We start from the raw sequence: 57671 nt of genomic DNA, 5'->3' as shown, positions 1-57671 counted from the left end.
AGAAAAAAGATTGCAGATGTTTGCAATGATAGCAGATTGGCAGCAGAGCGGCCTGAGCAAGAAACGCTACTGCGCGGAAAATGGTATCAATGAGGCTACGTTTTATTACTGGTTTTCGCGCAGTAAAGAAAACGACACATCCTTTTTCTACCCTGAATAGCTTTAATTTTCAACAGATCGCCTATCGATTCCACCTACTCTCTTGATCCCAATAAATTCCATGATTTAGTGATTAAAAGAGAGGAGGAAAATAAATTATTAAACAGTATAAACCGAAAACGTCAAGAGATTAAAGATTTAAGAAATACTGAATAACGTTTTGCAGCTTTGTGATGGGCGGGCTTTTCATCACAAGTGTTTAAGGGGAGAACTGAGCTTTTTTTAACCACAAAGCTGTCTTCGAAGAACGCCCCCCTATTACAAAGCTGCTGTTGGCGGTAGTGTTTTTTAATTCAATTCTCCAACTTTCGGAAATCTATCAGTAATTTTTTCAAGTTGATTTAATATTTTCGGAATATGAGTTTGGTCAAAATCAATTTCAAATTCTAACTTATTTCCGGTTCCTGCGTAGTCCATTACTTCACACTCAGATTTTAAATGTCCAATTCCATCTCCAACGATTTTAATTTCAACTTGACTTTCCAGCGTATTAAATGTTGCAATTCCATTTAGTTTGTCATAAAGTTTTGCTAGTTCGATTTTAAAGCTAACGAAATCAGTAGTCATAAAATCAGCTTTAAATTCTCCTAGAAATCCGCCTGCTTTAACTTTTACAAATCCTTTTGGTAAGCCTACATTTCCGGGGAAGGCTACAGTAAGATCTACCAAAGGCTCTATAAACGGTACCGTTCATTTTTACCGGACAGCCGGAGGTCAATGAGCGGTTCCCGGTGCTCAGAGAAGATACTATTTTTTTAGAAAGTATATTCAATAAACTTTTGGTGGCTAACAGTAAGAAAAATGCACTATAATCAAAATTATTTATATCAGTTTTTAAATGGAGAACTTGATTCTATTAAGAAGCGCGTCCCCCCAACGTGCTGAAAAATAATTAAGGAAAAAGAAGGAGGTGCGGTTGAAAAGCCATAAGATTTAAGTCTCGGATCAAATATAACCCGTATGACAGATATAAGTTATTAAGTCATTAGCTGTCATATTTCTCAAACGAAAAGTTAGATAGATTGATAAAAGGGCATGGTAGTGATGAACATAGCAATAGTATAAGCCGCCCGGCCTCTTTTAGTATGGATGTTTTTATTTTAACCACTATTTGGCTAAAGAAAGAAGAGAAAATCGATTCGAATGAAAAATGTTTTTATAGCCTTAAAAAGAGCTTCAATTGATGTAAGAACTAAATAACATACCAAATATTATTTTATTGGGTTGAAACACCAAAAAAGCATTAACTTTATGTTGTTGAACGAGAATAGCAAGCAACAATCCGATTATGTAACTATACTAGTCTTACAAAAGCTATTTTTAAATATTAACGACAATATTAGTTTAAATTATGATCCCTACTTTCATTTTTAACGAAGAACAACGTTATACATCTTTAAAAACAAATGGCTATGAAACTTTAGACATATCTCCTAGCAACATTTTAGATGGACAATCTAGATATGAAAACTTAACGCAGGCTATTAACTGGGCAATCAATAATGACGAGGATATAATTTATTGCATTTGCGAGAAATTTCCAATTGAAGAATTAAATCTAAGGGACTTAGAGTATGCACTTCGTGATGTTCTACCAGAGGGTGCATATGTACTATTTGTACACAGCATTCAGGAAAAGGACTTCCCAGTTAATAACGTCTGCCGGGTAGTTCACGAAGTTGACCAAGTATTTTCCTTTTTATTAACTAAACCCATTTACAACGATATTAAGTCGTTTATTGATCACATAAATAAATCACAAATCAGTCTGCAATGGTTGGATTTTTTAAAGCTTTTAAACGCGAATCGTTTTGCTTTCTCAACGTCCCAACTACGTAGTAAGCCTAGTAAAGAGTACCGAATTCATATAATCTCTACCTTCAGAAATGTTTGTGAATTTATCGAGCATAATTTTGATTCCATAAGATGTCAAACCTATAAAAATTATCACTTGCATTACATTGATGACGTTTCGGATGACTTTAGTTTAAAATTAATCCCAGATGAAGTGTTTGTAAGCAAGAAGATTAATACAGATAGAAAGTATGCACTTCAGAATATTTTGGATGTCCTATTAGGTTCGCTCTTCTCCGATGATGACATTATATGTTTTATTGACGCCGATGATTACTTACCCCACAAGTATGTTTTAATGATTTTAAATCAGGTTTACCAGCAAAAAGATATCATGATAACTTATGGTTCTATGCAGAACCATGACGGCAATAGAAACATCGGTAGCAAGTATTCAAGATCTGAGTTTGAAAATGTACGAAAAAGCCCTTGGCGTATCTCGCATATTCGCTCGTTTAAATATGGTGTTTTTAAAAAATACTTAGAATTAGATCCCGATTTACATATGCTAAAAGATTACGACGGTTCCTTTCTAAAAATGCCCTACGACATGGCAATATTGTTTCCGCTAATGGAACTTGTCGCGTACAATCAGGTGATATTCTTGTCCAATTTAATGTATAAATACAGACTACACCCTTTTAATGACATGCACCACGCGAGAGGGGAACAATTAAGAGGCGAGGAAATCATACGTTCCAAGAGCAAACTTAAACTCAATAGTAATGGAGGCATATCAAATTACGAATGTTAGAATTGACCATCAACGACAATGAAATATATTAAGGTATTTGCCAAGTTTGTATTCCCTTTCGCAAAGATACAATTATTGCTCTTTCTGTTCATCTTAATCAACACAGCTATCAGTTTAGCTCCTCCTTACGCCTTAAAAATCTTAATAGATGAAAGTATACCCAATAAGGATCTCGCCCTTCTTTACAAGATTGGCGAAATATTACTTTTAGTGTACTTTAGGGACCGGCAAAGTTGGATCAACGCCATCGAAAAAGACCTGCTTACGTGGTTTAATGTTTCTGATCTTAGCGGCTGGAATAATCCCGTTAGGTACGATTATTATATATCCAGTATTCCTGCAAGTTATTTAATTGATCCGGAGGGAAAAATAATCGTAAAAAATATCCCAGCAAATGAACTGGCTAATCCCATCGAACGGTATCTACAGAAAAATCAATAGTGTTCACTAAGCGTTAGTTGGTACCTGGATTCCACACCTGAACCGAATGGTGATAAAGCAAGAATTGGAATTGCAATAGCCTATTGGAGACTTTTTTCTTTTAGAAATAGGTTGATATCTTTTCCTTCAAGCGGCTTTTTCTGACGGGATTTTTTCAGCTTGGCACTGTGTAAGATATCCAAGGGTTTAACGCAATCTTTTCCTGTTATATCGTATCCGCCCTACGAACTACATATTTGATTTTTCAATAATTTGTTTATAGTTCTGTGGATAGAGGTCTTTCAGTTTTTTATGGTTGATGGACATGATATTTTCCAGCGTGTATTTTAGCCACAGGAAAGGGTTCACGTCATGTTTTTTGCAGATGGCAAAGAAGGAGTAGATCATAGCTGAGCGCTGAGCAGCTTCGTGGCTACCTGCGAAGAGGTAGTTTTTACGGCCGAGCGCTACCGGGCGAATGGCGTTCTCGATAAGGTTGTTGTCAATCTGCAGATTTCCGTCGTTAAGATAAGCCGAAAGTGCATCCCAGCGCGCATGGGCATAAGCCATGGCCTTTCCGATCTGGCTTTTAGGAAGTGTGTTTTTTATTTCTTGGAAGATCCATTTTCCCATTTCGTTGATTACAGGTAAGGCTTCTTCCAGCCGCAGCTCCTTGACCTTGTCGGCTGAAAGTTGTTCTTCTTTGGCCCTGCGTTCAATTCCATAGAGTTTCTGTATCATCAGCAGGGCCTTTTCGGTCCTTGGGCGGTCATTCTGCAGGGCTTTCTCGAACTCACGGCGTGCATGTGCCCAGCACGCCAGATGGGTGATCTCTTTCTTTGTGCCATATTTATCATATGCCGCATATCCATCCGTCTGGAGGTAACCCTTAAAGTTATCCAGCATGGATTTAGGCACGTGGCCGCCACGTGAGGGATTATAATCGAACAGCACGGTTTTGTCCAACGGCGAGTGGTACACCCAATAGTATCCCTGGTGGGTGGCGCCTTTTTTATCGCTGTCCAGCACTTTTATTATCGTCTCATCTACTTGCAGGTATCCTTTTGCCTTGGTGTCAAAGACCAATTGCTCATAGAGCGGTTCGAGTTTGATCAGGGCTTCCTTTGTCCAGCCTTCGATGGTCGAGGAGGCGATCCGTATGTTCTCCCTTGCGAAGATCTGCTTTTGGCGGTAAAGCGGGAGATGATCCATATATTTACCCGTCAGTATCATCGCCAGTAGACCTGCTCCGGGGATACCTTTGTCGATAACCCGCTCGGGAAGTCCGCCGATACGCACGCCATCTCCATTTTTAGGCGTGTATTTATAGCGGATGTAGCGGTTGATATAGAATTTGGCAGGTTCGCACTCCAGTTCCTCGGTGATTTCCTTGCCGATGCATACCATATCGGCAAGGTCGCCCTGGGGATGTATCTCTATCTCTACCACAGGAAGGTGTTCCGGTAATTTCGCACGTCCCCTGTGGTTTGGACGCTTGCGTGTATACTCGATCTTCTGTTTGGTTTCTTCCTGCTGTTGCTCTACTGCTGTGGGCTCTGCCTGAAGCGGGAGTGTGGTCTGGTTGGGGTCGCCTTCAAAGCGTTCGCGCTTCTGCCCGAACTGCATCCGCTTGTACATGGCAAGCTGGGATTCCAGGTATCCGATCTTTTCGTCTTTAGCCCCAAGTGCCTCGTGCTGCTTGGAAACAAGCTTTAAAAGCTCCTCTTTTGATAGGTTTTCCAGCGCCGTTCCCATACGCTAAAGATACGAAATTACCTGCGTTTATACAATCAAAAAAGCTGTTTTTGGACCAATGAATAACGTTTTTTCCGTATGCTCTTCACTACCTGTATCCCCTCGACCATCAGGACCAGGTCGCTCCAGGAAAGTTCTCCCTTTTTCAGTTCCGATATCCCAAAAGTCCCCTGCTCCAGACGCTTGTAGTACAGCACAAAGCCACCGTATTCCCAGTGCAGCAGCTTGATGTGGGTACGGCTACGGTTCAGGAACACGAACACCTCGCCACTGGTGGGATGGCGCCGCATCACCGAAATCACCAGGCCGCATAGACCGTCAAAACTCTTGCGCATGTCGCAGTGGCCATCATATAAATAAAAACGGTGCGAGGAACCCAGCGAGAACATCAGTAAAGGCGGATCAACCGGGACAGAAGACCAAGATCGGTGTCCAACTTGATCCGCACACCATTGGGATAGATAACCTCAACTTCGCTTTTTTTGCAGGACTTATCGATAGCTATAAAGCGACCGCTGACCGCGCCGTCTTCTTTGCTGCGCGAAAACCAATAATAAAAGGTGGCTTCATTGATCCCGTTTTCCGAACAGTAAGCTTTCTTGCTTTTTCCGCTCTGTTGCCAGTCTGCTATCATCGAAAGCATCTGTGCTCGTTTTGCTTCTTTGCTCATCCAGCAAAGTTCTGCATTATACAACCCTCATGAAATATGCATTTGGTCGGGCGGATACGTTATATCAGCCTTCAATATATTCGAATATGGCCAATTTTGCTTCCTGTTTCGTCCTGAAATGATGCCGCCGGTTCACTTCTTCTGCTTTCAGCTTCTTGTAAAAACTTTCCATGTGTGCAATATCCGGATCATACTGAAAAGTTGGCGGGATATAAATCTAATGCACATAAATTTCATTACACGATAAGAAAGAAATGGGTATTTCGCATAGGATAACCCTAATGCCATCCGCTTAAAATGCTCATCAAATAATCATGGTGTTTTTCCCATAATAACTACTGGCATTTTTAAAGTTAAAAATTATACCCTAAAAGTCTCCAGTCAAATGTAGCAACTGTATCCCCTGAGGATATCTCCTCGGAGTGCTGCGCAAAGGGAGGAAAGTAGGGCTATGCCGTACTTCCGCTCGCTCTAAGCAGATGCGCCTAATTATATCCTAGTTTCCTCTTTTTAACGCTTTTGTTATATTTCTTCCAAACCTTTTCAAAAGACTTGCGTCCTCAGTTATTATTTCGGCCTCGCCGGTCATACCTATTTTAAGTTTAATCTGACTTTCGTTCTTTTTTAAAATAAGTTGTACTTTGGATACATAGGTGCTGTCTCTGTAAGGAACATCAGTTATCATAATGATCTTTCCTTCAACCTTTCCATATTCTTCATAGGGATAACTGTTCATATTTATCAGTACCCGTTGTCCATTTCTAACCTTGCCCATATTATTTTGTCTTACATGCATTTCCCCGAAATAGTTTGTGCTTTTCGGGTTTATATAAAATATGGGTTGTCCAGCTTCGATGTACTGTTTCTCTTGTACGATACCGGAATAAGCCAACTCTCCATCTTGTTGGGCAATCAGCACATATTGCTGTTTCCATTTTTCCATTTCGCTGATGATACTGTTAAGCGCTTGTACAAAAGATGTCCGCTCTGTACTTATTTTATTTTCCAACTCGGCGAGTTCCTTGCTACGGGCCGTCAGATTGGACTGACTAGTCAGAATATTGGAACTGATCTGTTGAAGTGGCTGCTGTTTAGATAATAAAGCAGATTCCCGTTTTTGCATTTCCATTGGTGAAATAACTTTTTTCTCTGCCAGTACACTATAGGCCTGATGTTCTTTCTGTGCCAAGAGGTAATCTTTTTTGTAAAGCGCTTCCTGCTCGCGCAATCTCTTTTGCTGCTGCTTTTCATAATCCATTTCTCTTAAGAGATAATTCTTTTGTTTCAGGTATAATCCCCCTATAATTGCCGACTGATAGTTGATATAGGCTCCATAAAAAGTTTGATAAGGCCCTTGAAGCTCTCCCAGATCCAGATTATGGGGTGCATCGAGCAAAAAGAAAGAGGGGTCCAACACACTTCTGAGTTGAACAAGTTTCTTTAGGAGACTCAGTACTTGTTTGTGCTTACCTGAGCTTTCCATCCAGGCAAGCACCTGACCGGTTTGTACTTTCATTCCCTCCTTTGCAAGAAGCTTTGATAATGTACCTGATACTCGTGGAACTACCGCTTTGGGAGCATTTACAGCGTTAATCCTTATATCAGCACTAACAATATCGGGATATTGGATAAAGGCTGACATGGTAACAATTGCCAACAATATGAAAAGCACTAACGATATACCCCATTTCAGCAGCCACGACGGTGGTTTCGATATGATGTCCTGTAAATCTTCGGTATGTATGTCTTCTGATATTTTACTTTTTTTCATTGTTCCTTCATCAATTGCCAAGCTCTAACTGGTTTTTCACCAAGCGGTAATATTCTCCTTTAAGTTTCACTAATTCAGCATGTGTACCCTGTTCAACTATAATCCCTTTGTCCAACACCGCAATGTTATCGGCATGGCTCACAGTGCTTAAGCGGTGGGCTACCACCACTACGGTTCTACCCACAAAAAACTCCCTCAGGTTATCGATAATTATCCGTTCGTTCCTTGCGTCCAGTGCGTTGGTTGCTTCGTCGAAAAGGATAAACTGCGGATCTTTATATACCGCGCGGGCTATTAGCAAGCGTTGCCGTTGCCCCTGACTGATTCCTTTGCCAGCTGTACCGATCTTCGTTTTCAAACCAAAGGGCTGTTCCTCTATAAATTTCTCCAAATTGACCATTCGGACGGCATATCGTACCCGCTTCTCATCGGGAAATTCTTCCCCAACAGCTATATTGTTCTCGATGGTATCGGCGAAGATGAATCCGTCCTGCATAACCACTCCACAGCTAGCCCGCCATACCTGATGAGAAACCTGATCCAACTTTGTTGAGCCGAGCCATATTTCTCCCTTTTCGGTATTATAAAAGCGCAAAATAAGTTTTAGTATGGTCGTCTTGCCGCTACCGCTCATACCAACAAGTGCTGTAGTCTTGCCCTCGGGGATTTTTAAATTTATATCATGGAGAACCGGTTCATTGCCTGCACCATAATAACGGAACGTGATATTCCGGAGATTCAAGGAACGGTCTTTTGGCATTTCCTTTACCCAGTCTCGATCTATCGGTTCCTCATCTTCTTGAGTATAAATTTCATTGATCCGCTCCATGCTGATCTTTGCGTCCTGGTACTGTTGAATAAAAGTCAGCAGTTGCTCTATCGGGCTACTCACCATACCTACAATGTACTGTACGGCCATCATCCCACCTAAAGTGAGATCACCATCAATAACTGCTTTGGCACTTATAAAAGTGATAAAGATAGTTTTTAGTTGATTGATTGCCATAGCGCCAGCCTGTTGATATTGGGACAAAGCCAAACTGGCTACTTTAAACTTAAAGAGCCGTGCCTGAATGGTTTCCCAAATCCAGCGTTTCTGTTTCTCGCTGTTGTTAAGTTTTATCTCTTGTATGCTCTGTATCAGTTCCACTGTTACTGTTTGATTATCCGCACTAATTCCAAAGCGCTTCTGATCCAGCACCCTCCGTCGTTTTAGAAATAGGAGTATCCATACCGTATATAAAATAGTTGCACCCGCGAAAATCAGAAAGATCGTGCCATTATAATAGGCCAGTACAAAGCTAAAAACGAAAAGATTGACAAAAGAAAATAGGGTACTTAACGAAGAACCGGTTAGAAAGTTCTCGATCCGTTGTTGGTCGGCCATCCGTTGCATGGTGTCTCCATGTGTTTTCAGTTCGAAATAGTTCAGCGGAAGTTTCATGAGTTTGATTAGCATGTCGGTGAGCACCGCAATGTTGACCCTAACACTTATATGTAGGAGAATCCAGGAGCGGATAAACGATACTCCCGTCTGTCCTGCAAAGAGCATCAATTGTGCAATCAATATCAAGTAGACAAAATCAATATCTTTCGTACTTATACCGATGTCTACCACAGACTGTGTTAGAAAGGGTGTAATGAGTTGGAGAATGGTTCCCACCAGCAATCCGAGAAAGAGCTGAATGAATAGTTGCTTGTATCGATAAAAATACCGTAGCATAGAACTCCACCGGAGTCCTTCGTCAGAAAGCACGTCATCAGAATCGTCCTCGTAAAAGGCTGGTGTCGGTGCCAATAACAGAGATATACCGTTATGTAGCTCTTTATGGGCATACCAGTCATTAGTAAATTCCTTTGTTGTCAGCTCCCGAAGTCCCCGAGCTGGATCAGCGATGTAATAAATATCTTTTTTCGCTTTATAGAGTACCACAAAATGATTCTGCCGCCAATGTAAGATACAAGGTAAGTCAATCTCATGAAGCTGTTCCAACGTCAGACGTATCCCTTGAGTCCGAAATCCTAGTTTCTCCGCCGCTTGGCTGATACCTAACATGTTCACTCCGTCCTTGTGAGTTTTGGTTAGCTGTCGAATATAATGAATGGAAATATTTCTTTTATAATATTTAAATATCATTCGTAGACAGGTTGCACCACAATCCATCGAGTCATGTTGACGAAAAAAAGGAAATTTGTTTAGCATAAGAGATACTCCAACCAGTTTTTAGAAACACTAAATATAAAATCTATAATTTTAAATTCCGCATTTAATCCGATTTTTTAAAGGTTCATTCTGTTAAATTCTGTGGCTAGTAGCCAGATCCCTACATGTAAGTCATCAATTCTTTATAGATGTGCGCTAACCATAATAGGAATAATATAAGACCTCCAGCTCGAAATTATTGGAGAGAAATTCATAGATATTATCATTTGCATGGTCGTAATAGAATACCCTGCGCAATAATAAATGGCTACCTTTTACATCTATACTGATCACCTCGTCCTCCATTACACGGTCTGCATCCTTTTGGTGGACAGCAAATTGTTCTAAAGATTCATAAACAGCGTTTTCTTTCTGTCTGGTCACAAAGAATACGCCTTCCATATCCCAACTGGCATATTGGGTGTAATCAACATAACCTTTATCGAATACCACAAAGGATCCCTTCTTAAGCGCCAGTTCCTTCAGGAATACATGGTCATGGGTGGCTGCCATGAAAAACGTACCAGTGAAGGCACATCCTCCCGTGAATGGATCATGGTATGCACCTTGATGCCTCCTTTCTTTTTTCCTTCTTTCGGGTTACGCCCGGCACCTTTGAGCACATCACTGAAAAGACTTATAGTGGTCGAATCCTCAATATGCAGGTCCTTCACCGGCAATCTTTCATTCCGGCTGTCCGCTGAAATATTTACTTTTGTTCATACTTTTTTGTGTGGTAACTCAAAAGTATAAATCCCTGAGCAGTTCGATTAATTTCTACTGCTCCTTTTTATTTTTTCCCGGGACACTACTGATTATATTTTTTAAACCGTATTAGTTATGTATTCAAAGTAGACCGAAAAGTTTTCGGGGGTTCTTAGGGGTTTCTCATAATTATTTATATCTTCTTTACATTCTAAGGAGACGGCTTCTGCCAAATAAAGCCACTGAATCGTTTCTAATGGAAGTTGATTAATTCTTAACTCCTCTAATATATGGAAAAGGCGAATCTCCCAGTGTGGATGATGATATTGCTTGACAGAAAAATATAACTTTGCAATTGATGTAGAATACACTTTCTTGTCCTTTTCTTGCTCATAAAATTTAATCAGATTTTCTATTGTATTGTAAAAAGGTTCTTCGACCAAACCTTCGCTAACGCAAGATGATCTTACGAGGCGACTGTATTTCATTAGAATATTCGTGGATAAAACAAGGTTCTTTTTCTGCATTTTTACGGATTTACGCAAATATTGATTCAGTTTTTCCAATAAAAGCTTCATACATTCCATGTGGATGAATCTTCGATATATATGTTCGTCGGAATTGTAGCTTATGCGCTGTTGATAATAACCAACAAAACATAGCAACTCATTTACGTCTATTTGTGATGCCACTATTTCCCTAATACACAACTTATAAATCGCATCGTCAATGTCTCCGAGTATTTCGTCCGCGTCGGCTTCGATGTAATTATGCTCAATAAGATATCCAAGTAACCAACCTACCCCCAATATCCCGTCTTGAAAGGATGTGTTGCCACCATCAACGACGTTGCTGATCCAATTGTGTAGAAAATTATCATCTATTTTTTCTGAGAATAAGTAATGCTGTAAAACGCTCTTAGTTTTCATTATTTTATCAGAGTTTATGTATTTGATTGTTACAACATATAGGCACTGTACAAGGTTTTTTTCTTAATTTTTTCCGTTTCCCGTTTCTTATGTAGGGTGTTGACGGTAGGAACAAACCTAATCGAAAGAGAGGGATTTTCGAGACAATTTAATTTGTTGTGATTTAGTGTTAACAACTCAACATCCAACACCTTAGAGAATGCCTCAACAAAGAGTTGGTCCAATCGATAAATCCGTTTAAAGGAAAAAATAATGGTGTTGTTTAACATAGATGACTCAAATATAGATTGTATAATTCTACAATCTAATATGCAGCCCATCGGCAAGGTAAGGGTGCCAGAATATTTTTTTAGGTCATATATTTGAAGGCTTGAATAAGTACAATCCAAGTACACATCAATTGCTAAATATTTTTGATAGTACTTCTTAATAATCTGAAACTTCGCCTCTTCATAACCTTTTGAAGCATGACTGTCGATTACAATGGCATACAGGTTAAAGACAGGTCTATTCTGATCCAATTCATTTTTGCGACTACGAATCAGTTCAACAATTTTATAACTACAATTTGTTTTGGGAATACGTTGTAACGTATCGTCATACCAAGGAACAAAATTGACGTACTCATTCTTTTTAAAAAATATGTCCTTTTCCTTGATATTTCCTGAGTAATGCTGAATAGCCTTAGCTTCCCATTCCTTTATCGGGCTGTATGGCCAAGAAAAGGCCATTTCTGCGTGTATCTCCACTTTTTTATCATACAACCATAAATTCCACAACACAGCCCACATGTCCGCGCACCACGATTGTATCCCTATCTTTTTACTCTTATATTCTTTTGTTCGGGGATATCGCTGTTCCCAAAGCTCAGTGTTATACTTATTCATTAATATATATAATGCTTCGCAGTTCTCCTCTACCTTTCCCCAAAATTCAGATGTGGTGCCTTTTAAAATATATTGCGCGCCCCCCGCCTGGTGGTTTTCCTGTTCGAGTTTTTCTTTGGAAAGACCTATAATTTTCAACATATCATCGAGCAGTTGTTCGCATGCGACTCTTCGTATATAGTTAACATCTAAATATCTCCGGGTGTCCGAAACATAGCAGGTCTGATTGTTATCTTCCTTATGTATATTAGGAATCCGGGAAAAAAGAATGTCCGAGTCGTGGTAAAATAGTGTTTCTTGTTGCAATTCGGGATACAGTCTAAAATGTTGTTTCAAGATATGTGGGCGAATTGATGAGGTATACTTAGGATCTTTTCGTTGATCTGGATAAGTGTAGAATTGAGCATAATTGTCATTTTCTATCATAAAGTGCTGTAATGCCTTTTTCACGCCTTTTTTTGGATCAAAGCCAATTAATACTTGAACTTGATGTTTTTTTATCCCCAACGATGCTAGATTTCGTAACTGAATTTCCAATTGCCAGATAAAATAGATTTGATCCGGTTGAGCAGAAATAAATATCATATTTTTTAATTTTTAATAGTTATAAATCCACTCTTAAAATAAAAGAAAATCGTCCTCTCCCTTCCGCTGAATATACTGATAACCATTTTCATTCAGCAGTTGGTAAATTAGATTATCCTTATAGGTGTTCTCAATGGAAAAAACAGATATAATCGTACTTTGGAAGTCGATACTTTTTAATATTGTCAATTCACTACCCTCTGTATCAATGCTGCAATAATCCATGTGTCTTTCCTTAAAATGTTTTAGAATAATATTTTCAAAAGGTATACACAATACTTCTTCTACTTCATACCCTCCCCCTTTCTTTCCATTTCCCGTTTTATTCGATTAACGTGGATTGGATAAAAGTAATCCAACATACCACTTAGCATTTCGCACGACCCCCAAATTCGCATATACAAAAGTTTTCTTTCATCATTACGAATAGCGGCATTTAGATTTATGCTAGATCTATTATTTTCTAATTCCTCAAACACCAGTTTATTCGGTTCAAAACAAACTCCTTCCCTGTGTCTATATTGTTCTAGAAAACGAGTATTGCTATACGTAATCCCATCATGTGCACCAATCTAAAGGAAAACTCCTCCTTCTTGCTGTTTGAATAAATTGTCAAGATATACGTCTTGTCCATTTTGTGAGTAATATTGCATATTCTAAAATCACGTTAAAATAATGAAAAATTAGTCAGTGTCTTTTTTATGATAAACAATTTTCAATTCGGGAAAGAATTACGCAAAAATAAAACGGCCAATTTACATAAAAAGTTGTGATACACAACACACTATCCTCCAGCATCGTGTAGTAATTTAATTCGAAACCAATCTGAAAAAATAGCAGATGAACGTCATGACCTTGGTTTATAAATTATTGAAGGCAGCATTTTTGGTGTTCACCCAAAGTATCATCTATCCATAATGTTTGAACGGTTATATTTTTCATAGTTAACTTTTTCACACTATACTTTTCCAAAGCATAGAATAATTTGTATATGTTATAAAAATCATTCCAACGCTTGCAACCTTATTTCTCGTAAGTTTAGGGGGTCGCATCTAATTCACCTAATTCTGATTTAGAGAGGTTTTTTTAGTCGCTGCTATCTCAATGGCCTTCTTTTGAGATGCAATCGCTTCTGATCACTTATTTGCTTTCCAATACCATACAGCCATATTTTTATAATCTTTCGATAAATCCGTAATCTCTGGATAGAAAACATGGTCAATATGTTTTGATAAGCAGCTGCACCTATATAATAGATTTCAGTTAGGGGGTTAAATTCTTTTAAACTTACGCCATATAACTTCAATAATTTGATGATATTGATATCCCCGCGCTCTACTCTTCCTTTATAGTTCGGTATAGATAGCTTTGTACTTTTGTTTGTCGAATTTCTACAGGTTCTTTAACGCCTCCCGGGTGAACAAAAAGACAGTATGGAATTGCGGACACAAAATACTTTTCTCTTATATAATTAATGTTACCTGCCGCTAAAACACTTCTCCACGGAATATTCTCCTCCCTCATTAACCGACGCCACGCTTCTGTTTTTGTCGAATCATCAATAGAGACATAAGTTATATCTAGTTTGTCGGATAAATCATTATATATCCTTTTCAATAAAGGTATTTCTTCTATACAGGGCACACACCAAGAAGCTGAAAACACAACCAGATTATATTTTGTCGAATCCAGCACTATCGCTTCCGCACTATCCGTATCCCATGCCGTTAACGTACTATTACTGAATAAAGTATCTGCTACATATCGATTGATTTCTTTTCCAATGGGAGAGTTCCTGTTTTCCGTGGAAAAGCAGTCCAGCACCTTTTTAACGTCTGTTTTTGAATTAAATTTACCCTTTCGGGAATTCAAAATCTCAATCAGCGAATGGGAGTCGGGATATTTTCTCGCTAAATCAATATACTTTTCTACTTCTATATCGTACTGTGAAGAATCGACATTATACCGATAAAATTGACTTTGAGTAGCTTCGATGGAAGATAGCAATTCTTTATCTTGATGTGACGTTAACAAATAGAAATCAATTAAAACATCTTTGAACAAAGGATTTCCGTTTTTATCTCTTGTAAGAACTTTAGATATCGTATCCGTCTGCAGAAAAGTTGCACTGATCAACGTCGTGTCACAATTTGCAAAAATTAGGCTTGTATTCCAAAGCGTATCATTATTATTGATATATTTAAAACCTATCCTACGACTGACTGTGTCATTGTAGGTTGGGATATCAATAGTAAAAGAACGACTTTCTGCATACAACGAGTCTGGATATCGAAAACCCCAAATTTTTTCATTTTGGGAACCCGCGAACCGCATATCATAATTTGCGCCATTTCTAACACCTCCTTGAATCCTAATTATCATCTCTTTATAGGCATGCTCTCCTAAGTTCAGTTGAATGATATTTTCTTTATACTCCTGTGAGTGCACTATAAAACAACTAAAAAATAATATTAGGGTAGTAAAAAAAAATCTATGCATTGTTAACATCTCTTTCATATTTATAATTTGTTCTTGGCTTGTGAAGCCAAGAACAAATAGAAGTGATTAAACTGATTTAACTTTCATAGCAAGCACAAATTCCTTGGAAAAGACTACATGTTCCAGCCGTGTTGGCACTAGTTGTACACCCACCACTACAAATGGCGGCATCGGGATCGCACGTACCCGAATCAGTTCCGCTAGCGCTAGCGCTACCGCCAAAAACATCTTTCAATTGTTCTCTAGACAACTGTTCTACCTCTTTGAGGTTTAGATTTTTTAATGAAATCTTTTTCATTTTATTCAAATTTAAATTGTTTAAATTTGCCGATGCTTACCCATACAGCTTTGACTATTTTACAATAAGAGCGAAGTAAGTACTCTTTGCCCGGGTACATTGCGAACTGGCCCGGGCATCTTTATCTATTATAATAAATGTTTTAATTCGTAGATTCTATAACTGTCCGGCAATTCGTAACCGTCAATATAAATCGTTGGGGTAGCCCGTATTTTCATAGCATCACACCATTCACGCATCACTTTAATTTTATTCTGTTGTAACTTCAACTCTCCGTTCATCGGATATTTTGATGAAAATAACTGATAATCCTTTTTTTCTGCCAAATACCAATCATTCATTGCTTGATGTACTTTTTCTTGCCCGTACTTTTCTTGGATAGCCAGAAGATGGGCCACAGGAGGGGTCTTTATATCCTGTTCGTCAACGCTGGCGGTAAAGATGATCCGCAGTCGGATGTCATTATTCTCTCGAATCAATTCCTCCAATATGGGATGCACCTTAGAGCATGGACCACAATAGGGATTACATACTTTTACTATTTCCCGTCCTGCTTTCGGATTGCCAATAATAATTCCGATATCATCCGGGGAAACAGTAATACGTTCATTTTTTTCCAGTAATGATTGGAAGATCTCCGCATTATACTTTAGTTTTTTCCACTTACGTTCGTAATCGGCGCTGTCTTTCGCTTGTTTAAGTAAAGGAATCGCAATATGGCTTCCAACCAAAAAACAGACACCCAAAAATACAATTAGACCGATATCATGCCACGATCCGCTTAAAACATTTTCTTTTATTGTATGAAATAGTACTAATGCGGACATTATTGTATTCAACAATAACACCCCCTGCACTGTCACACAGAGCGGACACCACTGTTTAACTATCTTAGATTGATAATAGATTGAAAATAGAATATAGGGCGCAACGAAAATGGAGGCAACGGACCAAAACATCAAATGAAATGCCTGACCTGGAAAAAACATCTGACAAACAAAGAATGTTGCAAAATAGGCAAAACCCCACGAAGACCAGCTTATTCCCAAGAAAGTTGAACTCTTCGATTCTAAGACGGCACCACAGTTCGCCTTTTTACCTTGACCTCCACAAACTTCTTTCAAAAACGGATTATGAGCGTCCACTTCGTGCCACAACAGTAGTATACATACAAACAAGGCTACAAACGAGCTAATAAGGAAAGCTACTGAAATTAGTTGCTGAAAATGGAAATTTCCCGACAGGAGAAAAACCCCTGTCCAAAGCAACGGAAACACACCCAACAGCAAGGGTAATTTTCCTATAATTCGGTCAAGGAACTGTACCCTTTTATTTTCCTGATAGTTTTCTTCATCTACGGCCCCATCTCCATCCAAAAGCAACACAATTTGTTTATCTATTTGCTCAAATTCGGACACACTAACGATTTTATCTTTCGAACTTATAGGATCCAAATAGCAAATTTCCTCTTCGTCAGCGTTCAATACTATAGATAACGAAGGCCTTGACCAATCTTCTTGTTGTATTAAACAAATAAACGGAGTTTCGAAATCAGAATATGCATAATTCCCTTTTCGCACCGCGTCGCTATCAATACCGTATCTTGAGAGCACATCTTTAATGGCTAGTAGAGAAGGGTATTCTTCGTGAGAAGCTAATAATTTTGCTACTTGTCGTTCGGTAAATTGATTTCCAAACTTCTCTAACAATCTATTAATTACCAAATGAGAATCATCATCATTCGATTTTAAAAGGTACTTAAACCAAGTCATTATTTTAGCGTTTATTTTCGTTAGTATTCTCAAAATTACAATATTCAGTTTAAATGTTCAACAATATTTAATTATTTTTTTTCCCCGGACAACAATGATTTATTTTCATTTTGAAAACTTTGACAGTTTGTTCAATGAATATCTTCGTTCTAAAGATTTTTGGTTAACAAATAGTGTAATTCCAGAAAGTGTTAGTAAAATATTTGTTAGTGATTTGATAATAAATCACTAGTGTCCGGTTAAATTTGCAACATGCAAAAAAAGGCTGTTTGTTTTCTATTGAACGATATTTTTCTGTTTAATGCCGATAGCATGGTCATGTCTGGAAGATCTTTAGCTGATTTTGATCTTCCAATGTTAACTTATTCCAGTCCACGTTTGGATTATCCAGGAACTTAAAGAGATTGATATAAGTTAAAGCATGGTTTCTGATAAAGGATACCATGTTGGAAAAGGCCCATCTACGTTTTGTCCTTTCTTTGATTACCAGCAGGATAAGCTGCGCGATCAGCGATACCCAGATCTGGATCTCGATGGCATTCTGCGATTCCCCCAGGAAATATTTAAGGGGAAAGTTCTGTTTTAGCCGTTTAAACAGCGATTCTATCTACCATCGCTGCCGGTAAATATCGGCGATAGCTGTGGCCTCCAGCTCGAAGTTGTTGGAGAGAAATTCATAGACATTATCGTTTACATGGTCATAATAGTATACCCTGCGCAATAATAAAGGGCTGCCTTTTACATCTATACTGATCACCTCATCCTCCATTACACGGTCTGCATCCTTTTGGTGGACTCTAAATTGCTCTAATGATTCATAAACAGCGTTTTCCTTCTGACGTGTCACAAAGAACACGCCTTCCATATCCCAGCTGGCATATTGGGCATAATCAACATAACCTTTGTCAAATACCACAAAGGATCCTTTCTTAAGCGCCAGTTCCTTCAGGAATACATGGTCATGGGTGGCTGCCGATGAAAAACGTACCAGCGAAGGCACATCTTCCCGTGAATTGATCATGGTATGCACCTTGATGCCCCCTTTCTTTTTCCCTTCTTTGGGGTTACGCCCGGCACCTTTGAGCACATCACTGAAAAGGCTTATAGTGGTGGAATCCACAATATACAGATTATTTACCGGCAATCTTTCATTCCGGCTGTCCGGTAAAAATGAACGGTAGCGCCTATAGAGCTTTTGGTAGATCTTAGCGAAGACTTCGCTGCTGCGCTTGCTGTTGGCCTCGGCAAATGTGCTCCGTCGGGGAAAGTCCTTCAGTCCCAGATGGCCGATACGTCCCTGGCAGGCCAGAAACAAGCCTGAAATCTCCCGCAATGAACTGCATCCACTTATTACTGTCATTAACATCGTTACCAGATGATCAGTATCCGCCCGACCAAATGCATATTTCATGAGGGTTGTATAATGCAGAACTTTGCTGGATGAGCAAAGAAGCAAAACGAGCACAGATGCTTTCGATGATAGCAGACTGGCAACAGAGCGGAAAAAGCAAGAAAGCTTACTGTTCGGAAAACGGGATCAATGAAGCCACCTTTTATTATTGGTTTTCGCGCAGCAAAGAAGACGGCGCGGTCAGCGGTCGCTTTATAGCTATCGATAAGTCCTGCAAAAAAAGCGAAGTTGAGGTTATCTATCCCAATGGTGTGCGGATCAAGTTGGACACCGATCTTGGTCTTCTGTCCCGGTTGATCCGCCTTTACTGATGTTCTCGCTGGGTTCCTCGCACCGTTTTTATTTATATGATGGCCACTGCGACATGCGCAAGAGTTTTGACGGTCTATGCGGCCTGGTGATTTCGGTGATGCGGCGCCATCCCACAGTGGCGAGGTGTTCGTGTTCCTGAACCGTAGCCGTACCCACATCAAGCTGCTGCACTGGGAATACGGTGGCTTTGTGCTGTACTACAAGCGTCTGGAGCAGGGGACTTTTGGGATATCGGAACTGAAAAAGGGAGAACTTTCCTGGAGCGACCTGGTCCTGATGGTCGAGGGGATACAGGTAGTGAAGAGCATACGGAAAAAACGTTATTCATTGGTCCAAAAACAGCTTTTTTGATTGTATAAACGCAGGTAATTTCGTATCTTTAGCGTATGGGAACGGCGCTGGAAAACCTATCAAAAGAGGAGCTTTTAAAGCTTGTTTCCAAGCAGCACGAGGCACTTGGGGCTAAAGACGAAAAGATCGGATACCTGGAATCCCAGCTTGCCATGTACAAGCGGATGCAGTTCGGGCAGAAGCGCGAACGCTTTGAAGGCGACCCCAACCAGACCACACTCCCGCTTCAGGCAGAGCCCACAGCAGTAGAGCAACAGCAGGAAGAAACCAAACAGAAGATCGAGTATACACGCAAGCGTCCAAACCACAGGGGACGTGCGAAATTACCGGAACACCTTCCTGTGGTAGAGATAGAGATACATCCCCAGGGCGACCTTGCCGATATGGTATGCATCGGCAAGGAAATCACCGAGGAACTGGAGTGCGAACCTGCCAAATTCTATATCAACCGCTACATCCGCTATAAATACACGCCTAAAATGGAGATGGCGTGCGTATCGGCGGACTTCCCGAGCGGGTTATCGACAAAGGTATCCCCGGAGCAGGTCTACTGGCGATGATACTGACGGGTAAATATATGGATCATCTCCCGCTTTACCGCCAAAAGCAGATCTTCGCAAGGGAGAACATACGGATCGCCTCCTCGACCATCGAAGGCTGGACAAAGGAAGCCCTGATCAAACTCGAACCGCTCTATGAGCAATTGGTCTTTGACACCAAGGCAAAAGGATACCTGCAAGTAGATGAGACGATAATAAAAGTGCTGGACAGCGATAAAAAAGGCGCCACCCACCAGGGATACTATTGGGTGTACCACTCGCCGTTGGACAAAACCGTGCTGTTCGATTATAATCCCTCACGTGGCGGCCACGTGCCTAAATCCATGCTGGATAACTTTAAGGGTTACCTCCAGACGGATGGATATGCGGCATATGATAAATATGGCACAAAGAAAGAGATCACCCATCTGGCGTGCTGGGCACATGCACGCCGTGAGTTCGAGAAAGCCCTGCAGAATGACCGCCCAAGGACCGAAAAGGCCCTGCTGATGATACAGAAACTCTATGGAATTGAACGCAGGGCCAAAGAAGAACAACTTTCAGCCGACAAGGTCAAGGAGCTGCGGCTGGAAGAAGCCTTACCTGTAATCAACGAAATGGGAAAATGGATCTTCCAAGAAATAAAAAACACACTTCCTAAAAGCCAGATCGGAAAGGCCATGGCTTATGCCCATGCGCGCTGGGATGCACTTTCGGCTTATCTTAACGACGGAAATCTGCAGATTGACAACAACCTTATCGAGAACGCCATTCGCCCGGTAGCGCTCGGCCGTAAAAACTACCTCTTCGCAGGTAGCCACGAAGCTGCTCAGCGCTCAGCTATGATCTACTCCTTCTTTGCCATCTGCAAAAAACATGACGTGAACCCTTTCCTGTGGCTAAAATACACGCTGGAAAATATCATGTCCATCAACCATAAAAAACTGAAAGACCTCTATCCACAGAACTATAAACAAATTATTGAAAAATCAAATATGTAGTTCGTAGGGCGGATACTGATATACTCGTTCTTTGCCATCTGCAAAAAACATGAAGTAAACCCGTTCCAGTGGTTGAAATATACACTGGAAAACATCATGTCTATAAACCACAAGAAAATCAAAGATCTATATCCCCAGAACTATAAACAAATTATTGAACAATCTAACACGTAGTTCACCGGGCGGATACGTTCAAAAGGCTTAAACAGAACTTCCCCCTTAAATATTTCCTGGGGGAATCGCAGAATGCCATTGAGATCCAGATCTGGGTGTCGCTGATCGCGCAGCTCATCCTGCTGGTAATTAAAGAAAGGACAAAACGTAGATGGGCCTTTTCCAACATGGTGTCCTTTATCAGAAACCACGCTTTAACTTATATCAATCTCTTTAAGTTCCTGGATAATCCTAACGTGCACTGGAATAAGTTAACATTAGAAGATCAAAATCAGCTAAATATCTTTCAGACATGACCATGCTATCGGCATTAAACAGAAAAACATCGTTCAGTAGAAAACAAACAGGCTTTTTTTGCCGCTTCGAAATTTAACCGGACACTAATGATTGCAAGCATATTAATGATGGATTGAAAGAAATATTATTATACTCTTCAAGTAGAATAGCGATAATAGGTAATATAACAATGAATTGGGAAATCGAAAGTCAATTTCGTGGTTATTACTTAAAGATGTGGAACATCTATAAAAATGACGGTTTCAAAGATTACTTTGATGTTTATACTGAATATAAATCACATACCTTTTTTTTGCGTGATTATCTAGATATGAACCTTAGCCGTCGAGATGAAATCGTTCCCGATTCTAATTTTGGGGTAAGGTGTCTTGAAAGGCTGTTTATGGATATATGGCTATTATATTAGTAAAATTTTAATGTTGGTATAAACTTAGTAATAACCAATAGATGACTGCTATTAGTTGTCTTTAGATAAAGTGAGAGAGTTCGAAAGTCAAGAACAAAACGGTGGGCTGATACAAACTGATTGTAGATGAATCTAGTTATATTTATTATTTATTTATGAACACTGATTTTTTGTTCCACTCTATACTATGAATACAGATCTGGGTTTACTTTTGAATTCAAAGGGTGAAGACAGAAGTGAGTTTAAGCTATTTAATGTCCCTCAGCAAGAAGCCAACTTGGATCGACAAAATAACCACCTTGTAAAATTAAGGAGGATTTTAGAAGACGCTCAGTGGAAAAAGCATGATGTTATAGTTATTTGTGATAGGGCTGAGACTTTCACTAATTTTTATAGTAAAAATAGCTTTTTGGATATGATTTTTCAGGCCTTTGAGCATAATATGCATTTAATGGTATGTGACTACCAGGACTGCTACGATATAAAATTTCCATTGTCAGCAAAACTTGATTATATCTCAAATTTTGACGATATTACTTTTATCGTTCTTTTCTCATCAATATATGGCTATGCTCTCAAAAGGCTCTCAGAGGTCACTAATGATATGTCTGTCGGAGCATTTCTTTCGAAGATAACAGAACGAAAATGCATATCAACATTTCCCTTAGTTTGTAAGCATAGAAATTATCAAGAGGACAACATTGTCAAAAGTTCAAATTCTATCCGGCACCAAAAAAAGAATAAAATTGTTGCACTAGTCCCATTTCGCAATGCTGAGAGATTATATCGGAATGTTGTCAATCTATTTTGAGTCAAAGATACGAGAACTTTGAAGTGATATTTATTGATGATTGTTCCAATGATAACTCGGTATCACTAATACCAAAAAATGATAACTTTTCGGTTGTCTCTGTGAGTAAAAGGATGTACGCATTATGTAATATTAACGATATTTTAAGTAAGACTGATTTTAACGATGAAGATATAATCGCTATAATAGATGGAGATGATTACCTGTTTGATGAATTTGCTTTTGACTTCGTTAATAGCATTTATGAAGTTAGTAAATGCCTAGTTAGCTATGGCCAATATATCACATCGAATGGATACTTCGGAAATTGTTCAAGTTATAGTTTCCAGGAATTTAAAGACATTAGAAATCATGTCTATCGAGCATCGCATTTGAAAACTTTTAAATATAAGGTTTATAAAGAGTTTTTGCGACAAGATCAAGAGCTTTACGCCTATAAAGATCAAAAAGGAGAAATCTTTAGTATGACTTATGATATGGCTCTTATGCTTCCATTGATGGAAATAGCTGGCCTATCGAGAATTTATTTTAACAAATATCCACTTTATATATATCGATTACATGAAAACAATGATCAGGTAATAAATCGTCCATTGCAAAAAGATATAGAGCAACAGATTAGAAATAAGCCACGTTTTATCGAAACATCCTTCCCTGATTCCATTTGATAAAATTTTTTAAAAGATACTCTTTGTTTTCGGTTCCTATAGTGTAGTTTGCATGATACATAGAAATACTATAACTGGGAAATGCGATCTCATCCCCTGACTTCCAAACTCTCTCACCTTTATATGAAAAATTGAAGAACTTTTTTGAAAGTCTAGTATACCGGAGGCCGCTATTTGGAAGTAGATAATTTAGATTTTGTTGATCAGATAAATAGTCTTTATAGTTTATTACTAGCTGATTAAAGAAAAATTTAGTTCTTGGATTTATTTTACAGAAATAGAATCCAGAACATAAATTGTGATATGTTGTTTTTTCGCCCGTATCGCTTTGAAATATTGCGTCACAAGAACCTAATTCTTGTAATATTTCAGTTTTAAAGTTCTTAAAAAATACAATATCGACATCCGAGAATAAGAAATATTTACACGCTGATTTCTGAATAAAATTGTTTACGTAGATAATTTTTTCTTTTACTTGTTCGTTCCAGCTATCTTGCCTGAACACCGCATTACACTTTTGGCTCGCTTTTTTTACTACGAGCCTAAAGTCGTTTGTTAAATGTGCGTTAAAACTTGTTTGAAAATACCGTTTAAATAATATTTCGTGAGACTGGGAATAATAGGTTAATATAGGGATTTTTTGATCATCTTTAAAATGAGATTTTTTCATATGGATTTATAATTTATGGTTCAATAATGATATGGGGTATATTTACGTTGATAAAAGTTGCAAATAACGAAAATGATGAATGAAACGAACTCATTAATGCGCTACAACGACTAAGTAAGTAACACTCTATAACGGCGTCTTTACCGCTTAAAAAAGGAGTTGTAGCTGTAAAATGAATACCGTTACCTGGATTTTCTTTGATAAACTTATAAGTACCTTTAAGGTCGTAAATGATCGCTTTGTCTTTGAATCTAGTCTTCATTTTCTTTCTTAATACAATTTCGTCGGAGCAAAAAAATACTTTGTCGAATATTTTATGTTCAAGGAGATTGTCTATTTGCTTTAAATAGGTTTCAAATGGACTTATATTGACTTCGGTTATTTTATCCGTACCTCTATAATGGACTCCCAATATTTTATGACCATCGAATTTTTGTTTCTGAAAGTCTAAAATTTCATCTGCAATGAATCGTTTCAGCTTGAAATGTTTTTCAATCAGTAAATTTGATATTTTTTTTTCGAGGGTAGAGATTCTGCACCATCTTAAAAATACCGCCGGATTTACGATTGTGATTCGTCCCAAAAAATTTTTTTCTGTAAGTGTTACGTTTTTTCGAGGACTCTTAAAATAATAGTTAAAACAATTATCTCCATATTTTTTTTCGAAATACATGTGTTCTGGTCCTAAATATAGTATTGGTTTCAAACCCTCTATTTCAGCTATATATAGTCCATACAATAGGCAATACAAACAAGCGAACAATCCGTGAACTCTGCTTTCAATTATACAAATTTCATTCTTACTGATCGAATTCGAGATTGTAATATTGGGATATTTTTTCAAGAGATAATCACCGCTCATTGCTTAAATAATATAATTAGCGTTTATTAATTAGTATATCAGTGTGAAAACATCAACCGAATACCAGTTAAGCACACGAAAAGTTGAGACACAAACCTATAATAATTTTTTATAAAATCTTAGCTTGTGCGTATTATTTTTCAAAGCCATTTAAAATATTTTATTGAAGATGAGCCTTAATCTCGATGCTATTGACATGTTTAACAGTAGAAGCGAAAATATTCTCAAGTGCGGCCATAACCTGAGATGATACCTCTTATCAAAAAAAACTAAATTAAGCCGATTTCTTTACTTAGACCATTCCTAAAATTATTCGGAAGTCAATTTTAAGGACTTTTTGGATCTAATCTCTAATTCTATGGCCAATTGAAGATTCCTATCAATTATATGGTCATTATGTTGATGTAATCTATAAAAGTACATTACATTATGCATAAAACAAACTTGATCGTAGTTTGTCAGTTCCAATAGAGGCAACATTAATGCTATATCGGAAGTCATTTGATAATACTCCCCATGTACATCTTTCATATGCAAGTGTTGAGGATCAACATCCATATACTTTTTTAATAAAGAATCACTGTTGTCCGGGGAAAAATAAAAAGGAGCAGTAGAAATTAATCGAACTGCTCCAGGATTTATACTTTTGAGTTACCACACAAAAAAGTATGAACAAAAGTAATTATTTCAGCGGACAGCCGCTGGTCAGTCAGCTGATAAAATTTTTGGACAGGGAAGAAATTAACCGGACAGCCAAAAAAGAAGGTAGCGACAGGTACTATAAAAAGTTTCACACCTATGATCATCGTATCCGCCCTACGAACTACATATTTGATTTTTCAATAATTTGTTTATAGTTCTGTGGATAGAGGTCTTTCAGTTTTTTATGGTTGATGGACATGATATTTTCCAGCGTGTATTTTAGCCACAGGAAAGGGTTCACGTCATGTTTTTTGCAGATGGCAAAGAAGGAGTAGATCATAGCTGAGCGCTGAGCAGCTTCGTGGCTACCTGCGAAGAGGTAGTTTTTACGGCCGAGCGCTACCGGGCGAATGGCGTTCTCGATAAGGTTGTTGTCAATCTGCAGATTTCCGTCGTTAAGATAAGCCGAAAGTGCATCCCAGCGCGCATGGGCATAAGCCATGGCCTTTCCGATCTGGCTTTTAGGAAGTGTGTTTTTTATTTCTTGGAAGATCCATTTTCCCATTTCGTTGATTACAGGTAAGGCTTCTTCCAGCCGCAGCTCCTTGACCTTGTCGGCTGAAAGTTGTTCTTCTTTGGCCCTGCGTTCAATTCCATAGAGTTTCTGTATCATCAGCAGGGCCTTTTCGGTCCTTGGGCGGTCATTCTGCAGGGCTTTCTCGAACTCACGGCGTGCATGTGCCCAGCACGCCAGATGGGTGATCTCTTTCTTTGTGCCATATTTATCATATGCCGCATATCCATCCGTCTGGAGGTAACCCTTAAAGTTATCCAGCATGGATTTAGGCACGTGGCCGCCACGTGAGGGATTATAATCGAACAGCACGGTTTTGTCCAACGGCGAGTGGTACACCCAATAGTATCCCTGGTGGGTGGCGCCTTTTTTATCGCTGTCCAGCACTTTTATTATCGTCTCATCTACTTGCAGGTATCCTTTTGCCTTGGTGTCAAAGACCAATTGCTCATAGAGCGGTTCGAGTTTGATCAGGGCTTCCTTTGTCCAGCCTTCGATGGTCGAGGAGGCGATCCGTATGTTCTCCCTTGCGAAGATCTGCTTTTGGCGGTAAAGCGGGAGATGATCCATATATTTACCCGTCAGTATCATCGCCAGTAGACCTGCTCCGGGGATACCTTTGTCGATAACCCGCTCGGGAAGTCCGCCGATACGCACGCCATCTCCATTTTTAGGCGTGTATTTATAGCGGATGTAGCGGTTGATATAGAATTTGGCAGGTTCGCACTCCAGTTCCTCGGTGATTTCCTTGCCGATGCATACCATATCGGCAAGGTCGCCCTGGGGATGTATCTCTATCTCTACCACAGGAAGGTGTTCCGGTAATTTCGCACGTGTATCCGCCCGACCAAATGCATATTTCATGAGGGTTGTATAATGCAGAACTTTGCTGGATGAGCAAAGAAGCAAAACGAGCACAGATGCTTTCGATGATAGCAGACTGGCAACAGAGCGGAAAAAGCAAGAAAGCTTACTGTTCGGAAAACGGGATCAATGAAGCCACCTTTTATTATTGGTTTTCGCGCAGCAAAGAAGACGGCGCGGTCAGCGGTCGCTTTATAGCTATCGATAAGTCCTGCAAAAAAAGCGAAGTTGAGGTTATCTATCCCAATGGTGTGCGGATCAAGTTGGACACCGATCTTGGTCTTCTGTCCCGGTTGATCCGCCTTTACTGATGTTCTCGCTGGGTTCCTCGCACCGTTTTTATTTATATGATGGCCACTGCGACATGCGCAAGAGTTTTGACGGTCTATGCGGCCTGGTGATTTCGGTGATGCGGCGCCATCCCACCAGTGGCGAGGTGTTCGTGTTCCTGAACCGTAGCCGTACCCACATCAAGCTGCTGCACTGGGAATACGGTGGCTTTGTGCTGTACTACAAGCGTCTGGAGCAGGGGACTTTTGGGATATCGGAACTGAAAAAGGGAGAACTTTCCTGGAGCGACCTGGTCCTGATGGTCGAGGGGATACAGGTAGTGAAGAGCATACGGAAAAAACGTTATTCATTGGTCCAAAAACAGCTTTTTTGATTGTATAAACGCAGGTAATTTCGTATCTTTAGCGTATGGGAACGGCGCTGGAAAACCTATCAAAAGAGGAGCTTTTAAAGCTTGTTTCCAAGCAGCACGAGGCACTTGGGGCTAAAGACGAAAAGATCGGATACCTGGAATCCCAGCTTGCCATGTACAAGCGGATGCAGTTCGGGCAGAAGCGCGAACGCTTTGAAGGCGACCCCAACCAGACCACACTCCCGCTTCAGGCAGAGCCCACAGCAGTAGAGCAACAGCAGGAAGAAACCAAACAGAAGATCGAGTATACACGCAAGCGTCCAAACCACAGGGGACGTGCGAAATTACCGGAACACCTTCCTGTGGTAGAGATAGAGATACATCCCCAGGGCGACCTTGCCGATATGGTATGCATCGGCAAGGAAATCACCGAGGAACTGGAGTGCGAACCTGCCAAATTCTATATCAACCGCTACATCCGCTATAAATACACGCCTAAAAATGGAGATGGCGTGCGTATCGGCGGACTTCCCGAGCGGGTTATCGACAAAGGTATCCCCGGAGCAGGTCTACTGGCGATGATACTGACGGGTAAATATATGGATCATCTCCCGCTTTACCGCCAAAAGCAGATCTTCGCAAGGGAGAACATACGGATCGCCTCCTCGACCATCGAAGGCTGGACAAAGGAAGCCCTGATCAAACTCGAACCGCTCTATGAGCAATTGGTCTTTGACACCAAGGCAAAAGGATACCTGCAAGTAGATGAGACGATAATAAAAGTGCTGGACAGCGATAAAAAAGGCGCCACCCACCAGGGATACTATTGGGTGTACCACTCGCCGTTGGACAAAACCGTGCTGTTCGATTATAATCCCTCACGTGGCGGCCACGTGCCTAAATCCATGCTGGATAACTTTAAGGGTTACCTCCAGACGGATGGATATGCGGCATATGATAAATATGGCACAAAGAAAGAGATCACCCATCTGGCGTGCTGGGCACATGCACGCCGTGAGTTCGAGAAAGCCCTGCAGAATGACCGCCCAAGGACCGAAAAGGCCCTGCTGATGATACAGAAACTCTATGGAATTGAACGCAGGGCCAAAGAAGAACAACTTTCAGCCGACAAGGTCAAGGAGCTGCGGCTGGAAGAAGCCTTACCTGTAATCAACGAAATGGGAAAATGGATCTTCCAAGAAATAAAAAACACACTTCCTAAAAGCCAGATCGGAAAGGCCATGGCTTATGCCCATGCGCGCTGGGATGCACTTTCGGCTTATCTTAACGACGGAAATCTGCAGATTGACAACAACCTTATCGAGAACGCCATTCGCCCGGTAGCGCTCGGCCGTAAAAACTACCTCTTCGCAGGTAGCCACGAAGCTGCTCAGCGCTCAGCTATGATCTACTCCTTCTTTGCCATCTGCAAAAAACATGACGTGAACCCTTTCCTGTGGCTAAAATACACGCTGGAAAATATCATGTCCATCAACCATAAAAAACTGAAAGACCTCTATCCACAGAACTATAAACAAATTATTGAAAAATCAAATATGTAGTTCGTAGGGCGGATACCTTAGGAGCTCCTAATTGGGCAAAACTCGAACCAATTTATGGAGGAATTAAGGGAAATAACAAGTCTGACAGATGAAAGTGGAGCCTAGAATAAATATGATGAAATTGAAAATATGCTGAAAAAAGAGAAGAAGTCATAGAAAGGACCTAATAAATAAAAGGTGTCTTCTATCTAAATTAATCTAGCCAAAGTTACTTCGCCAGCCAGACAATTCCCCAACCAATGTTCCAAGTAACAAAGTACGTCCAAAATATATTAAGTTTTTAATGCTTTACGTATTTGTAACATTGGTTATTGGATTCAATGATCGATTTTTAGTTGTAAATTTTCTTACAGCCTTATTGTTTATTTTTTTTAATAAGTTGTGATTTTTTAAAATTTAATCGTAATATTGCGATAGGTTGTAAATAATATGGGAGCAACGAAATCAGGGTTATTCAGCAAGGAACAGAATGAAATGGCGGTGATGGCCAAAGCCATCGCACATCCGGCGAGGATTGCTATCTTGCAATATCTTGTCAGAAAAAATGCCTGTGTGTGCGGTGATCTGGTAGAGGAGCTCGGACTTGCGCAGGCCACAACTTCACAACATCTAAAGGAACTGAAGATAGCGGGTATTATTCAGGGGTCAATCGATGGGGCAAGCGTTTGCTATTGTGTCAACCCAGTTGTATGGAATCAGTATCGCATGCTTTTTAATGACTTTTTCAAAGAGGTCGACCTGAGCGGAGCAAAGTGCTGCTAAAAATTTTTTAACCAATATAATCGTAATATTGCGATAACACGATAATTATAGAATGATGAAAACAGAGAAAGAACTAAAAGAACTGGTAAAAGAAAAGTATGGTCAGATTGCCTTACAGAACAAGGAAGCCAATCAAGCCTCCTGTTGTGGATCAGGATGTTGTTCGGATGAAGTTTACAACATTATGAACGATGACTATTCCAACATGAAAGGTTACAGTTCAGATGCCGATTTGGGACTTGGTTGTGGACTTCCCACACAGTTTGCACAGATCAGAAAAGGACACACAGTAATAGATCTGGGAAGCGGGGCGGGGAACGACTGCTTTATCGCTCGTCATGAAACAGGAGAAAGCGGTAAAGTAATCGGTATTGAGTTTACTTCAGCCATGATCAATAAAGCCCGTGAAAATGCCGAAAAGCTGGGCTACAATAACGTGGAGTTCCGTGAAGGAGATATCGAGCAAATGCCCATATCGTCAAATACAGTCGATGTGGTTGTAAGCAATTGCGTACTCAATCTAGTACCTAATAAAGACAAAGTTTTTAAAGAGATTTACCGTGTACTAAAGCCCGGTGGGCATTTCAGTATCTCGGATATCGTATTAGTGGGTAAAATCCCGGAAAAAATCCGTACCGCTGCCGAGATGTATGCCGGTTGTGTTTCCGGCGCTATCGATAAAGATGAATATCTTTCCCTGATTGTCTCAAATGGTTTTACAGAGATGGCGTTACAAAAGGAAAAGCAGATCTTCATTCCCGATGATATTCTTAATAACTATTTAACTGAAGAAGAAATAGAAAATTTCAGAAAAGAGGATGGCGGAATATTCAGTATAACGATATATGGTGAAAAACCACAAGAATCTTGCGATGATCCAAACTGCAGGTGTCACACAATCCAATAATCTAGGTCATATGAAAAAAATTTTAGTACTCTGCACAGGTAACAGTTGCCGAAGTCAAATTGCGGAAGCCTATCTGAAACATTTTGCAGAAGGCAAAGCCGAAATATACAGCGCAGGTGTGGAAACACATGGAGTTAATCCACGGGCTATTGCTATAATGAAAGAAGTTAGTATTGACATTTCCTCTCATACATCCAATAATATCGATGAATATGCAGGCATTAATTTCGATTATGTGATCACCGTATGCGATAACGCTAGGGAACGTTGTCCCTATTTTCCTTCAAGGGCTATCAAATTGCACCATAACTTTTCAGATCCTGCAAAGGCAGTTGGTACTGAGGCTAAAATTATGGAACAGTTTCGGAACGTACGGGAACGGATCAAGCAATACAGTCAAGAGTTTATAGGACGTCATATAATCAGATAGTTATGAAAAAATAAAGATAATTGGTTCGATATTTCTAGAAAAGTTCACGTTTGAAAATTTAAAATTTTTAACCGCTACCGTTAGTCCTTATGTTAATTTTATTCAACTGATTAACAAGGAATTGCATAGAAATAAAAAAGAGAAAAAAAGCTATAAAAAGCATCTTACCCTTAAGATATTCTTTAGTGGGTAGAATTCAAACCAAATTGAAGATTTAATGGAAATCGTGGCTTTGATAGAAGATGTAACCGAGGCGAATTGCAAAAAAACTTAAGGCCACCATCGACAACTTAAGCAACAGAAGCCATCAAAATATCAATTTTTCCTAAACCAACTGAAGGTTGATATCAAAATTTGTCTTAAGTAATAAGATAACACATATATGCGATAACTGTCGTAATTACCCGTCTAAACCACATAAGCAAAACCGCTAATCCGATTTTATGCGCTCATAATAAAAAGCTTATTTAGTTCATCAACCAGTGTTTTATAACTTTTTATTTTGCATTTTAATATTACGTTTTAAGATTATTAAACGGCAATTTGAAGTATCAGCACAGGCGTTTTAGACTGGTGAACAATCGCCTTCACCAGGTTTTTCTGGAACAGTTTCTCAAAAAAGTTTTTTTTACGGATGGTGAGTACCAGGAGATCGATATTGTTCCGCTCTGCTATCTCGTTTACCAAAGCCAGGCTTTCTTCGCCCTGCACCAGTTCATGAGAAACGTTGTCGAGCGGAACTATTTTTTTGAGTGACTGTACCCACTCCGCTAAGATGTGTCGATCGGTCTCCGAAGAGTCTTCTTCAGACAGCTTCATGTGAAAGAATCTGTAGGAACTCTTGGTTGACCCGAACAAACCTTTGAGTGTTTTCAGCGCATTGATGTCGCTGTTTGCATAGTCGGTGAGGAAGGCGATCTGTTCAAGTTTGAAATTCTGCGTCTCTTCTGGAACCACGATCAACGGCACGGGAGAGCTTTTGGCAACCTCAAAGGAGCTGCTGCCGATCAGGGTATGTTTTAAACCTGAAGCGCCTTTGGTACCCATGATGATAAGATCAGACCCTGCAGCAGTTATCGCCTGGGCCACAGCTTCCACAATATTTCCTTTAAATAGGCTGGAGCTGATGTAGATGGCAAGGTCTTCCGTAGTCTCCGTTTTCAGAAAGCTGTCCATTTCTTCGGTAGCTTCCTGCTCTGCACGGATCAGATCCTCGCGATTGGAAGCTTCATTCTGAAAGCTGGATTGAAAGGCCGTGAACGCATGCATGACATGCACCCTGCAATCAAATCTTTTGGCAATGGCCAGGGAATATCGTAGCGCCAATCCCGCATTCTCGGAAAAATCGGTAGGGACTAAAATTGACTGGATCATATTTGGTTACGATTTTGTTTAAGATTCTTTAGCTATTTCTACGTTTGTTGATGCTGATTTATTGTCCGTCTTTTTGCTGATACTACTAAGGAAAATCGATCCCACAACACCGGAGATCACGGAGGCAACCAAAACGGAAAATTTTGCCTCTGCCGTCAGCAATTCCTCTCCGGAGAAGGATAGCAAAGCAATAAAAATAGACATGGTGAAACCGATACCTGCCAACATGCCTACACCCAATAAGTGTTTCCAACCAGCGTGGCTGGGCATGGCACATATACCTAATTTTACCGAAATCCAGGAAAGCAGGAATATACCCAAAGGCTTACCAATGAAAAGGCCCAATACGATACCCAGTCCTAATGGTGATATTAACCCATCGAACATGCCTTCAACAAAAGTGATATTAGTATTGGCAAGAGCGAATATGGGCATAATCAATAAATTGACCGGCCGGGAAAGCGCATGTTCCAGCTTGAGCAATGGCGATTCCGCGTTTCCATTGCTTTTGCTCGGAATGGTGAAAGCCGTCAGCACACCGGCAATGGTAGCATGTATACCGGAGTGGTGGATGAAGTACCAGATGAAGATCGCTGGAACCAGGTAGGCGGCCGTGTTCTTTACACCTAAGCGGTTGAGCGTAAAAAGGCCGGCAACCAACAGCGCGGCATACATTAAGTAGTCATAGTGCAGGTCTCCGGAATAGAATATCGCAATGATCAATATGGCCATCAAGTCATCCACAATAGCCAGCGCGGCCAGAAAAATCTTGAGTGTGATAGGTACTTTTTTCCCCAAGAGTGTTATGATAGCCAGGGCAAAAGCGATATCCGTAGCCATAGGAATGGCCCAGCCGGAAGCCGTTTCCGTGCCATGGTTTAACAAAGCATAAATAGCAGCGGGCATAACCACTCCCCCCAGCGCGGCAAATACCGGTAACGCCGCTTTTCTGGCGGATGAAAGCTCTCCATCCATAAGTTCGCGCTTAATTTCAAGTCCAACCAACAGAAAGAAAATGGCCATCAGGCCGTCGTTTATCCATAATATAATTGGATATCTGAGATGCAGTGCCTGCGACTCATAACCAATTTCTTTGTCAAGAAATTTCTCGAAGCCTGCCCCTAATGGAGAATTGGCAACGGTTAAGGATATCACTACGCAGGCCATGAGCAAAATGCCCGGACCGGTATTGGAGAACAAGAAATTTTTTAGCCTGTTGGAATACGTTGGAGATGTCATCACCGTAAAAGTACAATTTTTTAGGTAAAATACCGCATTGGAGTGTATTAATAAAAGGGTTTATCGTCAGATGACATTACCTTTTTGAATGGTTTATTAATGAAAAGGTGAAATAAACATCCGCCCATGATATATGCCAGTATATCAAAAAGATCGGCGGTGTATCTTTCGGAGAACAGGGGTAATATCCCTTCAAAGATCAGTCCCGTATAAGCCACCATGAAAAACACATAAGTAACCGGAAAGACATAGTATTTATCGCACGTGACAAAGACGCGCATAAAGGTCAACACCAATGTTCCGATGACCGGTATGGCGAACACGTCTGTAAGGTAACTGTTGATAAATACCGGGAGTTTTTCAGCTCCCCGTAACACGTGGACGGTAGGCCAGAAGAGGCAGCCTATTAAAAATAAAGGGTTTAATAGTGTACGCATGCTAGGCGGCAACAACGGCGGCGGCCCCAAGAGCTGCGGTGAGGGCCAGAAAAAATATACAGAAAAGGACAAAACCAATATTTTTTGCCATACGCTTTCCGGCGGAGTCTCCTTCGCGAATGGGAAGTACCTGCCCACGCAATTGTTTAAAAAGTGGTTTTTGCTCTTGACTTTTCCCCTGGTAAGTTTTCTTTTCCATCATTTTGATCAATAAATTTTTATTTGGTCTTTTATATAGAAGCAAACCTTGGTCATTTTGTTTGAAGAATGTGCATGCTACATTATTCGGAGAATTTATTCCAGCAGATCTTTTATCTCAACTACATCGAAATCCGGATTGGATTCGAACAGCTTGCTTGAATATGGCTACACCGCATTGGCCGATTTAATCCTTTTTCACTATGCCATCGAAAAGTTGCTGATTTGATTAGGACCGAAAGATGCGATAACATGGTTTTTATTTGGTTTTAAGTTAATAGGCGTAGTCACTTGCTTCGTCCCACAGATCAGCATGTTTTATGTCGAGTTTCTTCGGCGAAAAAGCCGGATCTTTGACAACTTTCCGCTGCTCCTCATAATCTTTCAATGCCCTGATAGCAGGCCTGTGTAAAAGGAGAATGGCGATGATATTGAGCCATGCCATCATGCCCACTCCGATATCTCCCAATGCCCAGGCAAGCTTTGCCGTTTTGATGGAACCGTAAAAAGTGGAGAACAAAAACAAGGCCCTTAAGGTGTAAAGGACCCATTTTCCCTTGCGACTTCCAACGAGGTAGCTCAGGTTGGTCTCCGCGATATAGTAGTAAGCCATGATGGTGGTAAAGGCAAAAAACAATAGCGAGACGGCTACAAACCCGGAGCCGATGCCCTGGAAGTGCGTGCTTACGGCATGCTGCGTAAATGCCGGTCCGTCCTCGATGCCGGGCAGGTGTTCCGTAATAAACCCGCCCGTGGGGTGTTCGACATTGTACTGTCCGGTGAATAATATCATGAATGCTGTGGCTGTACAGACGAAAAGCGTATCTACATATACGGAAAATCCCTGTACCAATCCCTGGGCAGCAGGATGTTTGACCTCCGCGGCGGCGGCCGCATGTGGAGCCGTTCCTTGTCCAGCCTCGTTCGAGTAGATGCCTCGCTTCACCCCCCAAGCTATCGCCGATCCAAAGATTCCGCTGTATATCGGTTCCAGGCCAAATGCCGAACGGAATATCAAGCTCAATACAGTGGGTATTTCCGAAAGGTGGAACGATATGATCAATATCGCCATCAGTATATATGCCCCCGCCATAAACGGTACCACATATTCGGCCACTTTACCTATTCTTTTCACCCCTCCAAAAATGATCAGACCTAGTAAGATGGTTACAATAGCGCCTGAGATATGTACCGGTATGTCAAAGGCATTATAGCTGCTGGAAACGATGCTGTTGCTCTGTACGCCCGGAAGAAAAATCGCCGTGCTGAGAATAGTTGCTATGGCAAATAATACGGCATACCATTTCATCCTTAAACCTTTCTCGATGTAATAGGCAGGTCCACCACGATATTGTCCGTCGATTTCGCTTTTGTAGATCTGGCCGAGCGTGGCTTCCACAAAAGCGGACGAAGCGCCGAGAAAGGCAATGGCCCACATCCAGAATACAGCCCCAGGTCCGCCCATGGCGATGGCGGTGGCTACCCCCGCGATGTTCCCCGTGCCGACCCTTCCGGATATGGCAATGGAAAAAGCCTGAAAAGAACTGACACCCTTTTTCGAAGATTTTCCACCAAAAAGTAATCGTAGCATTTCGCCGATCTTCCTTACCTGGACCAGTTTGGTCACAATTGAAAAATAGATGCCCGCGCCTAGGCAAAGTACGATCAGCGCGTTGCTCCAAACAAGGTCATTTAAGTAGTTTATGGCGTTTTCCATATGGTTTTTGATAAAAATATGAACGATAATGGTTTGGGTGTCCAGTTTTAAACGCCCAATAATAGAAAAATAAAATAGAAGAGCCAAAAAACTGTCTATTTGTGTCGGTAAAGCTGTTGATTTCTGTAGATCTTGGTTTGTGCAATAATAAAAAAAACTTTTTTTGAACGTTTTTTAACGGATAATCATTGGAAATGATGTTTTAGATACCACTTTTACCTGTTCAACAGCTGTCATTTCGATGTTGTTTTCAAATCTGCTGATAGCGTGGCGATCAACAATCAATAAGCTCGCATGGGTTATTTGATAAGTTTGTTGATATTGTTTAGCTCTCCGAAAAGGACCAAAATATCATTCTCATGGAGCACTGTCGATGATTTGGCGATACCGGTAACTTCTTTTTTCTGTTCGGTAGTGCCATTGACCTTTTCAATACGCTGCCTGATGGTTGTCAGCACGATTACTTTATATTGATTGGTAAGGTCGGCTTCCCGTAAAGTTTTACCCACATATTTTTCAGGAACGACGGTCTCGACGATACTGTACTTATCGGATATTTTAAAGCTGTCGATAATATCGGTGTTGTCCAGACGCATGGCAAGCTTCTCGGCGGATTCCTTTTCGGGATGGATGTGCTCGTCGATCTGCATGGCCTCCAGTACCGTCTTCTGCAGATCAGATACCACGCGGCCGACAATGCGTTTGACGTTCAGTTGCTTCATTAATGCCGTGGCCAGCAGGGAGGCACCCTCGTCCTCGCCGATGGCGACGATCACTACGTCACTGTCCCTTAACGGCAGAGAGCTTACCGCGTCACGATCGGTGCAGTCCATGCACACGGTATGGGTGATCTTCTCGCGCAGATTTTCTACTTTGGACATGCTGTTGTCGACGCCGATAACCTCATGGCCCAATGCCGTCAGTCTAATGCTCAATGCTCTACCGAAGTTTCCCAGTCCTAAAACGATATATTTCATAAATCTGTTTTTTTAAATTTCCTGCAAAGACCCTGCTATATCAGTTAATGTTAGAACAGTACCTTCTCCTGCGGATAATGGTAATTTTTGAATCCTATATCTTTGACAATCGCGACCAATAAAGTGAGTGCACCGACCCTGCCCACAAACATGCTGATAGCTAACACGACTTTGCCCGCACTGCTCATTTCGGGAGTTATCCCGAGACTGAGACCTACCGTGCCATAGGCCGAAAAGGCTTCAAAGGCGATACTTTTGATTTCTTTCTCCCCATCGGTCAAACAGAGACCGAAAATAGATAGGCCGAGCCCGATAAGCGACAGGATGATCACGGCAGAGGATCTCCGCAGCGAGTCAGTTGAAATTTCTCTGCGGAAAATCTCCACTTTATCCTTACCCTTAACCAGGCTTACCATATTCAATATGGCCACCGCGAAAGTGGTTGTCTTGATACCACCCCCGGTGGAGGCCGGTGATGCGCCGATCCACATCAGCAGCATGATGATCATGACAGTAGGTGTAGCCAGCGCGCCAATATCGGTTGTGTTTAAACCTGCCGATCTCGGGGTTGACCCCAGAAAAAAAGCGGTAGTCAGTTTACCAAAAAAGCCATCGTGTTCGGCAAGGCTATTGTTATATTCCAGTATAAGGCAGCTAACGGTTCCGATAGCTAATAAAAAAAATGTTGTCCAGGCGACCAGCCGCGAATTAAAACTGATGACCCAGGCTTTATAGAGGTAAGGTTTGCCATGGTATATCCTGCAAAAGATATTGATGGTCCAGCGTTTGATAAAAGTAAAGGTATTGAACACGATGCCAAAACCCAGTCCGCCCAGTACAAACAAAAGGGCAATGGTGAACACTAAGGGGTAATTGAAACGGACCGCATCCTCATAGAGGCCCTGGGGCAGCGTGGAAAATCCGGCATTGCAAAAAGCGGATATCGCATGGAATACCGCGAAGAAAAAATGGCTCTGGTTGAGCTGATCTGATATTTCTCGTGTATGCATGTAAATCAGTACCGCGCCGATCGTTTCGAAAAAAAAGGTAACCGAAATAATTTTTAACAAGGTATTTACCACGGATCCCAATTTCTTCTCACTCAGCAGTTCAGTATACATCAATTGATTTTTATATGAAAATCCGCCGGAAAAAAAATAACCGAAAAAACCGGTAAAAGTCATAATACCCAGGCCGCCGAGCTGTACCAGAACAATCAATACCGTTTGGCCAAAGAGCGTGAAATCTGTTGATATATCGACTACGGAAAGTCCTGTAATGCATACGGCACTGGTAGCCATGAACAATGCATTGACAAAACTCAGTGGAGGACCGGTGGTTATCTTTGGCAGGAGCAGTAAAGCTGTGCCCAGAAATATCAGAAAGAGAAAGCTCAGGACGAATAATAGTGTGGGGTTGAAATAGAACCGATCAAAGAAAAGACTGCTCTTGGATATCTCTACCAGAAACACGCCGAATACCCCCATGTAAAGCCACTCTGCCTGCCTGAAAAAGGAATCGGGCGATATGGGAGCAATAAGTCGCTCCATAACAACAAAACAAAAATAGATGCATAACAGCAATTCCGCGTATTTAAAGGCAAAGTCATCGGATCGGGAAGTAAAACGAACGATTGTTTTTGCCAGCGTTAATATGCCGAAGGCATAAAAAACGCCTACGATAACATGATCGAAAAAAAGTGAAACGGTTATATCCGAATTATAACCAATATGTGCCAGAATAAACAGGGAACATACCAAACTGGTGTAAAGTATGCCTGAGTCAACAATCTTTAACCCTCGAATAAATCGTCGGTCTTTAAGTAGGTTCATGCAAGAGCATTCAATTTATATGGCACAAACATAGGCTTTCTCCTGTATTTATAAAAGCGGTGGGGGTATTTTGCTATTTGTTTTTTTCAGGATGCTTCCTGTCATCGCTAAAATACAATCAGCGCAGGAAACAGATTGTTGGTAAGTTGTTGTTTTATCCCATAGATGCTTTGGAAGAAATTTTTAGTTTTGAATAAATCTCTTATCACAAAGTTAAAAACAATTGTTATGGAAGACTTAGAGTTCAAAGAAGTTCAACAGCATTGGGATAAATTTTTATCCTCGGCAATGGATTGGGCACCGCGTATACTGACGGCGATTGTCTCCGCCCTATTGATTTATTTGATAGGCTCATGGTTGATACGGATAATTAGACGCGTAACTGAAAAGGCCTTTAAAAGACGTCAAATGGAGGTTTCACTGCAGCGATTCCTGATTAATCTCATTACCTGGGTACTTAATATCCTCCTCTTTATTGTAGTTGTAACGCAATTGGGCGTCCAAACCTCTGCTTTTGTCGCTATTATCGGAGCCGCGGGCTTGGCTATTGGTCTGGCTTTGCAGGGATCATTGGCCAACTTTGCGGGAGGCATATTGATTCTGCTGTTGAAGCCTTTTCGTGTAGGCGATTTTATTACGTCCGAATCCGGTGTTTCCGGGACGGTGCAGGAAATAGATATCTTTAATACAAAATTAACGACGCCACAGAATCAGCGGGTAGTTGTACCCAATGGCAACTTATCCAATAGTGGCATAACCAATTTTACACATATGGGCACCCGCCGCACTTGGTTTGATATCGGTGTTTCTTATGATACAGACCTTAAACAGGCAAAAGAGATTCTGCTGGACACCATCAAAAACAACGAATATGCCATGGAAAACCCGGCGCCACAGGTAGTCGTGACAGAACTAGGGGATAGTGCGATAAATTTGTCGGTACGGGTTACCGCTGCAAACGAAAATTTCTGGACGATGCATGAGCAGCTATTGATCGATTGCAAAGCCGCACTTGACAACGCGGGAATAGAAATTCCTTTTCCCCAAAGGGATATACATATCCGTGATGAAACGGAATAAAAATCCTTGTTAGCTTTTAATCTTGTTAGCTTTTAATAAGAAGTCGGCCGTCTATACGTCTGGCTTCTTATTATTAGATGAAAACAAATTATACCTACATTTGCAATTGGGAAATAATTTTAGACGGCATTATCGTGCGGAAACGGAAATCAGAAAGCTTTACCTGATTCTCCTGCCGGACTTACCATTAAAAAACCTCAATTATTATGAATAAAAATAATACAAATAGAAGAACATGGTTGGCCTTAGCGGGTATACTACTTTTTTTGTTAGCAATGTTTCTCTTAGCTTATTTGGCCAGCAGTCCTCCGCCACAGAATTGACGAAAGCTTTTTAAAGCGTATTTTGCCGAAAAAACAACATGCAGTACAGCGATGGTTAATCCTCGATGGATTTTAAATAATCTTCGATCCTGTTATTGCTTGGCACGCGCCTTTTCGTTTTTAAAAGTTTCGCTAAAAATGCCGTACCTTTCTGCGAAATTCCCATGATGAGACTAGGTCCGGTTGCTCGGTAATATTCATTTTCCTTTTCTACGAGTGTATGTCCATATTCTAATGTAATATAACCTTTTTGAGCAAGAAATTTGGCTACTGAGAGCACGTCATCACTGTTATAACCGTCGAGCATTATTGGACAACCGTGGGCGACATTTACTTTTTTGGCACACTTAAGCAATTTGATGATCAATCGGACTTGTCTTTCCATTAAAGATTCCCCCTAATTTTATCTGTATACCTAGTGCATATACTCTGTTTACCTGGTGCATATATTTTATATGATCTCTTTGTCGGACCCGCTTATCGTTCCTTTCTATTTGGAAAAAAGAACTATATATTATATTTGGGAACAGATTTTTAATCGTAATGTTTTGATTCAGCACCTGGGTGGTTTCCTCTCTATAGATCTACACGGCAGATCAACCAAAAGGTAAGTTAAGGATGAAGGGACCCAGTGTATTCAAATAAGGTCAAAAAGAAGGTAATAGGACTGTTGGTAAAGTTTCCTTGGTTTGGCAAAGTTTAACCCGATATTGATGGAAACAAAGCGCTGATTTTTACGCTAATTCTAATTGATTTCTAATGCAATATGATTTGAAATCAATGAAGTAGATGGTATCTTTACGGTAATTAATAGAATTTACCAACTAATAGAATTTAATTTATTATGGCCAAGAAAGACCAAGAACCCAAAGAAAATACCCCGCAAAAAAAATCGGGTAAAAGCGCGCTTGTAAAACAAGAACTGATGGATAGATCGGATAGTTTTTCCAAAAAGAAGACCAAAAGAAAGCATCCAGCTCCAAAGACAAGTAGAAATCCAAAAGGATTCTCATAGGACTCAAGCCAACGGGCCATAGACCTGGCTGACCTTCCCTTTTTTCGATGTTTTTCTGGTCAAGATCATCAGGAAAATCATTGAAGCGAGATTGCGTTGTCTTGTGGGATATTCCGAAAATTTAAATTTGTAATAATCCCCACTGAGAGTTAGACAGTCTGGGGTTGAGCTATCAAATTTGCTTCATTGACGATGTTGTCTTTTACGGCCTCAAAAAGTCGCGTACCTCCCTGGGAAAGCAGGGGTATGAGATATTGTTCGTTTCTCGTGATTTAGCCTTAATAAGTCATTGGTTTTTAAGTTTGCATAAGCACATTCAATTTATTTTTCGGTAAAACTTCCCTACTGTATTAAGGCATATACGATATCCTCGCAATCTGTAGTAAAGTCCCATCTCATCAAAAAGCTTACGTTAAAAAAATTGGCTTATCTGTTTTCCTTTATCATATGTAGGAAAAAAGAAAAAGTACTTCCGGTACCGTATTCACTCACGACGCTGATTTCGCCACCCTGTGCTTCGATAAATTCTTTGCTTATACTGAGCCCTAGGCCTGTGCCCTGCTTTTTGGTGCCGGGAATACGGAAGTAACGTTCAAATATTTTGCCGAGATATTGTGTCGGTATACCCTGGCCGTTATCTTTTACTGAAAACCTTACGATGTTGTCGCCCTTTTCAACAGTGATATGTATAGTGGAATGCTCATAGGAATACCGGATAGCATTTGATAGTAGATTGGTGAGTACCCAAGCGGTTTTTTCGCTGTCTGCCATAACCATGGAGGCGTCTTCATCCTGCTGGATTTCGAACCTGATCTGCTTTTGCTCGGCCGCAACCTTATTGGCATTCACTGCATAGTCTATCATCGGACGAATAGCTGAAGGCAGTACACTGATCTGTATGGAACCGCTTTCTACCTGGGTAATATTCAATAGTTCACCGGTAATCTTTAGCAATCGCTTGGTATCTTCTTTCATTCCACTTATAAGATCTTTCTGTTCGTCATTCAACGAGCCGATCTGTTCGTTTTCCAGCAGCTGTATGCCCATTTGTAGAGAGGCGATGGGGGTTTTGAACTCATGGGAAACGGTGCCCATAAAATTGGTTTTTGCCAGATCCAACTCTTTGAAAGGGGTAATGTTCTTAAGCAAAATAACCTGACCGATATGTTGTGCCTTATTTTCGCCGGTTGGAATGATCTTGATCTCCAATACCTCTTTTTCAAAATAGCTTTCTTTATTGTCGGCAAATATTTTCATCGGCGTATGAGAGGTGGAATTACTACTCAGGGGGTGGATCATGTCTTTAATGATGTCTCTCACTAAATCATTGACAACAGCCACATCCTGAATCTGCTTACCCACAAAATCTTCCTTTTTCAATCCGGTAATCTTAAGCGCTTCCGCATTGGCAAAAAGCACTTTGCGGTGTTCGTCTACACCGATTACGGGATCGTGCATGGTATCAATCAACGCCTCAATGCGCATTTTTGCTTTCAATATTTTTTCTAGTCGGCTTTCGGAGTATTCTTCAAGCTTCTTTGCCATCGTATTAAACGATTTTGCCAGTTCCCCGTATTCGTTGTGACCCTCGAAGTTAACCCTTTTTTTATAGTTCTGGTTGGCAATGGCCTTAATGCTGCTGGTCAGCTCTGCAATGGGATCCGCGATGTTTGCAGGAAGATTTACCAACAAAATAAAAGCGATAATAAAACAGAGTGTACCGCTTATGGATACGACGACAATAGCCTTTTGGGCAGTGGCGTCGGCAATATCGCTCTTTCGTTCGATAGCTTCCATGTTTAAGCGCATCAATTCTGTGATATCCTTTCTGATGCCGGAAGTCATAGCCGCATCTTCAGGATGCGACTTAAACGCTGAAAAATGCTGAAAGATCAATTCGGTAGCTTCCGCTTCTCCTCTTTCGGTCACGTTCTGACGCTGCCTATTTAAATTTTCTTCGAAAGTATCGAGCGCTACAGAATCGGTAGCGACGTTTTCCAAAGCCAATAGCATATTTTTTGCATATTGAAGCGTATTGTAGTTCGCTTTAAGAATGTTGTTCGTGTCTTTTTTAAGATCGGTGATATACCAGCTACTGATCAATGCGAGCAAGAGTATCATCAAAAAAAGCGACCCGACACCAAACGTTAATTTTGTTTTTATTTTCACTTTTTTAAGATTAAAATTGACAGATTACAAAATTGGAAGTACTCATGGTTTTGATTTAGAACAAAATCAGCTTTACTTTTTCTCTTGCGATGCTTCCTCAGGCAAGACTCCGGATTTATCTTTTGAAATACGTTGTCTTATCTTCTCTCTTTCCGTTTTCAACTTAATATCACCAGATCAATATTTTCTTTCGAAAGCTTATTTAAAAGTGTTCGAAACGTGTCTGTTGCCAATATAACCTTCGCTAAAGTAAGATGTGGTTTTCCTATGCAAACAGTAGTTATTTTCCGCGCTTCACATTGCTCCATGATGGCCCTAATGATACTCCTATTCTTTATTTTGATAATTTCGGCGCCCAGTTCCGTAGCCAGTTTGAAGTTATTGATTAAATGTCTTTGCTTATCCAAAGCTATTTTGTCTGCACTTTCTTTTGGCGTTTGTACATATAGCACGTACCATTTGCTATTGTAATAATTGGCTAACCGTGCTGATTTCCGGATAACGGTCCTGGATGTCTGTTCGTTACTTCCGATACAAGCTAAAAAACGCTCGTTTCTCACTGGATGGGTATGAATTACTTCGTTTTCTACCTTGCGCTTTACCTGTGAAGCAACTTCCTTCAGCGCAAGCTCACGTAATTGCAGGATATGCTCGCTCTTAAAAAAATTCTTTAAAGCGGCCGGTATCTTAGATGCTTCATAAATCTTACCTTCTTTTAATCTGCTGATAAGCTCATCTGCAGTAAGATCGATGTTAACCACTTCGTCGGCCTGTGCGACAACTCTATCGGGAATACGCTCTCGAACTTCCACGCCTGTGATGTTTTTGATAGCTTCATTTAGGCTTTCAATATGCTGTATGTTGACGGCGCTAATGACGTTTATACCGGTATCCAATATTTCCATTACATCCTGCCAACGCTTCTCATTTTTGCTTCCTTCTATATTTGTATGGGCTAATTCGTCAATAAGCACAACCTCGGGCTGATAATTGATGACAGCCTGCACGTCCAGCTCCTCAAGTTCTTTTCCTTTATAAAATAGTTTCCTTCTGGGAACAAGAGGCAAGCCCTCTATAAGTTCTTGTGTTTCTTTTCGGTGATGTGCTTCAATATAACCAATCTTTATATCAATGCCGTTTTTCAACAGGGAATGGGCTTCCTGCAACATACGGTATGTTTTGCCTACTCCTGCGCTCATACCGATGTACAGTTTGAACTTCCCCCTGCGGGATTTCCGTATCATCTCTAAAAAATGTTCGGCACTTCTTCTTTCGTCCATATTAATCAGAAATTTATGATGGATATTCCCGTTCGATTATCTCCATAGCAGTTCTGACCCCGTCTTCCTTTTCCAATGCCTGTTTAAGTATCCGGGCATTTTCATATAGGCTGTCTGCCTCCAAGAGTTCCTTGATACGGTTTACTAATTTCTTTTCTGTCAGTTTTTTGAGAGGTAGCGGATAGAGTGCCACACCCTTTTGGTAAGCAATTTTGCCCCAAAAAAACTGGTCGCCAAGTGGATGCAGGACAGGACAGGTCAAAAACGGCCTCCCTGCTTTGAGACAGGCCGCAACTGTCCCAATGCCGCCATGATGTACAACCGCTTTAACCAACGGAAACAACTTTTCGTAGGGTGCAGCGTCAATTAATTTGATGTTCCGGATGCCGTTGAGTTTTTCTGTGCTCGAAAGGCCCCAGCCTTTCACGACGATGATTCTGATGTTCAGTTGCTCACTCAAAACATTGATAAGTTTGGCGATATCCTGTCGATTGTCAAAGGGCATACTTCCAAATGTTATCAATAATGGAGGGTCACCGTTTGCAATAAAATCAACAATGTCCCGCTGTAGTTCAGAAGAAGAATCGTCCAGCCAAAAGCCGGTGAAAAAGCTGTTGTGTGGAAAATCGTCGGGCTTGTTCAATAACAATTCGCTTATACCATAAAGAGACATCAAAGCTGGTTTTTTAAATACTGCCTCAAGTCCTACCTTCCTTCTAAACTCCTGAATAGGCCTTATCCACATTTTCAATCCCAGATCAGTCAGTTTAAAGGTGAACCTGTTTAGAAAAGAAGGAAATGGCAATGCGCTGAAAACAGGATTGGGAAATGCCGACGTTGGCTGACCTGCGGGAATGACATCGGTCCTGATCATTTTTCCGGGAAACTGGTCCGCAAAACTGTCCGCCATCGTTTTGATATGGAACAATACTTTGTCGCTTTCCTTGGCCAAATGATAAAACTTGACCAATGCGTCCTGAAGCATCGGGTATACAAATTTTTTCAGGTGCTTTCGGACAAGGAATGGGTTTTTTCTGATCTTACTCCCTTCTTCCGAAATAAGCAATGTCTGAAAGTCAGCATCAACGGGAATAAAATCCAGCCCATAGGAAGCGATAAAGCTTTCAAAGTTCTTCGCCGTTGATAAAACGACTTCATGCCCTCGCTCTTTCAATGCCCTTCCAAGTACAGCATAAGGTTGCACATCGCCTCTTGTTCCCAATGTTAGTATGGCTATTTTCATTTTTTTTCTATTTATTCCATTGTTTTTTTATTTCGCTCAGCGGACCCTCGTAAGCCGAGCCAAACAGAACAGGCTCTCCTTGTCCATGTGCGGTAAATTCCATTGAACCCCTTTCCGTTGCGATTATAGAAGGTGCCATTCTTAATTTGATTTCATAATTACCGGTTGAGGGTTCCTACAAAGATAAAATAATAAAAAGACGGGGTTGCTATGTACCCCTTTGGCGTTAGAAATGAACAGCCAATGATGTTATCGCTATGGCATTGCTTTTTTTTGCCACGTCATCTGTGTTTATAAAAACAGCGTCTTTACTGTTTAGACGCTTTACTTCGGTACGCCATACCAGATTGGTCAAGATCTGATAGTCCACATTCAGCGAAGCTCCGAATGTCTGGAAACCATTTTCAGTTCCTGTAGCTATAATAACGCCGTTTCTATCATTATAATATTCTCCTCTTGCAGCAATGTTTACTTTTTCTGTAGGGAAATATTTAATAATCAGTACCGGCGTATACCAGACATTATAGTTGCTGCCACCTTTTTCCTTTTGTTGGGCTCCGATATCAAATCCGGCAATCAGAGCAAATTTGCCGTGCAGCTCAAACTGTCCGTAAAGATTATGGAAATAACGCATCCGACTTTCGTCATCCGGCATATCATTACCGATAAACGAACTGCTATTCAACGTTACCTTGTCGCTCGGACGGAAGGTCAACTGGTGTCCAAATGCCGGAGTGCTGTTCCCCTCAACTCTTTGTATACGCTGCCAGCTATTCAGCACCAGTACGGCCATATTCCATTTATCGTTTTGCGTGCGGTAAGACAGCTTAGCCCCGGTTTCAAAATAAGGTGAGTTATCCGCCAGCACACTTCGGGTTAAAGTAAAACAGTCTGTCCCTATGGCACTTTCAAAACCTATATGCGATGGCATAACCCCAGCATCTAACCATAAATCTCGCTTTTTAGACAACTTGACACCGATATTAGCTTCAAAAATATTTTTCAGAACCCCCTCTTCGGCGACGTAGTTGGAATTCATATATGTTCCTACCGCCAAAGCAAGATTGGTTCTCTGTTTTTCGGTTTGATAATTTGCTTTTATAAACCCAAGGTTCAAGTTCACCTCATTATTTCTGTGATGGCTATATACAAATCCTGGTCTTGTATTTGATCGCGGATTATTGAAATCCTGTTGATAATACATTTCTGCATACCCGCTGATTGTTAATGGTTCCTTTCCTGTGTTTTGAGCAAATACACAAGCTGTTGCTCCCAGCATTACCGCCGAGAGCATTATCATTGATTTCATTTCTTTATTGATTAATGTTATTTGCCGATTTGTGACATCGCTCAAATCTCAATTTTATTAAGTTTATCGAGTGCTAAGTTCAATTTCAGTACATTGATCCTTTCTGTACCGAACAGTCCTAAGAATGGTTTTTCTGTATTGGAAATAATCAGCTTTCGAATATTGCTCTCGGTAATGCCCCTTAATCCGGCAATACGCTTTGCCTGCACATTGGCTGCCTGTATGGAAATATGTGGGTCTAATCCGCTGCCACTTGCCGTTACTAGATCGGAGGGGATTTCAGATCTGTTCACTTCTGGGTTGTGCTTCAGAAAATGTTTGATACGTTCTTCGATTTCCTGTAGATACACAGGGTTTGAAGGGCCTAAATTACTTCCACCTGAACCTGTAGCATCATACTCAACTGCTGATGGACGGGACCAGAAGTATTTATCCTGAGTAAAACGCTGGCCCACATTCTCGTGGTAGGTCTTACCACTTTCTGTAATGGTTTGGCCTTCTCCCTGCCCGGGAGCCAACTGTGCCACTGCCCAGATGGCGGTGGTGTATACGCCGCACAAAAACACGAAGCAAACCAGCGTTAATCGAACGGCAGGAATGATATTTTTTTTCATTTTCGTCTTAATTTTTAAAAGAATACTGATATAATTAAATCAATCAATTTGATACTGATAAAAGGCACGATCACCCCGCCAACACCGTAAATAAATAAGTTTCTTCTAAGCAACGCACTTGCGCCAATGGGCTTGTATGCGACACCTCTGAGCGCCAGCGGAATCAACGCCGGAATGATAAGGGCGTTGAAAATAATTGCTGATAATATGGCGCTCTCCGGCGAATGTAAATGCATAACGTTCAATCCCTGTAAAGCGGGAATAGCTGTAATGAACAAGGCGGGAATGATTGCAAAGTATTTCGCGACATCATTGGCAATACTGAAGGTTGTCAACGTGCCCCTGGTCATCAGCAGTTGCTTTCCGATTTCCACTACCTCAATCAATTTGGTGGGATCGTTGTCGAGGTCTACCATATTACCGGCCTCTTTTGCAGCCTGTGTGCCGCTGTTCATAGCTACACCTACATCTGCCTGAGCGAGGGCGGGAGCATCATTGGTACCGTCCCCCATCATAGCCACTAGTCGGCCTTCTGCCTGCTCTTTCTTAATATAATTCATTTTATCTTCGGGCTTTGCTTCAGCTATAAAATCATCAACACCTGCTTTTTCCGCAATGTACTTAGCCGTTAACGGATTGTCACCGGTGACCATTACGGTTTTTATACCCATTTTTCGAAGGCGTTCAAATCGTTCATGTATGCCAGGTTTGATAACGTCCTGAAGCTCAATGACACCCAAAGCAATTTCGTTCTCTGTAACGACTAAGGGTGTGCCCCCGTTCTGGGAGATAAGCTTAGCGCTTTCTTCAACTTTCGCGGGAAAGCTGTTCCCTGCTTGTACAATAAGATTCTTAATCGAGTCAGTCGCGCCTTTACGGATCCTAACATTTTCATAATCAATGCCCGAAGTGCGGGTTTCAGCCGTAAAATTGACGAAGTTGACTTGAGATAATGGTAAACTAAGTGTTTGGTGATCTCGTTTGTAATAAAGCTCGTTTTCATCCAATGTTACCTTTACTGATTTTAACTCTTTGGATAGCGCTATAATAGATTTACCTTCAGGTGTTTCGTCAGCTATAGCGCTTAATACGGCTGCTTTGATCAATTGTTCATCGCTATTGCCATTAACGGGATAAAAATTAGTCGCTTTACGGTTTCCGATGGTGATCGTTCCTGTTTTATCCAATAAGAGGACGTCTATATCACCCGCCGTTTCCACGGCTTTACCACTTTTGGTGATGACATTTGCGCTCAAGGCTCTGTCCATACCCGCAATACCTATGGCCGATAATAGCCCACCGATTGTGGTTGGAATCAGACAGACAAAAAGTGAAATGAAGGAGGCGATGGTAATACTTACATTTGCATAGTCCGCAAACGGTTTAAGGGTTACGGTTACGATAATGAAAACAAGTGTGAATCCAGCTAGTAATATAGTCAATGCAATTTCATTAGGCGTTTTTTTACGACTCGCACCTTCTACCAAAGCAATCATCTTATCCAGAAAACTTTCTCCGGGAGTGGTGCTGACTTTTACGACAATTCTGTCGGAAAGTACTTTCGTGCCTCCGGTTACAGAACTCTTATCGCCTCCGGCTTCGCGGATGACAGGCGCCGATTCACCTGTGATGGCACTTTCATCTATGGTAGCCAGGCCTTCAATGATTTCGCCATCGGAGGGAATGACATCCCCGGCCTCGCATATAAAAATATCACCTTTTTTTAAGTTTGATGATGATATGATCTGGCCATTGTCTAGCTTGGCCGGAGTTTCCTCTCTGGTCTCCCGCAAACTGTCTGCCTGAGCTTTGCCCCTAGCTTCGGCAATAGCCTCCGCAAAATTGGCAAATAGGAGAGTGAGTAACAAAATAATGAATACCGTAAAGTTATAACCGAAAGTGCCCTGTGATGTTTCGCAAGTCAGTGTCCATAAACATACGGCAAGCATAATGAATGTTCCAATCTCAACGGTAAACATCACCGGATTACGGAACATGATTTTAGGGTGTAGTTTTACGAAAGATTGTTTCAGTGCGCGTGGCACCATATCAGGCTGAAACAGTGATATATTATTTTTCATTTCAAAAGTTGATTTAAATTTTATTTCATTGAAATATATTCGGCAATAGGTCCTAAAGTCAAAGCGGGAAAGAAAGCCAACGCAGCAACAATCACAATTATCGCAAAGGTCATCAATCCAAAGGTGGCGGTATCGGTCTTCAACGTACCGGCACTTTCCGGGATATACTTCTTTTGTGCCAATAAGCCAGCTATTGCGACCGGCCCAATAATTGGTATATACCTACATATGAACATAGTTATACCACATAGTATATTCCAAAAAGGTGTATCGTCTCCCAGACCTTCAAATCCACTGCCATTGTTTGCGGCGGAAGAACACATCTCATAGAGCATTTCACTGAAGCCATGGTATCCGGGATTATTGAGCCATTCTGCATAAGCTTCAGGATTTTCCGCATACAGATAGCTTGCTAGGGCAGTTCCACCTAAAATCATTAACGGATGCAGTAACGCGACAATCATGGCGATTTTCATCTCTTTGGCTTCTACTTTCTTTCCCAGAAATTCAGGTGTACGTCCAACCATCAATCCGCTTATAAATACCGACAGAATGATGAATACATAGAAATTTAAAAATCCGACACCAACACCACCATAAAAACTGTTGATCATCATTCCTAACATGGTGAACATGCCGGAAAGTGGTGTCAGGCTATCATGCATAGCATTTACGGAACCATTGCTGGTAGTTGTAGTATTTATTGCCCAATAAGCGGAGGCTGCTGGGCCAAATCGTACTTCTTTTCCTTCCATACTTCCCAATGGCTGTTGGATGCCGAGGGCTTCGATGTCGGAATTTCCCTGCATTTCCAGTGCAACAGTGGGCACAAGCAAACAAAAGACGCCTACGGTCATTACACCGTAGATTACCCAAGCTAGTTTTCTACGCTTCAGTAAATGACCCATGGCAAAAACCATTGCGATGGGAATGAGGAATATGAAAATAGTCTCTATTATATTAGTAAAGTAGTTTGGGTTTTCCATCGGATTGGTAGAATTTGGGCCGTAAAAGCCACCACCGTTAGTGCCCAATTGTTTGATGGAAATAAAGGCTGCCACCGGCCCTCTACTAATTTGTTGCTCTACCCCTTCTAAAGTGGTGACGGTAACTTTGCCTTCAAAAGTCATTGGAGTGCCATTAAATACTAATAGAACCGTACCAATGAAGGCTATGGGTAGGAGTATACGTGTACAGGAGCGTACGAAATAACTGTAGAAATTACCTAAAGTTGAAGTGTTACGTGCTTTCATCGCATGAAATACCACGGCACAAATGGCAATACCGGTTGCGGCACTGATAAATTGCCAAAGCATCAGTGTCAACTGACCGATATAGGACAGCCCTGTTTCGCCGGAATAGTGTTGCAGGTTGGTGTTGGATACAAAGCTGGTGGCAGTGTTGAATGCCAGGTCTGCCGACATGGAAGGGTTACCATCTGGATTGAGTGGTAGCCAGCTCATATTTGTCAAGACAAACATGGATGCCAAAAACCAAATGGCATTGATCGTCAACAGAGCAGTTAGGTGTTGTTTCCAGTGCATTTCTTTGGTTTCATCGATTCCGCTGAGCCGAAAAAACAGTTTGTCCAGCGGATTAATCAGCTTGTCAAGCCAAGTCTTTTCGTGGTTAAAAACTCGGCCAATATATCGTCCCAGCGGAATGGCAAGAATAACCACCGAGACATACATGAATATAATTCCTAAAATTTCTGTATTCATATCCTCTTGATAAATAATTTTTTGATGCGTTAATCATCGCAAGATGAATTCCGCAAATGTGTAAGGCATGACTTTCGCCAGATTTAGATAATGCTATTTTTGATAATAGCTAAGTAGATTATCGCAGTAAAGAAAAGTATCCAAAAAATTATGGCAAACCATTCATTTAACTTTAATCTGTTTCTCATTTTCTGTCTTTGATCGAGCCGTAGGTCAAAACTTTTCCGGGTTAAGGAGTACATAACAGATATACGCGAATACTCCTATGGCAATGATGAATAATATGGTCATATAATTTTTACTATTAGAGGCACCACATGTTTACATTTTGCTTTTTATTACAGGGGAGTTTTAATTTTTCAAGAATAGTCTTGATATATCCCTTGCACAACTCCATCGGTAATAAATCCATATGCCCTTTCAGGTTTGTAGAGCTTTCTTTAAGTGATAAGTAGGTCTCGGATTCGTTGATCTGCGAAATATTGTTTAGTCGTTTTCTGGATCCGGAAACCCATTTCTGGATAATTTTTGTTTTCATTTTAAATATTGTCAAAAAAATCAATTGATTTGAAAAAAAGGGCATAACAGGCTAAGCCAGTTACTATTAATATTGTTATCATGTTGTTTGGTTCTATTATTTTGTTAGTAAAATTGTGTTATTAAAGCACCAAAAGCTATTACAATTGCTAATAGCAACAGTATTAAATGATAAGTTTTCAACCAAGAGGGGAAAGATGTTAATCTTCTGGCTGGTCCATATTTGAAGTTACTCTTTATCATAGCATTATTTTTTTTACTGACGACTAAGCCAAACAATGTTCCAGTTGATCAGAGTTGTTTTTAATAATTTGATATTGAGTTGATTATCTGTTTTTTGGGTGAACTTGAACAGTTGTACGTCGCTATCAAAATGAGAAGGTTTTCTCAAAATGAGTATGCAGGTTATCTTGCAGGTGCTTTTATTAAACCGAAGAAAAGGTAGCATTTGATATCTGCTTATGTAGCCTTAGGATAAAAGGCCTTTGCTCATCTATACAAATGTCTGTAGGCTTGATAACAGAAAGGAGTAGGCAATGGAATTTAGATAGATTTGCAGCTAACCGTTGATCTTTTGTATCTGCTGATACAGGCGGTCAACATCTTTTTTTTGGAATAATCCGGTACCCTCTGCCATTGTTGTAGCAGAGCCGCAAGCAACACCCATGCGGAGCATATCAGCGGATGTACCACCATTCGCCAAAATAGCAACCATACCTGCAACCATACTGTCACCTGCTCCGACGGTACTGCGCTTTTTTACCACCGGTGCGGAAACCTGAATTTTTGCTGTTTCAGTGTATAGTACGGCACCTTGGGCTCCAAGTGAAACGACAATCATTTCCGTCCTTCCATCAGCAATAATTTTCCGTGTAGCCTCATCGACGGAAGTTTCATCGAGCTCATCTATTCCTGAGAAGGCGGCCAGTTCCCCGATATTGGGCTTTATTAAGAACACACCCTCTGCCAAGCCTTCTTTTAGTGCTTCGCCAGAGCTGTCCAGAATTACCTTACTTCCCTTGGATTTGCATAAGCGGATAAGTTTCCTTAAAAAAGAAGGGGCAACGCCGGGAGGGAGGCTGCCGCTAATGACCACAAGTTCCGGAAATTCATTTATTTCATGGATGGTGCTTATAATGTGTTGTTGTTCTTCTACCGATATCTTATCTCCGGGAAAACCAAACCGGTATTGTTGATTGTTTGTAGTGTCTACTACAATAAAATTCTCTCTGGTCTCGCCACCGATCGATAGCGGCATTACATGGAGCTGTTCTTGTTCTAACAGCTCTACCAGTAGGTGGCCTGTCTTTCCCCCGTAAAGGAAAAGTGTTTCCGATGCCGTTCCCAAACGTTTCAGCGCTCGGGATACATTTATTCCTCCTCCTCCCGGTTCGTATTTTGGTGGGTCGCAACGAAGCTTCTTTTCGGCAATTATTCCTTTCACGGCGCTGCTTTTATCAACAGCTGGGTTCAGTGTAATGGTCAATACGGTCTTTTTCATTTATAAATCAATGTTTTAGTTATAAACGGAAATTATTTAACCTTGATGCTATATTCATCAATCTTACGGTATAGTGTCGCTATACCAATTTCGAGCAAACGTGCTGCTTCGGCTTTATTGCCATCGGTATGTTGAAGCACCCGTTGTATATGCATTTTTTCTACACTTGCCATGGACGAAGCCGATAGCGGAGACGTAGGAGATTTGATATGAATGTCAGCCGGAAGAAGATCAATATCCAAAGTGTCCTTGTCTGCCAGAATTGCACTTCTTTCGATGACGTTTTTTAGCTCCCGTATATTACCCTTCCAACTGCAATTCTCTAATGTCGCAAGGTAGTCATCAGTTAACGTAAAAGACTTACGGTTTGTTTTGATAGCAAACAGCTGTGCATAATGAAAAGCTAGAAGTTTAATGTCACTTTTCCTTTCCCTTAATGCCGGAAGGTCAATAGTAAAAACTGAAAGCCTGTAGAATAAGTCGCTACGGAAATGCCCCGCATTTATTTCTTCTTCAAGATTTCTATTGGTAGCTGCAATAATGCGTACATTTACTTTTGTTGGCTTCACGTCGCCCACCTTTAAAAACTCGCCAATTTCCAGCACACGTAGTATTTTTGCTTGAAGTTCTAAGGCCATTTCACCAATTTCATCCAGGAAAATTGTTCCTTTGTTCGCCTCTTCAAAAAGACCTTTCTGATCTTTCATTGCTCCGGTAAATGCTCCTGCTTTGTGTCCGAATAGCTCGTTCTCCAATAACTCCCTGCTGAATGCCGAACAGTTTATAGCCAGGAAATTTTGATTGTTTCGACTACTGGCCTGATGTATCGCCTGAGCAAAAATTTCTTTACCTGTTCCCGTTTCCCCTGTTAGAAGTACAGTAGTGTCCGTATCGGCAACTTTTTTAGCCAATTCGATAGCTTTTGTAATCGCCTTTGATTTTCCTATAATTTTGGAGAAGGAATGCTTATCTCCAAGTTGTTTTTCCAACTGTTGCACTCTTTTGTTGAGTGATACTTTTTCGCTGGCTTTGTACAGAAGGGGGATAATTTTGTTGTTGTCATCTCCTTTGGTAATGTAGTCAAAGGCCCCGTTCTTGATAGCTTGTACACTGTCAGGAATATTTCCGTAAGCTGTGAGCAGTATTATTTCGATTACCGGAAATTTCTCCTTAATGGTTTTGGCGGCATTCAGACCATTTCCGTCAGGTAATTTGACGTCACAAATCACAATATCGATATCAGACAGCTCTAGGCGCTTCAGACCGGATTTAATGTCTGATGTCTGTGAAACTTCAAAACCCTCAAAACTAATTATTTTAGCAAGTAACTTACGAAGTTTTTCTTCGTCATCTATGATAAGTACCTTAATCAAAACTGAAAAATTAAATACAAATGCAAAAATAATTCTTTTTAGTGCCGGATTGCACAATTCAACCATTAAACTTTACTGATATTTGTTAATTTATTTAGTGTACCTATCTACCTGCCAATCCAGCTTGAAATAACAGGCCTCTGGAAAATATATCTTCGAAAGTCAATAATAGGGGAGCTATAATAATAGGCATATTCTGTTCAATTTTTAGTAATTTGCTATAGTTTAAAATATTCTCAAAATCTCTTTCATAAATCTTTAACCACTCCCCAACAAGTTGTCAAATAGGGCAAAAACTTCCGAGCAATTTTGACTGAAATTAAAGTCAAAGACATGAAAAATAACGCAAAAAGTAAGACAGTTAGAAAACCAGATTTCCCAAAAAATCTGAAACCGATCATTAAGCCTACAAAAAATCCAAGAAAACAAATAAGGCAATTGTTACGCTCTTTTATTCCACTCCATCCCCAACAGGAAATTAGCGATAGTTATCAGCAGTTTCCCAATTAGATCAGAGGTAAAATCAGGATAAAAAAGTAATTCAATAACCGGAGTTTAGACTACGTTCGGGCAGGTGAGTTACAACCAACGAGGGTCGGCAGCAAAGATGTATTTTTGCATGCAAAAACCTCTTTGCCGTCCTTGAGGCCGATGACTTTTGCTCGGAACTCGCAAAGTCTGAACTTCTATTAGGTGTATGATATGCCCAGGAGAAAAAGTCGCTATCCAGATGATCTATTAAACCACAATATCATCATCAGGGTAAATACAGAAACATTTCGTAAGCTCGAAAAGCTGCAAAAGGAAAGTGACTGTTCGTCTATAGCAGAAGTGGTAAGAAAAATCCTTGCCAACCGGAGAATCACTTACCTGCATAGGGACATTTCCATGAACGGCCCAATGGAAGAACTTGCGTTGATCCGTAAAGAGATCAAGGCGATAGGCATCAATATTAACCAACAGACCCACCGCTTCCATATAAGCCAGAGCAATGGAGAACGTGCTTTCCATGCCCTGAAAACTGCTAATGTCTATAAGCAGTTAGATCCAAAAATAGATCGCCTGTTAGAAGTCGTTTCAAAGCTTGCTGAAAAATGGTTGCAAAGATCATAATAGGAAAAAACATTCGGGGAATCCTGCATTATAATGAGCAAAAAGTGTCAGAAGGCAACGCTACGCTCATTATGGCCAGCGGCTTTGCCGCTGATATCGGAAAACTGAATTTCCACAATAAGCTCCAGCGGTTTGAGCACCTGACCAGTCTCAAACCCAGTGTAGAAACGAACGCACTCCACATTTCTCTGAACTTCCATGCCAGCGAAAAGTTGGACGACACCAAGATGCAGCAGATTGCCGCAGCTTACATGGAGCGTATCGGGTTTGGCGAGCAGCCCTTTCTTGTCTACCGACACAGCGATGTTTCGCACCAGCACTTCCATATTGCAACCGTCAACATCAAACGGGATGGCACTCCTATCAATCTTCACAATATAGCTAAGATAGAATCCGAACAAGCTAGAAAGGCCATAGAAGAAACGTTCGGACTGATTCGTGCCGAAAGTAAAAAATACAGGGTAGATCCATCCATTAAAGCCATCGATCCGGAAAAGGTGAAATATGGTCATCTTCCAAGCAAAAGAGCGATCAGTAATGTAGTTACAGAGGTAAAGAACAATTACAGGTTCACCTCACTCGCTGAATTTAACGCAGTACTTAGACAGTTCAATGTAACAGCAGATCGAGGACACGAGGATAGCGAAATGTTCAGGAAAAAAGGATTGCTCTACTCGTTATTGGATCATCAGGGCAATAAAATCGGTGTACCAATTAAGGCAAGCAGTTTTTACGACAAGCCTATTTTAAGCAGGCTGGAAAAGAAGTTTGAGAAGAATGCCGAAAACAGAAAAGTCCATCGGGGCGATCTTAAAAAGCGCATTGATCAGGTGCTGAATAAGTACGAACGGCTTACCAAACAAACCTTACTTTCAGAACTTCAAAAAAAAGGAATAGCCTTAGTGTTCCGTGAAAATGGAGAGGGGTTTATCTACGGTATTACCTTCGTTGACCATCTTCGCAAAACGGTTTTTAACGGTAGTAGTCTTGGCAAGAGCTATAGTGCAAAAGCAATCAAGGAACTTTTAAACGATTCCGACAGGATAAGAACTTATCTGAAATCACCTTCGACAGCTACAGGTTACCTAAAACTTACGCAGCAGAAAAAATACCGTTCCAATACCGAAAAAACACCTGCACCATCACACTCAATATCCTCAACAAAAGAGCTACTGATAGCACTACTTACCCCTGAACACCCGGACTTTAATCCACATTTCAAGCAGAAAAAAAGAAAACGTAAAGGCAAGCCAAGACATTTATGAATACAGGAGAAGACATACAGGGACTTCGTAAAATCGTAGATTTTACACGGCTCATCAGCATTTTCATTTTAGCGATACATTTCTATCTCACTTGCTATAGAGCATTCGAGCAATGGGGATGGACAG

General features: G+C 40.8%; 59 protein-coding genes and 3 pseudogenes (2 of these 62 only partly in view). 22 read left to right on the top strand and 40 right to left on the bottom strand.

Annotation, left to right across the window (positions count from 1 at the left end):
- Positions 1-93 carry the 3' portion of a hypothetical protein gene (locus tag H8S90_RS26535; RefSeq protein WP_370525670.1) on the top strand. The gene continues 45 nt to the left of window position 1, outside the view, so only the last 93 of its 138 coding nucleotides appear in the window; its start codon lies beyond the left edge, outside the window; its stop codon occupies positions 91-93.
- Between the two features lie 354 nt (positions 94-447).
- Here H8S90_RS26535 and H8S90_RS24590 read toward each other — a convergent pair whose 3' ends face one another.
- Entirely contained in the window at positions 448-828 is a 381-nt protein-coding gene (locus H8S90_RS24590; protein WP_187340394.1) for a hypothetical protein, read from the bottom strand.
- Positions 829-1510: 682 nt separating this feature from the next.
- Here H8S90_RS24590 and H8S90_RS24585 point away from each other — a divergent pair.
- Positions 1511-2767, top strand: coding sequence for a glycosyltransferase family A protein (locus H8S90_RS24585; protein WP_187340393.1), 1257 nt, complete (start codon positions 1511-1513; stop codon positions 2765-2767).
- 18 nt (positions 2768-2785) lie between these two features.
- On the top strand, positions 2786-3208 hold the full coding sequence (locus tag H8S90_RS24580) for a hypothetical protein (protein WP_187340392.1): 423 nt from the start codon (positions 2786-2788) through the stop codon (positions 3206-3208).
- A gap of 228 nt (positions 3209-3436) precedes the next feature.
- Here H8S90_RS24580 and H8S90_RS24575 read toward each other — a convergent pair whose 3' ends face one another.
- The 15 genes and pseudogenes from H8S90_RS24575 to H8S90_RS24515 all read right to left on the bottom strand — a co-directional run bounded on the left by H8S90_RS24575 (position 3437) and on the right by H8S90_RS24515 (position 17261).
- Positions 3437-4942: an IS66 family transposase gene (locus H8S90_RS24575; RefSeq protein ID WP_187340374.1), complete on the bottom strand. Its 1506-nt coding sequence runs from the start codon at positions 4940-4942 to the stop codon at positions 3437-3439.
- A 35-nt stretch (positions 4943-4977) separates the two neighbouring features.
- Positions 4978-5331 (bottom strand): IS66 family insertion sequence element accessory protein TnpB, encoded by a 354-nt coding sequence (tnpB, locus tag H8S90_RS24570; RefSeq protein WP_187340375.1) that lies wholly within the window; start codon positions 5329-5331, stop codon positions 4978-4980.
- Positions 5331-5612 carry a helix-turn-helix domain-containing protein gene (locus tag H8S90_RS24565; protein ID WP_187340376.1) on the bottom strand — a complete coding sequence of 94 codons (282 nt, stop codon included), beginning with the start codon at positions 5610-5612 and terminating at the stop codon, positions 5331-5333. Before H8S90_RS24565 ends, tnpB (H8S90_RS24570) begins: the two co-directional genes overlap by 1 nt.
- Before the next feature lie 64 nt (positions 5613-5676).
- Positions 5677-5784 carry an IS3 family transposase gene (locus H8S90_RS26530; RefSeq protein WP_187340391.1) on the bottom strand — a complete coding sequence of 36 codons (108 nt, stop codon included), beginning with the start codon at positions 5782-5784 and terminating at the stop codon, positions 5677-5679.
- Between the two features lie 324 nt (positions 5785-6108).
- A complete protein-coding gene (locus H8S90_RS24555) occupies positions 6109-7383 on the bottom strand; it encodes an HlyD family efflux transporter periplasmic adaptor subunit (RefSeq protein WP_187340390.1) in 1275 nt (424 codons plus the stop codon).
- Between the two features lie 10 nt (positions 7384-7393).
- On the bottom strand, positions 7394-9586 hold the full coding sequence (locus tag H8S90_RS24550; RefSeq protein ID WP_187340389.1) for a peptidase domain-containing ABC transporter: 2193 nt from the start codon (positions 9584-9586) through the stop codon (positions 7394-7396).
- A gap of 156 nt (positions 9587-9742) precedes the next feature.
- Positions 9743-10099, bottom strand: coding sequence for a hypothetical protein (locus tag H8S90_RS26325; protein ID WP_255501732.1), 357 nt, complete (start codon positions 10097-10099; stop codon positions 9743-9745).
- Positions 10069-10260 (bottom strand): hypothetical protein, encoded by a 192-nt coding sequence (locus H8S90_RS26320; RefSeq protein ID WP_255501731.1) that lies wholly within the window; start codon positions 10258-10260, stop codon positions 10069-10071. The genes H8S90_RS26325 and H8S90_RS26320 overlap by 31 nt, the downstream gene beginning before the upstream one ends.
- A gap of 150 nt (positions 10261-10410) precedes the next feature.
- A complete protein-coding gene (locus H8S90_RS24540) occupies positions 10411-11220 on the bottom strand; it encodes a hypothetical protein (RefSeq protein WP_187340388.1) in 810 nt (269 codons plus the stop codon).
- A 29-nt stretch (positions 11221-11249) separates the two neighbouring features.
- A complete protein-coding gene (locus H8S90_RS24535) occupies positions 11250-12692 on the bottom strand; it encodes a hypothetical protein (RefSeq protein ID WP_187340387.1) in 1443 nt (480 codons plus the stop codon).
- A 33-nt stretch (positions 12693-12725) separates the two neighbouring features.
- A pseudogene (locus H8S90_RS24530) lies at positions 12726-12974 on the bottom strand (FkbM family methyltransferase); the annotation flags it as partial.
- Positions 12975-12976: 2 nt separating this feature from the next.
- Positions 12977-13264 carry a hypothetical protein gene (locus tag H8S90_RS26525; RefSeq protein ID WP_370525705.1) on the bottom strand — a complete coding sequence of 96 codons (288 nt, stop codon included), beginning with the start codon at positions 13262-13264 and terminating at the stop codon, positions 12977-12979.
- A gap of 763 nt (positions 13265-14027) precedes the next feature.
- Positions 14028-15140, bottom strand: a complete 1113-nt coding sequence (locus H8S90_RS24525) for a TlpA disulfide reductase family protein (RefSeq protein ID WP_187340385.1) — start codon at positions 15138-15140, stop codon at positions 14028-14030.
- A 127-nt stretch (positions 15141-15267) separates the two neighbouring features.
- Entirely contained in the window at positions 15268-15489 is a 222-nt protein-coding gene (locus H8S90_RS24520) for a TIGR04149 family rSAM-modified RiPP (RefSeq protein ID WP_187340384.1), read from the bottom strand.
- A 128-nt stretch (positions 15490-15617) separates the two neighbouring features.
- Positions 15618-17261, bottom strand: a complete 1644-nt coding sequence (locus tag H8S90_RS24515) for a vitamin K epoxide reductase family protein (protein WP_187340383.1) — start codon at positions 17259-17261, stop codon at positions 15618-15620.
- Positions 17262-17513: 252 nt separating this feature from the next.
- Here H8S90_RS24515 and H8S90_RS26315 point away from each other — a divergent pair, with 252 nt between their 5' ends.
- Together H8S90_RS26315 and H8S90_RS26310 are read left to right on the top strand one after the other, a co-directional pair.
- The gene (locus tag H8S90_RS26315) at positions 17514-17660 is read left to right on the top strand and encodes a hypothetical protein (protein ID WP_255501730.1); all 147 of its coding nucleotides are present in this window, start codon (positions 17514-17516) and stop codon (positions 17658-17660) included.
- A 22-nt stretch (positions 17661-17682) separates the two neighbouring features.
- The gene (locus tag H8S90_RS26310) at positions 17683-17847 is read left to right on the top strand and encodes a hypothetical protein (protein WP_255501729.1); all 165 of its coding nucleotides are present in this window, start codon (positions 17683-17685) and stop codon (positions 17845-17847) included.
- Between the two features lie 21 nt (positions 17848-17868).
- Here the strand turns inward: H8S90_RS26310 and H8S90_RS24510 are convergent, their stop codons facing one another.
- Positions 17869-18672: an IS4 family transposase gene (locus tag H8S90_RS24510; protein ID WP_255501728.1), complete on the bottom strand. Its 804-nt coding sequence runs from the start codon at positions 18670-18672 to the stop codon at positions 17869-17871.
- 29 nt (positions 18673-18701) lie between these two features.
- Between H8S90_RS24510 and H8S90_RS24505 the strand changes: the two genes are divergently transcribed.
- The 5 genes and pseudogenes from H8S90_RS24505 (at position 18702) to H8S90_RS24475 (ending at position 23231) form a co-directional block, all read left to right on the top strand.
- Entirely contained in the window at positions 18702-18983 is a 282-nt protein-coding gene (locus tag H8S90_RS24505) for a helix-turn-helix domain-containing protein (protein WP_187340376.1), read from the top strand.
- 76 nt (positions 18984-19059) lie between these two features.
- Complete coding sequence (tnpB, locus tag H8S90_RS24495; protein WP_187340381.1) at positions 19060-19335, top strand: IS66 family insertion sequence element accessory protein TnpB; 276 nt, start codon at positions 19060-19062, stop codon at positions 19333-19335.
- A gap of 35 nt (positions 19336-19370) precedes the next feature.
- Positions 19371-20875 (top strand): annotated as a pseudogene (locus H8S90_RS24490) (IS66 family transposase).
- Between the two features lie 1064 nt (positions 20876-21939).
- Positions 21940-22563, top strand: a complete 624-nt coding sequence (locus tag H8S90_RS24480; RefSeq protein ID WP_187340380.1) for a hypothetical protein — start codon at positions 21940-21942, stop codon at positions 22561-22563.
- A 23-nt stretch (positions 22564-22586) separates the two neighbouring features.
- Positions 22587-23231 (top strand): hypothetical protein, encoded by a 645-nt coding sequence (locus tag H8S90_RS24475; RefSeq protein ID WP_255501967.1) that lies wholly within the window; start codon positions 22587-22589, stop codon positions 23229-23231.
- Here H8S90_RS24475 and H8S90_RS24470 read toward each other — a convergent pair.
- The gene (locus H8S90_RS24470; protein ID WP_187340378.1) at positions 23200-23901 is read right to left on the bottom strand and encodes a putative nucleotide-diphospho-sugar transferase; all 702 of its coding nucleotides are present in this window, start codon (positions 23899-23901) and stop codon (positions 23200-23202) included. The genes H8S90_RS24475 and H8S90_RS24470 overlap by 32 nt on opposite strands.
- Before the next feature lie 13 nt (positions 23902-23914).
- On the bottom strand, positions 23915-24607 hold the full coding sequence (locus H8S90_RS24465) for a hypothetical protein (RefSeq protein WP_187340377.1): 693 nt from the start codon (positions 24605-24607) through the stop codon (positions 23915-23917).
- Positions 24608-25431: 824 nt separating this feature from the next.
- Here H8S90_RS24465 and H8S90_RS24460 point away from each other — a divergent pair.
- Entirely contained in the window at positions 25432-25620 is a 189-nt protein-coding gene (locus tag H8S90_RS24460) for a DUF4372 domain-containing protein (RefSeq protein WP_255501727.1), read from the top strand.
- Here the strand turns inward: H8S90_RS24460 and H8S90_RS24455 are convergent.
- A pseudogene (locus H8S90_RS24455) lies at positions 25587-26813 on the bottom strand (IS66 family transposase); the annotation flags it as partial. The gene H8S90_RS24460 and the pseudogene H8S90_RS24455 overlap by 34 nt on opposite strands.
- 59 nt (positions 26814-26872) lie before the next feature.
- Here H8S90_RS24455 and H8S90_RS24450 point away from each other — a divergent pair.
- The 6 genes from H8S90_RS24450 to H8S90_RS24425 all read left to right on the top strand — a co-directional run bounded on the left by H8S90_RS24450 (position 26873) and on the right by H8S90_RS24425 (position 31147).
- On the top strand, positions 26873-27154 hold the full coding sequence (locus tag H8S90_RS24450; RefSeq protein WP_187340376.1) for a helix-turn-helix domain-containing protein: 282 nt from the start codon (positions 26873-26875) through the stop codon (positions 27152-27154).
- Positions 27154-27507, top strand: coding sequence for an IS66 family insertion sequence element accessory protein TnpB (tnpB, locus tag H8S90_RS24445; protein ID WP_187340375.1), 354 nt, complete (start codon positions 27154-27156; stop codon positions 27505-27507). The genes H8S90_RS24450 and tnpB (H8S90_RS24445) overlap by 1 nt, the downstream gene beginning before the upstream one ends.
- 35 nt (positions 27508-27542) lie before the next feature.
- Positions 27543-29048 (top strand): IS66 family transposase, encoded by a 1506-nt coding sequence (locus tag H8S90_RS24440; protein WP_187340374.1) that lies wholly within the window; start codon positions 27543-27545, stop codon positions 29046-29048.
- A 429-nt stretch (positions 29049-29477) separates the two neighbouring features.
- Entirely contained in the window at positions 29478-29810 is a 333-nt protein-coding gene (locus H8S90_RS24435) for a helix-turn-helix transcriptional regulator (RefSeq protein WP_187340373.1), read from the top strand.
- A 52-nt stretch (positions 29811-29862) separates the two neighbouring features.
- A complete protein-coding gene (locus H8S90_RS24430) occupies positions 29863-30717 on the top strand; it encodes an arsenite methyltransferase (protein ID WP_255501726.1) in 855 nt (284 codons plus the stop codon).
- Between the two features lie 10 nt (positions 30718-30727).
- A complete protein-coding gene (locus H8S90_RS24425; RefSeq protein ID WP_187340372.1) occupies positions 30728-31147 on the top strand; it encodes an arsenate reductase ArsC in 420 nt (139 codons plus the stop codon).
- A gap of 531 nt (positions 31148-31678) precedes the next feature.
- Here the strand turns inward: H8S90_RS24425 and H8S90_RS24420 are convergent.
- The 7 genes from H8S90_RS24420 to H8S90_RS24390 all read right to left on the bottom strand — a co-directional run bounded on the left by H8S90_RS24420 (position 31679) and on the right by H8S90_RS24390 (position 38921).
- Positions 31679-32521 carry a universal stress protein gene (locus H8S90_RS24420; RefSeq protein WP_187340371.1) on the bottom strand — a complete coding sequence of 281 codons (843 nt, stop codon included), beginning with the start codon at positions 32519-32521 and terminating at the stop codon, positions 31679-31681.
- Between the two features lie 18 nt (positions 32522-32539).
- Positions 32540-33760: a Na+/H+ antiporter NhaA gene (nhaA, locus tag H8S90_RS24415; protein WP_187343177.1), complete on the bottom strand. Its 1221-nt coding sequence runs from the start codon at positions 33758-33760 to the stop codon at positions 32540-32542.
- 47 nt (positions 33761-33807) lie between these two features.
- Positions 33808-34197 carry a hypothetical protein gene (locus H8S90_RS24410; RefSeq protein ID WP_187340370.1) on the bottom strand — a complete coding sequence of 130 codons (390 nt, stop codon included), beginning with the start codon at positions 34195-34197 and terminating at the stop codon, positions 33808-33810.
- A 1-nt stretch (position 34198) separates the two neighbouring features.
- A complete protein-coding gene (locus H8S90_RS24405) occupies positions 34199-34399 on the bottom strand; it encodes a hypothetical protein (protein ID WP_187340369.1) in 201 nt (66 codons plus the stop codon).
- Positions 34400-34669: 270 nt separating this feature from the next.
- Positions 34670-36112 carry a sodium:alanine symporter family protein gene (locus H8S90_RS24400; protein ID WP_187340368.1) on the bottom strand — a complete coding sequence of 481 codons (1443 nt, stop codon included), beginning with the start codon at positions 36110-36112 and terminating at the stop codon, positions 34670-34672.
- Positions 36113-36411: 299 nt separating this feature from the next.
- Positions 36412-37089 (bottom strand): TrkA family potassium uptake protein, encoded by a 678-nt coding sequence (locus H8S90_RS24395; RefSeq protein WP_187340367.1) that lies wholly within the window; start codon positions 37087-37089, stop codon positions 36412-36414.
- A 50-nt stretch (positions 37090-37139) separates the two neighbouring features.
- Positions 37140-38921 carry a TrkH family potassium uptake protein gene (locus tag H8S90_RS24390; protein WP_187340366.1) on the bottom strand — a complete coding sequence of 594 codons (1782 nt, stop codon included), beginning with the start codon at positions 38919-38921 and terminating at the stop codon, positions 37140-37142.
- 228 nt (positions 38922-39149) lie between these two features.
- On the opposite strand from H8S90_RS24390, the gene H8S90_RS24385 reads away from it, so the two are divergent.
- On the top strand, positions 39150-40001 hold the full coding sequence (locus tag H8S90_RS24385; RefSeq protein WP_187340365.1) for a mechanosensitive ion channel family protein: 852 nt from the start codon (positions 39150-39152) through the stop codon (positions 39999-40001).
- Positions 40002-40379: 378 nt separating this feature from the next.
- Here H8S90_RS24385 and H8S90_RS24380 read toward each other — a convergent pair whose 3' ends face one another.
- From H8S90_RS24380 to H8S90_RS24325, 13 genes are all read right to left on the bottom strand, one after another.
- Positions 40380-40709 (bottom strand): hypothetical protein, encoded by a 330-nt coding sequence (locus H8S90_RS24380; protein ID WP_187340364.1) that lies wholly within the window; start codon positions 40707-40709, stop codon positions 40380-40382.
- A gap of 1056 nt (positions 40710-41765) precedes the next feature.
- Positions 41766-43508 carry an ATP-binding protein gene (locus H8S90_RS24375; RefSeq protein ID WP_187340363.1) on the bottom strand — a complete coding sequence of 581 codons (1743 nt, stop codon included), beginning with the start codon at positions 43506-43508 and terminating at the stop codon, positions 41766-41768.
- Positions 43509-43666: 158 nt separating this feature from the next.
- A complete protein-coding gene (locus tag H8S90_RS24370; protein WP_187340362.1) occupies positions 43667-44788 on the bottom strand; it encodes a sensor protein KdpD in 1122 nt (373 codons plus the stop codon).
- A 13-nt stretch (positions 44789-44801) separates the two neighbouring features.
- Positions 44802-46031, bottom strand: a complete 1230-nt coding sequence (locus H8S90_RS24365) for a glycosyltransferase (RefSeq protein WP_187340361.1) — start codon at positions 46029-46031, stop codon at positions 44802-44804.
- Positions 46032-46038: 7 nt separating this feature from the next.
- Positions 46039-46170, bottom strand: a complete 132-nt coding sequence (locus H8S90_RS26305; protein ID WP_255501725.1) for a hypothetical protein — start codon at positions 46168-46170, stop codon at positions 46039-46041.
- Between the two features lie 87 nt (positions 46171-46257).
- Positions 46258-47340 carry a porin gene (locus tag H8S90_RS24360; RefSeq protein WP_187340360.1) on the bottom strand — a complete coding sequence of 361 codons (1083 nt, stop codon included), beginning with the start codon at positions 47338-47340 and terminating at the stop codon, positions 46258-46260.
- A 41-nt stretch (positions 47341-47381) separates the two neighbouring features.
- Complete coding sequence (locus H8S90_RS24355; RefSeq protein WP_187340359.1) at positions 47382-47954, bottom strand: K(+)-transporting ATPase subunit C; 573 nt, start codon at positions 47952-47954, stop codon at positions 47382-47384.
- 14 nt (positions 47955-47968) lie between these two features.
- Positions 47969-50035, bottom strand: coding sequence for a potassium-transporting ATPase subunit KdpB (gene kdpB, locus H8S90_RS24350; protein WP_187340358.1), 2067 nt, complete (start codon positions 50033-50035; stop codon positions 47969-47971).
- Positions 50036-50055: 20 nt separating this feature from the next.
- Positions 50056-51756, bottom strand: a complete 1701-nt coding sequence (gene kdpA, locus H8S90_RS24345) for a potassium-transporting ATPase subunit KdpA (RefSeq protein ID WP_187340357.1) — start codon at positions 51754-51756, stop codon at positions 50056-50058.
- Between the two features lie 213 nt (positions 51757-51969).
- Positions 51970-52047, bottom strand: coding sequence for a K(+)-transporting ATPase subunit F (kdpF, locus tag H8S90_RS26520; RefSeq protein ID WP_187343176.1), 78 nt, complete (start codon positions 52045-52047; stop codon positions 51970-51972).
- A 13-nt stretch (positions 52048-52060) separates the two neighbouring features.
- Entirely contained in the window at positions 52061-52294 is a 234-nt protein-coding gene (locus H8S90_RS24335; RefSeq protein ID WP_187340356.1) for a hypothetical protein, read from the bottom strand.
- Positions 52295-52852: 558 nt separating this feature from the next.
- Positions 52853-53794, bottom strand: coding sequence for a 1-phosphofructokinase family hexose kinase (locus H8S90_RS24330; RefSeq protein ID WP_187340355.1), 942 nt, complete (start codon positions 53792-53794; stop codon positions 52853-52855).
- A 32-nt stretch (positions 53795-53826) separates the two neighbouring features.
- A complete protein-coding gene (locus H8S90_RS24325; RefSeq protein WP_187340354.1) occupies positions 53827-55167 on the bottom strand; it encodes a sigma-54 dependent transcriptional regulator in 1341 nt (446 codons plus the stop codon).
- Between the two features lie 333 nt (positions 55168-55500).
- On the opposite strand from H8S90_RS24325, the gene H8S90_RS24320 reads away from it, so the two are divergent.
- From H8S90_RS24320 to mobC, 4 genes are all read left to right on the top strand, one after another.
- Complete coding sequence (locus tag H8S90_RS24320) at positions 55501-55677, top strand: hypothetical protein (protein WP_187340353.1); 177 nt, start codon at positions 55501-55503, stop codon at positions 55675-55677.
- 192 nt (positions 55678-55869) lie between these two features.
- Positions 55870-56280 (top strand): mobilization protein, encoded by a 411-nt coding sequence (locus H8S90_RS24315; protein WP_187340352.1) that lies wholly within the window; start codon positions 55870-55872, stop codon positions 56278-56280.
- Positions 56262-57545, top strand: coding sequence for a relaxase/mobilization nuclease domain-containing protein (locus H8S90_RS24310; protein ID WP_187340351.1), 1284 nt, complete (start codon positions 56262-56264; stop codon positions 57543-57545). The genes H8S90_RS24315 and H8S90_RS24310 overlap by 19 nt, the downstream gene beginning before the upstream one ends.
- Positions 57542-57671, top strand: partial view of a conjugal transfer protein MobC gene (gene mobC, locus H8S90_RS24305; protein ID WP_187340350.1) — the start only. It continues 1898 nt past the right edge of the window; only the first 130 of its 2028 coding nucleotides appear in the window; it begins with the start codon at positions 57542-57544; the stop codon falls past the right edge of the window. Before H8S90_RS24310 ends, mobC begins: the two co-directional genes overlap by 4 nt.

The sequence above is a fragment of the Olivibacter sp. SDN3 genome (assembly GCF_014334135.1).
Taxonomy (GTDB): Bacteria; Bacteroidota; Bacteroidia; order Sphingobacteriales; family Sphingobacteriaceae; genus Olivibacter.
Note: the sequence above shows the minus strand (reverse complement) of the source record. Positions and strands in the feature narration are given on the sequence as shown.

Excerpts from the sequence above, each read along its gene's own strand:
- H8S90_RS24335 (WP_187340356.1), bottom strand. The coding sequence starts at position 52,294 with ATGAAAACAAAAATTATCCAGAAATGGGTTTCCGGATCCAGAAAACGA.
- H8S90_RS24420 (WP_187340371.1), bottom strand. The coding sequence starts at position 32,521 with ATGATCCAGTCAATTTTAGTCCCTACCGATTTTTCCGAGAATGCGGGA.
- H8S90_RS24460 (WP_255501727.1), top strand. The coding sequence starts at position 25,432 with ATGAACAAAAGTAATTATTTCAGCGGACAGCCGCTGGTCAGTCAGCTG.
- H8S90_RS24550 (WP_187340389.1), bottom strand. The coding sequence starts at position 9,586 with ATGCTAAACAAATTTCCTTTTTTTCGTCAACATGACTCGATGGATTGT.
- H8S90_RS24510 (WP_255501728.1), bottom strand. The coding sequence starts at position 18,672 with ATGAAATATGCATTTGGTCGGGCGGATACTGATCATCTGGTAACGATG.
- H8S90_RS24440 (WP_187340374.1), top strand. The coding sequence starts at position 27,543 with ATGGGAACGGCGCTGGAAAACCTATCAAAAGAGGAGCTTTTAAAGCTT.
- H8S90_RS24425 (WP_187340372.1), top strand. The coding sequence starts at position 30,728 with ATGAAAAAAATTTTAGTACTCTGCACAGGTAACAGTTGCCGAAGTCAA.
- H8S90_RS24470 (WP_187340378.1), bottom strand. The coding sequence starts at position 23,901 with ATGAAAAAATCTCATTTTAAAGATGATCAAAAAATCCCTATATTAACC.
- H8S90_RS24395 (WP_187340367.1), bottom strand. The coding sequence starts at position 37,089 with ATGAAATATATCGTTTTAGGACTGGGAAACTTCGGTAGAGCATTGAGC.
- H8S90_RS26530 (WP_187340391.1), bottom strand. The coding sequence starts at position 5,784 with ATGGAAAGTTTTTACAAGAAGCTGAAAGCAGAAGAAGTGAACCGGCGG.
- kdpF (WP_187343176.1), bottom strand. The coding sequence starts at position 52,047 with ATGACCATATTATTCATCATTGCCATAGGAGTATTCGCGTATATCTGT.
- H8S90_RS24405 (WP_187340369.1), bottom strand. The coding sequence starts at position 34,399 with ATGATGGAAAAGAAAACTTACCAGGGGAAAAGTCAAGAGCAAAAACCA.
- H8S90_RS26315 (WP_255501730.1), top strand. The coding sequence starts at position 17,514 with ATGCAAAAAAAGGCTGTTTGTTTTCTATTGAACGATATTTTTCTGTTT.
- H8S90_RS26310 (WP_255501729.1), top strand. The coding sequence starts at position 17,683 with ATGGTTTCTGATAAAGGATACCATGTTGGAAAAGGCCCATCTACGTTT.
- H8S90_RS24515 (WP_187340383.1), bottom strand. The coding sequence starts at position 17,261 with ATGACTTGGTTTAAGTACCTTTTAAAATCGAATGATGATGATTCTCAT.
- H8S90_RS24580 (WP_187340392.1), top strand. The coding sequence starts at position 2,786 with ATGAAATATATTAAGGTATTTGCCAAGTTTGTATTCCCTTTCGCAAAG.
- H8S90_RS24320 (WP_187340353.1), top strand. The coding sequence starts at position 55,501 with ATGAAAAATAACGCAAAAAGTAAGACAGTTAGAAAACCAGATTTCCCA.
- H8S90_RS24585 (WP_187340393.1), top strand. The coding sequence starts at position 1,511 with ATGATCCCTACTTTCATTTTTAACGAAGAACAACGTTATACATCTTTA.
- H8S90_RS24435 (WP_187340373.1), top strand. The coding sequence starts at position 29,478 with ATGGGAGCAACGAAATCAGGGTTATTCAGCAAGGAACAGAATGAAATG.
- H8S90_RS24315 (WP_187340352.1), top strand. The coding sequence starts at position 55,870 with ATGCCCAGGAGAAAAAGTCGCTATCCAGATGATCTATTAAACCACAAT.
- H8S90_RS24355 (WP_187340359.1), bottom strand. The coding sequence starts at position 47,954 with ATGAAAAAAAATATCATTCCTGCCGTTCGATTAACGCTGGTTTGCTTC.
- H8S90_RS24480 (WP_187340380.1), top strand. The coding sequence starts at position 21,940 with ATGAATACAGATCTGGGTTTACTTTTGAATTCAAAGGGTGAAGACAGA.
- H8S90_RS24365 (WP_187340361.1), bottom strand. The coding sequence starts at position 46,031 with ATGAAAATAGCCATACTAACATTGGGAACAAGAGGCGATGTGCAACCT.
- tnpB (WP_187340375.1), top strand. The coding sequence starts at position 27,154 with ATGTTCTCGCTGGGTTCCTCGCACCGTTTTTATTTATATGATGGCCAC.
- nhaA (WP_187343177.1), bottom strand. The coding sequence starts at position 33,760 with ATGACATCTCCAACGTATTCCAACAGGCTAAAAAATTTCTTGTTCTCC.
- H8S90_RS24400 (WP_187340368.1), bottom strand. The coding sequence starts at position 36,112 with ATGGAAAACGCCATAAACTACTTAAATGACCTTGTTTGGAGCAACGCG.
- H8S90_RS24410 (WP_187340370.1), bottom strand. The coding sequence starts at position 34,197 with ATGCGTACACTATTAAACCCTTTATTTTTAATAGGCTGCCTCTTCTGG.
- tnpB (WP_187340381.1), top strand. The coding sequence starts at position 19,060 with ATGCGGCCTGGTGATTTCGGTGATGCGGCGCCATCCCACAGTGGCGAG.
- H8S90_RS24370 (WP_187340362.1), bottom strand. The coding sequence starts at position 44,788 with ATGGACGAAAGAAGAAGTGCCGAACATTTTTTAGAGATGATACGGAAA.
- H8S90_RS24505 (WP_187340376.1), top strand. The coding sequence starts at position 18,702 with ATGAGCAAAGAAGCAAAACGAGCACAGATGCTTTCGATGATAGCAGAC.
- H8S90_RS24390 (WP_187340366.1), bottom strand. The coding sequence starts at position 38,921 with ATGAACCTACTTAAAGACCGACGATTTATTCGAGGGTTAAAGATTGTT.
- H8S90_RS24430 (WP_255501726.1), top strand. The coding sequence starts at position 29,863 with ATGATGAAAACAGAGAAAGAACTAAAAGAACTGGTAAAAGAAAAGTAT.
- H8S90_RS24385 (WP_187340365.1), top strand. The coding sequence starts at position 39,150 with ATGGAAGACTTAGAGTTCAAAGAAGTTCAACAGCATTGGGATAAATTT.
- H8S90_RS24520 (WP_187340384.1), bottom strand. The coding sequence starts at position 15,489 with ATGAAAAAGATTTCATTAAAAAATCTAAACCTCAAAGAGGTAGAACAG.
- H8S90_RS24535 (WP_187340387.1), bottom strand. The coding sequence starts at position 12,692 with ATGATATTTATTTCTGCTCAACCGGATCAAATCTATTTTATCTGGCAA.
- kdpA (WP_187340357.1), bottom strand. The coding sequence starts at position 51,756 with ATGAATACAGAAATTTTAGGAATTATATTCATGTATGTCTCGGTGGTT.
- H8S90_RS24540 (WP_187340388.1), bottom strand. The coding sequence starts at position 11,220 with ATGAAAACTAAGAGCGTTTTACAGCATTACTTATTCTCAGAAAAAATA.
- H8S90_RS24380 (WP_187340364.1), bottom strand. The coding sequence starts at position 40,709 with ATGGAAAGACAAGTCCGATTGATCATCAAATTGCTTAAGTGTGCCAAA.
- H8S90_RS26305 (WP_255501725.1), bottom strand. The coding sequence starts at position 46,170 with ATGGCACCTTCTATAATCGCAACGGAAAGGGGTTCAATGGAATTTACC.
- H8S90_RS24565 (WP_187340376.1), bottom strand. The coding sequence starts at position 5,612 with ATGAGCAAAGAAGCAAAACGAGCACAGATGCTTTCGATGATAGCAGAC.
- tnpB (WP_187340375.1), bottom strand. The coding sequence starts at position 5,331 with ATGTTCTCGCTGGGTTCCTCGCACCGTTTTTATTTATATGATGGCCAC.
- H8S90_RS24310 (WP_187340351.1), top strand. The coding sequence starts at position 56,262 with ATGGTTGCAAAGATCATAATAGGAAAAAACATTCGGGGAATCCTGCAT.
- H8S90_RS24450 (WP_187340376.1), top strand. The coding sequence starts at position 26,873 with ATGAGCAAAGAAGCAAAACGAGCACAGATGCTTTCGATGATAGCAGAC.
- kdpB (WP_187340358.1), bottom strand. The coding sequence starts at position 50,035 with ATGAAAAATAATATATCACTGTTTCAGCCTGATATGGTGCCACGCGCA.
- H8S90_RS24575 (WP_187340374.1), bottom strand. The coding sequence starts at position 4,942 with ATGGGAACGGCGCTGGAAAACCTATCAAAAGAGGAGCTTTTAAAGCTT.
- H8S90_RS24555 (WP_187340390.1), bottom strand. The coding sequence starts at position 7,383 with ATGAAAAAAAGTAAAATATCAGAAGACATACATACCGAAGATTTACAG.
- H8S90_RS24330 (WP_187340355.1), bottom strand. The coding sequence starts at position 53,794 with ATGAAAAAGACCGTATTGACCATTACACTGAACCCAGCTGTTGATAAA.
- H8S90_RS26325 (WP_255501732.1), bottom strand. The coding sequence starts at position 10,099 with ATGGCAGCCACCCATGACCATGTATTCCTGAAGGAACTGGCGCTTAAG.
- H8S90_RS24360 (WP_187340360.1), bottom strand. The coding sequence starts at position 47,340 with ATGAAATCAATGATAATGCTCTCGGCGGTAATGCTGGGAGCAACAGCT.